General features: G+C 70.2%; 54 protein-coding genes, 2 tRNA genes and 4 pseudogenes (2 of these 60 running past the window's edge). 41 read left to right on the forward strand and 19 right to left on the reverse strand.

Annotated elements, in window-relative coordinates:
* Positions 1–307, forward strand: the end of a protein-coding gene (locus AC0L5F_RS14030) for a 4-(cytidine 5'-diphospho)-2-C-methyl-D-erythritol kinase (protein ID WP_473314028.1). 614 nt of this gene lie to the left of the window's left edge; only the last 307 of its 921 coding nucleotides appear in the window; the start codon falls outside the window, past its left edge; its stop codon occupies positions 305–307.
* 28 nt (positions 308–335) lie between these two features.
* On the opposite strand, the gene AC0L5F_RS14035 is transcribed toward AC0L5F_RS14030, so the two are convergent.
* The 4 genes and pseudogenes from AC0L5F_RS14035 to AC0L5F_RS14050 all read right to left on the reverse strand — a co-directional run bounded on the left by AC0L5F_RS14035 (position 336) and on the right by AC0L5F_RS14050 (position 3,317).
* Positions 336–1,586: an ABC-F family ATP-binding cassette domain-containing protein gene (locus tag AC0L5F_RS14035; RefSeq protein WP_473316197.1), complete on the reverse strand. Its 1,251-nt coding sequence runs from the start codon at positions 1,584–1,586 to the stop codon at positions 336–338.
* 65 nt (positions 1,587–1,651) lie between these two features.
* Positions 1,652–2,120 (reverse strand): annotated as a pseudogene (locus tag AC0L5F_RS14040) (ATP-binding cassette domain-containing protein); the annotation flags it as partial.
* Positions 2,121–2,132: 12 nt separating this feature from the next.
* Positions 2,133–2,624, reverse strand: coding sequence for a MarR family winged helix-turn-helix transcriptional regulator (locus AC0L5F_RS14045; RefSeq protein ID WP_473314029.1), 492 nt, complete (start codon positions 2,622–2,624; stop codon positions 2,133–2,135).
* A gap of 87 nt (positions 2,625–2,711) precedes the next feature.
* Positions 2,712–3,317 (reverse strand): DUF4232 domain-containing protein, encoded by a 606-nt coding sequence (locus AC0L5F_RS14050; protein WP_473314031.1) that lies wholly within the window; start codon positions 3,315–3,317, stop codon positions 2,712–2,714.
* Between the two features lie 84 nt (positions 3,318–3,401).
* On the opposite strand from AC0L5F_RS14050, the gene AC0L5F_RS14055 reads away from it, so the two are divergent.
* On the forward strand, positions 3,402–4,751 hold the full coding sequence (locus AC0L5F_RS14055; RefSeq protein ID WP_473314032.1) for an amidase family protein: 1,350 nt from the start codon (positions 3,402–3,404) through the stop codon (positions 4,749–4,751).
* Positions 4,752–4,796: 45 nt separating this feature from the next.
* Positions 4,797–5,588 (forward strand): methyltransferase domain-containing protein, encoded by a 792-nt coding sequence (locus tag AC0L5F_RS14060; protein WP_473314033.1) that lies wholly within the window; start codon positions 4,797–4,799, stop codon positions 5,586–5,588.
* Here the strand turns inward: AC0L5F_RS14060 and AC0L5F_RS14065 are convergent.
* Positions 5,557–6,345: an alpha/beta hydrolase gene (locus AC0L5F_RS14065; RefSeq protein WP_473314034.1), complete on the reverse strand. Its 789-nt coding sequence runs from the start codon at positions 6,343–6,345 to the stop codon at positions 5,557–5,559. The genes AC0L5F_RS14060 and AC0L5F_RS14065 overlap by 32 nt on opposite strands.
* A gap of 156 nt (positions 6,346–6,501) precedes the next feature.
* Between AC0L5F_RS14065 and AC0L5F_RS14070 the strand changes: the two genes are divergently transcribed.
* The 4 genes from AC0L5F_RS14070 (at position 6,502) to AC0L5F_RS14085 (ending at position 8,862) form a co-directional block, all read left to right on the forward strand.
* A tRNA-Gln gene (locus tag AC0L5F_RS14070) sits at positions 6,502–6,583 on the forward strand.
* Positions 6,584–6,623: 40 nt separating this feature from the next.
* Entirely contained in the window at positions 6,624–6,869 is a 246-nt protein-coding gene (locus AC0L5F_RS14075; protein WP_473314035.1) for a hypothetical protein, read from the forward strand.
* A 34-nt stretch (positions 6,870–6,903) separates the two neighbouring features.
* Positions 6,904–7,224: a putative quinol monooxygenase gene (locus AC0L5F_RS14080; protein WP_473314036.1), complete on the forward strand. Its 321-nt coding sequence runs from the start codon at positions 6,904–6,906 to the stop codon at positions 7,222–7,224.
* Positions 7,225–7,248: 24 nt separating this feature from the next.
* Positions 7,249–8,862 carry an AMP-binding protein gene (locus AC0L5F_RS14085; RefSeq protein ID WP_473314037.1) on the forward strand — a complete coding sequence of 538 codons (1,614 nt, stop codon included), beginning with the start codon at positions 7,249–7,251 and terminating at the stop codon, positions 8,860–8,862.
* 90 nt (positions 8,863–8,952) lie between these two features.
* On the opposite strand, the gene AC0L5F_RS14090 is transcribed toward AC0L5F_RS14085, so the two are convergent.
* On the reverse strand, positions 8,953–9,624 hold the full coding sequence (locus tag AC0L5F_RS14090; protein WP_473314038.1) for a hypothetical protein: 672 nt from the start codon (positions 9,622–9,624) through the stop codon (positions 8,953–8,955).
* Positions 9,625–9,820: 196 nt separating this feature from the next.
* Between AC0L5F_RS14090 and glmU the strand changes: the two genes are divergently transcribed.
* The 10 genes and pseudogenes from glmU to AC0L5F_RS14140 form a co-directional block, all read left to right on the forward strand.
* Positions 9,821–11,266: a bifunctional UDP-N-acetylglucosamine diphosphorylase/glucosamine-1-phosphate N-acetyltransferase GlmU gene (gene glmU, locus AC0L5F_RS14095; protein WP_473314039.1), complete on the forward strand. Its 1,446-nt coding sequence runs from the start codon at positions 9,821–9,823 to the stop codon at positions 11,264–11,266.
* Between the two features lie 32 nt (positions 11,267–11,298).
* Positions 11,299–12,240 carry a ribose-phosphate diphosphokinase gene (locus AC0L5F_RS14100; protein ID WP_473316198.1) on the forward strand — a complete coding sequence of 314 codons (942 nt, stop codon included), beginning with the start codon at positions 11,299–11,301 and terminating at the stop codon, positions 12,238–12,240.
* Positions 12,241–12,242: 2 nt separating this feature from the next.
* Positions 12,243–12,938 carry a hypothetical protein gene (locus AC0L5F_RS14105; RefSeq protein WP_473314040.1) on the forward strand — a complete coding sequence of 232 codons (696 nt, stop codon included), beginning with the start codon at positions 12,243–12,245 and terminating at the stop codon, positions 12,936–12,938.
* Between the two features lie 88 nt (positions 12,939–13,026).
* A complete protein-coding gene (locus AC0L5F_RS14110) occupies positions 13,027–13,401 on the forward strand; it encodes a YciI family protein (protein ID WP_473314041.1) in 375 nt (124 codons plus the stop codon).
* 18 nt (positions 13,402–13,419) lie between these two features.
* Positions 13,420–14,676 carry an RNA polymerase sigma factor gene (locus AC0L5F_RS14115; protein ID WP_473314042.1) on the forward strand — a complete coding sequence of 419 codons (1,257 nt, stop codon included), beginning with the start codon at positions 13,420–13,422 and terminating at the stop codon, positions 14,674–14,676.
* A gap of 189 nt (positions 14,677–14,865) precedes the next feature.
* Positions 14,866–15,540 (forward strand): 50S ribosomal protein L25/general stress protein Ctc, encoded by a 675-nt coding sequence (locus AC0L5F_RS14120; protein ID WP_473314043.1) that lies wholly within the window; start codon positions 14,866–14,868, stop codon positions 15,538–15,540.
* A 14-nt stretch (positions 15,541–15,554) separates the two neighbouring features.
* Positions 15,555–15,764: pseudogene (locus tag AC0L5F_RS14125) on the forward strand (aminoacyl-tRNA hydrolase); the annotation flags it as partial.
* A gap of 79 nt (positions 15,765–15,843) precedes the next feature.
* Positions 15,844–16,110 (forward strand): aminoacyl-tRNA hydrolase, encoded by a 267-nt coding sequence (locus AC0L5F_RS14130; RefSeq protein WP_473314044.1) that lies wholly within the window; start codon positions 15,844–15,846, stop codon positions 16,108–16,110.
* 31 nt (positions 16,111–16,141) lie between these two features.
* A pseudogene (gene mfd, locus AC0L5F_RS14135) lies at positions 16,142–19,649 on the forward strand (transcription-repair coupling factor).
* Positions 19,650–19,823: 174 nt separating this feature from the next.
* Positions 19,824–21,098, forward strand: a pseudogene (locus tag AC0L5F_RS14140) (amino acid permease); the annotation flags it as partial.
* A 117-nt stretch (positions 21,099–21,215) separates the two neighbouring features.
* Here AC0L5F_RS14140 and AC0L5F_RS14145 read toward each other — a convergent pair.
* Complete coding sequence (locus tag AC0L5F_RS14145; protein ID WP_473316199.1) at positions 21,216–21,785, reverse strand: 1-acyl-sn-glycerol-3-phosphate acyltransferase; 570 nt, start codon at positions 21,783–21,785, stop codon at positions 21,216–21,218.
* Positions 21,786–21,841: 56 nt separating this feature from the next.
* On the opposite strand from AC0L5F_RS14145, the gene AC0L5F_RS14150 reads away from it, so the two are divergent.
* Genes AC0L5F_RS14150 through AC0L5F_RS14170 form a run of 5 tightly spaced genes read left to right on the forward strand, consistent with a single transcriptional unit; the run spans position 21,842 to position 25,478 of the window.
* Complete coding sequence (locus AC0L5F_RS14150) at positions 21,842–22,480, forward strand: SurA N-terminal domain-containing protein (RefSeq protein WP_473314045.1); 639 nt, start codon at positions 21,842–21,844, stop codon at positions 22,478–22,480.
* A 10-nt stretch (positions 22,481–22,490) separates the two neighbouring features.
* Positions 22,491–23,093, forward strand: a complete 603-nt coding sequence (locus AC0L5F_RS14155; RefSeq protein WP_473314046.1) for a nucleoside triphosphate pyrophosphohydrolase — start codon at positions 22,491–22,493, stop codon at positions 23,091–23,093.
* Between the two features lie 41 nt (positions 23,094–23,134).
* A complete protein-coding gene (eno, locus tag AC0L5F_RS14160) occupies positions 23,135–24,412 on the forward strand; it encodes a phosphopyruvate hydratase (protein WP_473314047.1) in 1,278 nt (425 codons plus the stop codon).
* 5 nt (positions 24,413–24,417) lie between these two features.
* Complete coding sequence (locus tag AC0L5F_RS14165) at positions 24,418–24,984, forward strand: FtsB family cell division protein (protein ID WP_473314048.1); 567 nt, start codon at positions 24,418–24,420, stop codon at positions 24,982–24,984.
* Entirely contained in the window at positions 24,981–25,478 is a 498-nt protein-coding gene (locus AC0L5F_RS14170) for a DUF501 domain-containing protein (RefSeq protein WP_473314049.1), read from the forward strand. Before AC0L5F_RS14165 ends, AC0L5F_RS14170 begins: the two co-directional genes overlap by 4 nt.
* Here the strand turns inward: AC0L5F_RS14170 and AC0L5F_RS14175 are convergent.
* Both AC0L5F_RS14175 and AC0L5F_RS14180 read right to left on the reverse strand, forming a co-directional pair.
* A complete protein-coding gene (locus AC0L5F_RS14175; RefSeq protein WP_473314050.1) occupies positions 25,468–26,145 on the reverse strand; it encodes a response regulator in 678 nt (225 codons plus the stop codon). The genes AC0L5F_RS14170 and AC0L5F_RS14175 overlap by 11 nt on opposite strands.
* Positions 26,142–27,725 (reverse strand): sensor histidine kinase, encoded by a 1,584-nt coding sequence (locus tag AC0L5F_RS14180; RefSeq protein WP_473314051.1) that lies wholly within the window; start codon positions 27,723–27,725, stop codon positions 26,142–26,144. The genes AC0L5F_RS14175 and AC0L5F_RS14180 overlap by 4 nt, the downstream gene beginning before the upstream one ends.
* A gap of 130 nt (positions 27,726–27,855) precedes the next feature.
* Between AC0L5F_RS14180 and AC0L5F_RS14185 the strand changes: the two genes are divergently transcribed.
* The 3 genes from AC0L5F_RS14185 to AC0L5F_RS14195 all read left to right on the forward strand — a co-directional run bounded on the left by AC0L5F_RS14185 (position 27,856) and on the right by AC0L5F_RS14195 (position 30,989).
* Positions 27,856–29,193 carry a cation:dicarboxylate symporter family transporter gene (locus tag AC0L5F_RS14185; protein WP_473314052.1) on the forward strand — a complete coding sequence of 446 codons (1,338 nt, stop codon included), beginning with the start codon at positions 27,856–27,858 and terminating at the stop codon, positions 29,191–29,193.
* 21 nt (positions 29,194–29,214) lie between these two features.
* Positions 29,215–30,147, forward strand: a complete 933-nt coding sequence (locus AC0L5F_RS14190; protein WP_473314053.1) for a Ppx/GppA phosphatase family protein — start codon at positions 29,215–29,217, stop codon at positions 30,145–30,147.
* A gap of 137 nt (positions 30,148–30,284) precedes the next feature.
* Positions 30,285–30,989, forward strand: a complete 705-nt coding sequence (locus AC0L5F_RS14195; RefSeq protein WP_473314054.1) for a hypothetical protein — start codon at positions 30,285–30,287, stop codon at positions 30,987–30,989.
* A 7-nt stretch (positions 30,990–30,996) separates the two neighbouring features.
* On the opposite strand, the gene AC0L5F_RS14200 is transcribed toward AC0L5F_RS14195, so the two are convergent.
* The 3 genes from AC0L5F_RS14200 to AC0L5F_RS14210 form a co-directional block, all read right to left on the reverse strand.
* Positions 30,997–32,196, reverse strand: a complete 1,200-nt coding sequence (locus tag AC0L5F_RS14200) for an HNH endonuclease signature motif containing protein (RefSeq protein ID WP_473314056.1) — start codon at positions 32,194–32,196, stop codon at positions 30,997–30,999.
* A 173-nt stretch (positions 32,197–32,369) separates the two neighbouring features.
* The gene (locus AC0L5F_RS14205; protein ID WP_473314057.1) at positions 32,370–32,954 is read right to left on the reverse strand and encodes a phosphoribosyltransferase family protein; all 585 of its coding nucleotides are present in this window, start codon (positions 32,952–32,954) and stop codon (positions 32,370–32,372) included.
* A gap of 50 nt (positions 32,955–33,004) precedes the next feature.
* A complete protein-coding gene (locus tag AC0L5F_RS14210; protein ID WP_473314058.1) occupies positions 33,005–35,368 on the reverse strand; it encodes an ATP-binding cassette domain-containing protein in 2,364 nt (787 codons plus the stop codon).
* 41 nt (positions 35,369–35,409) lie between these two features.
* On the opposite strand from AC0L5F_RS14210, the gene AC0L5F_RS14215 reads away from it, so the two are divergent.
* The gene (locus AC0L5F_RS14215) at positions 35,410–36,324 is read left to right on the forward strand and encodes an NAD(P)-dependent oxidoreductase (protein ID WP_473314059.1); all 915 of its coding nucleotides are present in this window, start codon (positions 35,410–35,412) and stop codon (positions 36,322–36,324) included.
* A gap of 37 nt (positions 36,325–36,361) precedes the next feature.
* The gene (locus AC0L5F_RS14220; RefSeq protein ID WP_473314060.1) at positions 36,362–36,658 is read left to right on the forward strand and encodes a putative quinol monooxygenase; all 297 of its coding nucleotides are present in this window, start codon (positions 36,362–36,364) and stop codon (positions 36,656–36,658) included.
* Here the strand turns inward: AC0L5F_RS14220 and AC0L5F_RS14225 are convergent.
* Positions 36,645–37,181: a hypothetical protein gene (locus tag AC0L5F_RS14225; protein ID WP_473314061.1), complete on the reverse strand. Its 537-nt coding sequence runs from the start codon at positions 37,179–37,181 to the stop codon at positions 36,645–36,647. The genes AC0L5F_RS14220 and AC0L5F_RS14225 overlap by 14 nt on opposite strands.
* A 33-nt stretch (positions 37,182–37,214) precedes the next feature.
* On the opposite strand from AC0L5F_RS14225, the gene AC0L5F_RS14230 reads away from it, so the two are divergent.
* The 3 genes from AC0L5F_RS14230 to AC0L5F_RS14240 all read left to right on the forward strand — a co-directional run bounded on the left by AC0L5F_RS14230 (position 37,215) and on the right by AC0L5F_RS14240 (position 40,454).
* Positions 37,215–37,288, forward strand: a tRNA-Leu gene (locus AC0L5F_RS14230).
* Between the two features lie 337 nt (positions 37,289–37,625).
* Positions 37,626–39,974, forward strand: a complete 2,349-nt coding sequence (locus AC0L5F_RS14235) for an acetyl-CoA acetyltransferase (protein WP_473314062.1) — start codon at positions 37,626–37,628, stop codon at positions 39,972–39,974.
* A 15-nt stretch (positions 39,975–39,989) separates the two neighbouring features.
* Positions 39,990–40,454 (forward strand): GNAT family N-acetyltransferase, encoded by a 465-nt coding sequence (locus AC0L5F_RS14240; RefSeq protein ID WP_473314063.1) that lies wholly within the window; start codon positions 39,990–39,992, stop codon positions 40,452–40,454.
* On the opposite strand, the gene AC0L5F_RS14245 is transcribed toward AC0L5F_RS14240, so the two are convergent.
* The gene (locus AC0L5F_RS14245) at positions 40,435–40,893 is read right to left on the reverse strand and encodes a hypothetical protein (RefSeq protein WP_473314064.1); all 459 of its coding nucleotides are present in this window, start codon (positions 40,891–40,893) and stop codon (positions 40,435–40,437) included. The two genes, AC0L5F_RS14240 and AC0L5F_RS14245, sit on opposite strands and share 20 nt — an antisense overlap.
* Positions 40,890–41,594, reverse strand: coding sequence for a tRNA (guanosine(46)-N7)-methyltransferase TrmB (gene trmB, locus AC0L5F_RS14250; RefSeq protein ID WP_473314065.1), 705 nt, complete (start codon positions 41,592–41,594; stop codon positions 40,890–40,892). Before trmB ends, AC0L5F_RS14245 begins: the two co-directional genes overlap by 4 nt.
* Before the next feature lie 17 nt (positions 41,595–41,611).
* Between trmB and AC0L5F_RS14255 the strand changes: the two genes are divergently transcribed.
* From AC0L5F_RS14255 to AC0L5F_RS14270, 4 genes are all read left to right on the forward strand, one after another.
* On the forward strand, positions 41,612–42,139 hold the full coding sequence (locus AC0L5F_RS14255; RefSeq protein ID WP_473314066.1) for a DinB family protein: 528 nt from the start codon (positions 41,612–41,614) through the stop codon (positions 42,137–42,139).
* Between the two features lie 75 nt (positions 42,140–42,214).
* Complete coding sequence (locus tag AC0L5F_RS14260; protein ID WP_473314067.1) at positions 42,215–42,550, forward strand: PadR family transcriptional regulator; 336 nt, start codon at positions 42,215–42,217, stop codon at positions 42,548–42,550.
* Positions 42,547–43,458, forward strand: coding sequence for a DUF1700 domain-containing protein (locus AC0L5F_RS14265; protein ID WP_473314068.1), 912 nt, complete (start codon positions 42,547–42,549; stop codon positions 43,456–43,458). The genes AC0L5F_RS14260 and AC0L5F_RS14265 overlap by 4 nt, the downstream gene beginning before the upstream one ends.
* A gap of 195 nt (positions 43,459–43,653) precedes the next feature.
* Entirely contained in the window at positions 43,654–44,493 is an 840-nt protein-coding gene (locus tag AC0L5F_RS14270; RefSeq protein WP_473314069.1) for a Bax inhibitor-1/YccA family protein, read from the forward strand.
* 67 nt (positions 44,494–44,560) lie between these two features.
* On the opposite strand, the gene AC0L5F_RS14275 is transcribed toward AC0L5F_RS14270, so the two are convergent.
* On the reverse strand, positions 44,561–45,505 hold the full coding sequence (locus tag AC0L5F_RS14275) for an SGNH/GDSL hydrolase family protein (RefSeq protein WP_473314070.1): 945 nt from the start codon (positions 45,503–45,505) through the stop codon (positions 44,561–44,563).
* Positions 45,506–45,537: 32 nt separating this feature from the next.
* On the opposite strand from AC0L5F_RS14275, the gene AC0L5F_RS14280 reads away from it, so the two are divergent.
* The 3 genes from AC0L5F_RS14280 (at position 45,538) to AC0L5F_RS14290 (ending at position 48,519) form a co-directional block, all read left to right on the forward strand.
* Positions 45,538–46,218, forward strand: a complete 681-nt coding sequence (locus AC0L5F_RS14280) for a tyrosine-protein phosphatase (RefSeq protein WP_473314071.1) — start codon at positions 45,538–45,540, stop codon at positions 46,216–46,218.
* A gap of 71 nt (positions 46,219–46,289) precedes the next feature.
* Complete coding sequence (locus tag AC0L5F_RS14285; protein WP_473314072.1) at positions 46,290–47,111, forward strand: SDR family NAD(P)-dependent oxidoreductase; 822 nt, start codon at positions 46,290–46,292, stop codon at positions 47,109–47,111.
* A gap of 16 nt (positions 47,112–47,127) precedes the next feature.
* Positions 47,128–48,519, forward strand: coding sequence for a cytochrome P450 (locus AC0L5F_RS14290; RefSeq protein WP_473314073.1), 1,392 nt, complete (start codon positions 47,128–47,130; stop codon positions 48,517–48,519).
* Here AC0L5F_RS14290 and msrA read toward each other — a convergent pair.
* Positions 48,516–49,154 (reverse strand): peptide-methionine (S)-S-oxide reductase MsrA, encoded by a 639-nt coding sequence (msrA, locus tag AC0L5F_RS14295; RefSeq protein WP_473314074.1) that lies wholly within the window; start codon positions 49,152–49,154, stop codon positions 48,516–48,518. The genes AC0L5F_RS14290 and msrA overlap by 4 nt on opposite strands.
* Before the next feature lie 117 nt (positions 49,155–49,271).
* Between msrA and AC0L5F_RS14300 the strand changes: the two genes are divergently transcribed.
* Together AC0L5F_RS14300 and ilvA are read left to right on the forward strand one after the other, a co-directional pair.
* Positions 49,272–50,366, forward strand: coding sequence for an AI-2E family transporter (locus AC0L5F_RS14300; RefSeq protein WP_473314075.1), 1,095 nt, complete (start codon positions 49,272–49,274; stop codon positions 50,364–50,366).
* A gap of 19 nt (positions 50,367–50,385) precedes the next feature.
* Entirely contained in the window at positions 50,386–51,576 is a 1,191-nt protein-coding gene (gene ilvA, locus AC0L5F_RS14305) for a threonine ammonia-lyase (protein WP_473314076.1), read from the forward strand.
* Positions 51,577–51,619: 43 nt separating this feature from the next.
* Here ilvA and greA read toward each other — a convergent pair whose 3' ends face one another.
* Positions 51,620–52,123 (reverse strand): transcription elongation factor GreA, encoded by a 504-nt coding sequence (gene greA, locus AC0L5F_RS14310; protein ID WP_473314077.1) that lies wholly within the window; start codon positions 52,121–52,123, stop codon positions 51,620–51,622.
* An 87-nt stretch (positions 52,124–52,210) separates the two neighbouring features.
* Positions 52,211–52,597, reverse strand: a complete 387-nt coding sequence (locus AC0L5F_RS14315; protein ID WP_473314078.1) for a DUF4307 domain-containing protein — start codon at positions 52,595–52,597, stop codon at positions 52,211–52,213.
* Positions 52,598–52,707: 110 nt separating this feature from the next.
* Here AC0L5F_RS14315 and mca point away from each other — a divergent pair, with 110 nt between their 5' ends.
* On the forward strand, positions 52,708–53,580 hold the full coding sequence (gene mca, locus AC0L5F_RS14320; RefSeq protein WP_473314079.1) for a mycothiol conjugate amidase Mca: 873 nt from the start codon (positions 52,708–52,710) through the stop codon (positions 53,578–53,580).
* Positions 53,581–53,583: 3 nt separating this feature from the next.
* Positions 53,584–54,488: the 5' portion of a cation diffusion facilitator family transporter gene (locus AC0L5F_RS14325; protein WP_473314081.1), read on the forward strand. The gene runs 25 nt beyond the window's last position; 905 of the gene's 930 nt are visible here — the first part of the coding sequence; the start codon lies at positions 53,584–53,586; its stop codon lies beyond the right edge, outside the window.

The following is a 54,488-nucleotide window of genomic DNA, read 5'->3' on the forward strand; positions in this document are numbered from 1 at the left end:
GGTGGTCCCCGACGCTCTGATGGCAGCGTTGCGTGCCGGCGACGCCGATGCGCTCGGCGACCACCTGTCCAACGACCTGACCGAGGCCGCGCTCTCGCTGCGCCCCGAGCTGACCGACACCCTCGAGATCGGTCTCGACGCCGGTGCTCTCGGCGCGATCCTGTCCGGGTCGGGACCCACGGCGATGTTCCTGGTCGAGGACGAGCAGCACGGACTGGACGTCTCCATCGCGCTCAGCAGCGCGGCCGCCTGTGCCGACGTGATCCAGTCGCGCGGGCCGGTTCCGGGCGCCCGCATCATCGGGTGACCGTGAGGTCTGTCCGGCTGCGGGGAGCTCAGCCCAGCAGCTCGGACAGCTCGAGCCACTGCTCCTCGATCGAGGCCTGCTGGGCCTCCGCCTCGCTGATCTGCTGACCGAGGCGCGTCAGTCCCGGGTAGTCGGCAGGGTCGTGGGTCTCGAGCTCGGCCTGCAGCGCGGCGATGCGCTTGAGCACCGTGGCGAGTCGCCGCTCGGTGGACCCGAGCTCCTTGCGGGCGGCGTGCCGTGCGGCGCCGCTGAGCTCGCTGCTGGTGGAGGCCGGCGCAGCCGCGGCCGGTGCGGCGCTCTGGCGGTCCTGCTGGCGCCGCAGGTCGAGGTACTGGTCGACGCCACCCGGGAGGTGGCGCAGGTGCCCGTCGAGGATCGCGTACTGCTGGTCGGTGATGCGCTCGAGCAGGTACCGGTCGTGCGAGACCACCAGCAGGGTTCCCGGCCACGAGTCCAGCAGGTCCTCCATGGCGGCCAGCATGTCGGTGTCGAGGTCGTTGGTGGGCTCGTCGAGCACCAGCACGTTCGGCTCGTCGAGCAGGATCAGCAGCAGCTGCAGGCGGCGCTTCTGGCCGCCGGACAGGTCGCGCACGGGCGTCGACATCTGGGCGCTGGTGAAGCCGAGGCGCTCCAGCAGCTGGCTGGGGGTCATCTCCTTGCCGCCGGAGACGTAGGCGGTGCGCTGGCGGCCGACGACGTCGCTGACCCGGTCGGCCCCGACGTCCTTGAGCTGGTCGAGCTCCTGGGTGAGCGTCACGACCTTGACGGTCTTGCCGCGCTTGACGCGTCCCGAGGACGGCTGGACGGCGCCGGTCACGAGTCCCAGCAGGGTGGACTTGCCCGACCCGTTCGCCCCGAGGATGCCGGTGCGCTCGCCGGGGCCGATGCGCCACTCGACGTGGTCGAGGACGTCGCGGGTCCCGTCGTAGGAGACCGAGCAGTCGAGGATGTCGACGACGTCCTTCCCGAGCCGCGAGGTGGCCATCTGCTGCAGCACGATCGGGTCGCGGGGCGGGGGTTCGTTCTCGATCAGCGCGTTGGCGGCGTCGATGCGGAACTTGGGCTTGGAGGTACGGGCAGGAGCGCCGCGTCGCAGCCAGGCCAGCTCCTTGCGCATGAGGTTCTGGCGCTTGGCCTCGGTGGCCGACGCGTGCCGGTCGCGCTCGACACGCTGCAGGATGTAGGCGGCGTAGCCGCCCTCGAACGGCTCGACGATGCCGTCGTGCACCTCCCAGGTGGCGTTGCAGACCTCGTCGAGGAACCAGCGATCGTGGGTCACGACCAGCAGGCCGCCGGCGTTGGCCGACCACCGGGTCTTGAGGTGACCAGCCAGCCAGGTGATGCCCTCGACGTCGAGGTGGTTGGTGGGCTCGTCGAGGAACAGGACGTCGTGGTCCTCCACGAGCAGCGCTGCCAGGGCGACGCGGCGTCGCTGCCCGCCCGAGAGGGTGCCGACGACGGCGTCCCAGGCGATGTCGGAGACCAGGCCGTCGATCACGTCGCGGATCCGGGCGTCGCCGGCCCACTCGTGCTCGTCGCGGTCGCCGACGACGGCCTGGCCGACGGTCCCGGCCTGGTCGAGGGTGTCGGTCTGGTCGAGCATCGCGATCTCGACCCCTCCGCGCACGGTGACGCGGCCGGAGTCGGGCTCGAGTCGACCGGCGAGGATGCGCAGGAGCGTGGACTTGCCGTCGCCGTTGCGGCCGACGATGCCGATCCGATCGCCTTCGTCGATGCCGATGGTGACCGATCCGAAGACGGTCTTGGTCGGGAAGTCGAGCGAGATCTGCTCGACGCCGAGGAGGTGGGCCACGTGTGCTGTTTCCTAGGACGCGTCGAAGGGCAGGGACAGGGTGCGCAGGGCGTCGGCCACGGCCGCCACGGAGGCGTCGTCGAGATCGGCCAGCAGCTGCTTCTCGCGCACGAGCAGCTCGCCGAAGGCGCCGTCGACGCTGGAGCGTCCGTCGGCCGTGAGGCGCACGAGCACGCCGCGCCGGTCGCTCGGGTCGGGCAGGCGCTCGACCAGGTCCTTGTCGACCAGCCGGTCGACGCGGTGGGTCATGGTGCCGCTGGTGACCAGGGTCTGCTGGACCAGCTGACCGGGGGAGAGCTGGTAGGGCTCGCCGGAGCGTCGCAGCGCCGACAGGACGTCGAAGTCGGAGGTCTCCAGCCCGTGGTCGGCGAACGCCTCGCGCCGTGCGCGGTCCAGGTGCAGGGCGAGACGGCTGATGCGACTGAGCACCTGCATCGGTGTGACGTCGAGATCGGGGCGCTCACGCGTCCACGCCTCGACCAGCCGGTCGACCTCGTCCTCCATGGGTCGAGGCTACCGCGTCGAGGGGCATCATCAAGATTCTTGACGTCGAGATTGTTCTCCGCGGCCGCAGATCCGGGCGCCGGGGACTCAGCGCAGATGCACCGGCGCGACTGTCAGCAGGTGCTCGCTGGTGTCGCTGCAGGCCTGGCCGGGGTTCTTGACGAACACGGCATCGCGGTTGTTGGGCGGGTAGACGCGCAGTCCGTCGGTCGAGGTCGAGCAGCCGTGGGCGCCGGGATCGGACTCGGTGAGGTCGGCTGCGGCGACGGCACCCGGAGCGAGGGTGATGACGGTGGCCGACCCGGTGCGGTCGGCCGCGGCGCCGACCTGGGTGCCGTTGCCATGGCCGACGAAGGAGACGCCCGGCCAGCCCGTCATGGCGCAGGGCGCGTCCGTCGTGTTGGTGAACGTGACCTCGGCGTGGGTGGCCCCCGCCGTCCCGCCGCCGGGGGTCGGGTCGAGCGCGACCTTCAGGTCACGCGTGGCGCAGGTGGGCGTGGCGCCGGACGACGATGCGGACGTCGATCCAGGGCTGTCGCCACCGGGCGAGCCGGTGGACGCCGGGGCAGGCGTGGACGTGTCAGCGGGTGTCGAGCCGGGATCCGAGCCCGAGCACGCAGCGAGGGCCGCGCACATGACCAGGGCGGCGGAGGCGCCGGACAGGAATCGAAACAGGTTGCGTCGAGAAACCATGTGTCCAGCGTACGTCGCGGATCCAGGTCGTCGAGCCGTCGGAATCGGCCTGCTCGGACCGTCGTGCGGCGGTAGCGTGCGGGGGTGCCCGATCTCGACGACGCCGACCTGCCGGCCCTCGGCCCGACCCGCCAGGGTGACCTGCTCGCCGCCGGCACCCTCACGTCGAGGCGCCTCACCGAGGCGACGCTGGCGGCGATCGAACGCGTGGAGCCCGATCTCAACGCCACGGTGACGATCATGGGTGAGGACGCGCTCGCGGCGGCCGACGACGCCGACCGGCGCCGGTCGGCGGGGGAGTCCGGTCCGCTGCTCGGCATCCCGGTCGCGGTCAAGGACGACCTCGACATCGCCGGCCAGGTCACCGGCCGGGGCAGCCGGGGGGCCACGAGCGTCGCGGCCGCGGACACCGAGCTGGTCGCCGCCATGCGGGCTGCGGGCATGGTGCTGGTGGCCAAGTCCACGTTGCCCGAGCTGGCGATCTTCGGGTTCACCGAGTCCGATCGCACGGGCATCACCCGGAACCCGCACCACCACGACCACACGCCCGGCGGGTCGTCGGGCGGATCGGCAGCGCTGGTCGCCGCCGGAGCCGTCGGGGTCGCCACGGCGTCTGACGGTGCCGGGTCGATCCGCATCCCCGCGTCGTGCTGCGGGCTGGTCGGCTTCAAGCCCACGCAGGGCACGATGCCCAGCTCGGGCGGCTGGCACGACCTGTCGACCCAGGGTGGGCTCGCGGCCCGGGTCGCCGACAGCGCCCTGTTCCTCGACGCGTTCGGCCGGTTCCCCGCATCGCTCGTGGAGGCGGCCGCCTCCGACCCCGCGCCGTTGCGGATCGGGGTGTCGTTCAGCGCCGCCGCGGCCACCAAGGCACTTCCGCTCGACCCGCAGGTGCGGGCAGCGGTCGAGGCGACGGCGGCGAGCCTGCGGGACGCCGGCCATGCCGTCGTCGAGGTGGACGTTCCGTACCCGCTGGCGTCGAAGGCCCTGACGGTCCGCTACCTCGCCGGCATCCGCGACGGTGCCGACGGGGTCGACGACCCGACGGCCCTGGAGTCGCGCACCCGTGCCATCGCGCGGCTCGGTCGGCCGTTCGGTCCGAAGGCGGTCGCGTGGGCCAAGCGCAAGGGGCGCGAGTGGGGCGACGGGGTGCACGACGCCCTGGGCGTCGACGTGCTGCTGACCCCGGTGATGAGCGGCCCGGCCGTGCCGGTGGAGCACTGGAAGGGCAGGGGTGGGTTGTCGACGGTCTTGTCGATGAACGCGTTCTACCCGTACACGGCGCAGTGGAACCATGCGGGCGTCCCGGCCGTCTCGATGCCGGCCGGCACGGCTGACAACGGCCTGCCGCTGGCGATCCAGCTGATCGCGCGTCGCGACGACGACGTGCGCCTGATGTCGTTGGCGGGGCAGCTCGAGAGAATCAACTCTTGATATCAAGTATCTTGACATCAAGATAAATTGTCCTAGGCTGGACCCATGGCCATGTGGAACCCCGATCAGTACCTGCGCTTCGCCGACGAGCGGGGCCGTCCGTTCGTCGACCTGGTCTCGCGCATCCCGGTCGACGCCGCCACCGTGGTCGACCTCGGTTGCGGCCCGGGCCAGCTGACCTCGGTCCTGCGGTCGCGGTTCCCGGACGCGGACATCCACGGCGTCGACTCGTCTCCGGAGATGGTCGAGCGCGCCGTGCGCGAGAACGTCGATGCTGCGGCGAGCTACGAGACCGCCGACGTCGCGACCTGGACGCCGGACGGCGCGGTCGACGTGATCACGTCCAACGCGCTGTTCCAGTGGGTGCCCGACCCCCTGGCCGTGATCGAGCGTCTCGCCGGCCACGTCCGCCCCGGCGGTGCGTTCGCCCTGCAGGTCCCGCACAACTTCGACGCCCCGAGTCACCGACTGCTGCACGAGATCTCCTCGCGTCCGCCGTTCGCGGCGCACACCGAGGGCCTGCACCACGCCCGCGGCACGGAGCGGGCCGACGACTACCTGGACCTGTTCGCCGGGCTCGGCTGGTCGGTCGACGCGTGGCGGACCGAGTACCTGCACGTCCTTCCCGGCGAGGACCCGGTCTTCGAGTGGATCTCCGGCACCGGCGCGCGGCCGGTGCTGCAGGCTCTGCCGGACGACCTGCGCGAGGACTTCGTCGACCGGTACAAGGCGGCCCTGCGGGTGGCGTATCCGCAGCGGCCGTACGGAACCGTGCTGCCGTTCGAGCGGGTGTTCTGCGTGGCGGTCAGGCCGGCAGGCGATCCAGCCAGTCGCTGATCGTCTGCGCCACGTCCGGCCAGGCCGGCTCGAGCATCAGGTTGTGCCCGGCGTCGAACATCACCGGCTCGGTGTCGTACGCGCGGGCGGTGGCGGCCACGTCCGGGGGAGGGAAGATCGTGTCCAGCTCGCCGCCGAGCACCAGCATCGGCGCCGAGACCCGCTGGGGCTTGGGCCGGTCCAGCACCAGCATGTCGAGGAAGGCGAAGAAGGCCTCGTCCTGCACGCGACCGGCGTAGTCCAGGGCGGTGGCGTCGTCGAGGTGGTGGCTGTAGAACATGTCGCGCGCGACGGCCGGGTCCTTGACCATCGGGTACAGCGACCAGGTGGCGTTGGCCCTGGCGAACGGCCCGGGCCGGTGGCGGGCGATGTCCAGCGTCACGCCGATCACGCCTCGCGGCGGCACCGACGCCACCAGCACGCCGCCCGGCGCCGCGTGCCGCTCGAGGTACTTCTGCACGACCATGCCGCCCATGGAGTGCCCGACGACCACCGGCGGGGTGTCGAACGTGCCCGCCACCTCGGCGACGTCGGCCACGTAGTCGCGGATGCGCGCGGTCTTGAAGCTGCCGTGCGCCGGCGAGTCACCGTGACCGCGCAGGTCCAGTGCAGCGACCGAGTACCCGCGGGCGGCGAAGTCGTCGAGGAAGTGCTCGGTCCAGCACCACGACGCGTGCCACGCACCGTGGACGAACAGCAGGGGAGTGGACTTCGGGCTGCCCGACGGCTCGCGCCGGGCCACGTGCAGGGACGACATCGCCCGAGCATCCCACGCGAGTGGCGCGAAATGGCTCGATTTCGAGCGCTAACCCGACCGAACTGCGCCACTCGCGGTTCACGATGCGCCACTCGGTGCCTCGTCGGACGGGGTCGAGGCTCTCGAGGCGGCGCGGGCCTAGACTGGGGCGCACATTCCCCGGTTGGTCTGCCGGCAGGGCCCGCCTGACTTTGAATCAGGACAAGCGACGCAGGTTCGACTCCTGCCCGGGGAGCCAGGAGGTGCCACGGGCTGGACGAGTCAGGCAGGGAGCGGCTGTGTTGCCGGAGGTGCTGGGAACGATCGGGCTCGTCGTCCTGCTGGGGTTCGTCGTGCCGTGCATGGCGTACGGGCTGACGGCGCTGCTCGATCCAGAGACCTGGCGACGGCGGCGCGGCAGGGGCGACGACGACGGCGAGGGGTCCGGCGGCATTTCGGTCCCTCGTGGGCCGGTTCCGCTCCCGCCAGCCCCGTCGATGGCGCGATCGTCGAACCCCGACGAGCGGGACGGCACGGTGTCGTGAGCGTTGCCCTGTTCTTCGCGGCACACTGGGGGGCATGTACTTCATCGTGGTCAAGTTCAAGACGAAGCCCGAGTGGACCGACCGGTGGCTGGACCTGGTCGACGACTTCACGCAGGCCACCCGCGCCGAGGCCGGCAACCTGTGGTTCGAGTGGTCGCGCAGCGTCGAGGATCCGTCGGAGTTCGTGCTGGTGGAGGGATTCACCGACGACGGCGCCGGACCGCACGTCAACAGCGAGCACTTCAAGAAGGCGACGTCCGAGATGGGGCAGGCGCTCGTCAGCACGCCGAAGATCGTCAGTCGCCAGGTCGACGGTGACGGCTGGGACGAGATGGGCGAGATCACCGTCGAGTGATGCGCGTCACGTAGCCTGAGCGGCATGGAGTCCCACGACATCGGAGACACGTCCACGCCGTTGCTCGACGAGACGATCGGCGCCAACTTCGAGCGCACCGTCGCCGAGCACGGCGACCGCGAGGCGCTGGTGGAGGCCGAGACCGGGCGACGATGGACCTACGCCGAGCTCGACCGCGACGTCGACGCGCTGGCCCGCGCCCTGCTGGCCGCCGGCATCGAGACCGGCGACCGGGTCGGCATCTGGGCGCCCAACTGCGCCGAGTGGACCATCGCGCAGTACGCCACCGCCAAGCTCGGCATCATCTGCGTCAACGTCAACCCGGCGTACCGCACCCACGAGTTCAGCTACGCCGTCGAGCAGTCGGGCATGCGCCTGCTCATCGCCGCCGAGGCGTTCAAGACGTCCAACTACCGGGCCATGGTCGACGAGACCTGGTCGCAGCTGCCCGGGCTCGAGCGCGTGGTGTTCCTCGGCGACGAGTGGGACACCTTCGTGGCCGAGGGCGGAGCGGTCGAGCCCGAACGAGTCGGTCAGATCATGGCCGGTCTCGACCCGGACGACGCGATCAACATCCAGTACACGTCGGGCACGACCGGCCGGCCCAAGGGCGCGACGCTCTCGCACCGCAACATCCTCAACAACGGGTACTTCACCACCGAGACGATCCGCCTGACCAGCGACGACCGCCTCTGCATCCCGGTGCCGTTCTACCACTGCTTCGGCATGGTGATGGCCAACCTCGGCTGCACCACCCACGGCGCCACCATGGTCATCCCGGCACCCGGCTTCGACCCCGCCACCACGCTGCGGGTCGTCCAGGAGGAGCGCTGCACGGTCCTGTACGGCGTGCCGACCATGTTCATCGCCATGCAGAACGACCCGTCGTTCGCCTCGACCGACCTGTCGTCCCTGCGCTCGGGCATCATGGCCGGTTCCATCTGCCCGGTCGAGGTCATGAAGCGCTGCATCGAGGAGATGAACATGGCCGGCGTGTCCATCGCCTACGGCATGACCGAGACGTCCCCGGTGTCGTGCCAGACGCTGGCCGACGACGACCTGGAGCGCCGCACCGCCACCATCGGCCGGGTGCACCCGCACGTCGAGATCAAGGTGGTCGACCCCATCACGGGCGAAACCGTCGAGCGGGGCGAACCGGGAGAGTTCTGCACCCGCGGTTACTCGGTGATGAAGGGCTACTGGAACGATTTGGACAAGACCGCCGAGGCGATCGACGCCGACGGCTGGATGCACACCGGCGACCTCGCCGAGATGCGCGAGGACGGCTACTGCAACATCGTCGGCCGCATCAAGGACATGGTCATCCGCGGCGGCGAGAACATCTACCCGCGCGAGATCGAGGAGTTCCTCTACTCCCACCCCGACATCGCCGACGTCCAGGTGGTGGGGGTGCCCGACGAGCGGTACGGCGAGGAGCTGTGCGCCTGGATCGTGGTGAAGGACGGGCGCGATCCGCTCGACGTCGACGCCGTGCGTGCCTTCTGCGACGGCAAGCTGGCCCACTACAAGATCCCGCGCTACGTCTTGGTCGTCGACGAGTTCCCGATGACCGTCACGGGCAAGATCCGCAAGGTGCAGATGCGCGAGGAGTCGGCCATGAAGCTCGGACTCGCCTGACGACGCCGGAGACAGAACTGCGGGCACGACCCCCAGAGAGGTCGTGCCCGCAGCGTTCCTCCCAACAAGGAGGACTGTGGCCGTCAGCGATCAGCTGGCGGGAGTGGTGTTGACCGTGATCTTCGCGATGCCGACCAGGAGCTGGTCGGTGACGGCGTCGGTCTTGAAGGTGCTGTTCAGCAGGTCCGCCGCGACGGGGGAGATGAACACCTTGGTGCCCTCGAGGATCGCGGTGTCACCCTGCACCTGCAGCGGCTTCAGGGTCGCGCCACGCAGCTGGAAGATGAACGCGCTGGACGCGGCCAGCTTGCCGTTGACCGACACGTCGCCGTAGACACGCGAGGCGCCCGGATCGACGTTCAGGTTGGTGATGTCGACCTTGGTGCCGCCGGCCTCGAGCGAGAAGCCCGAGCCCTCGTGCTGGATCTGGCCGATGACGTAGGGCTTGGCCTCGGTCTTCTTGAACACGGTGACGTTGCCGCCGGTGATCGGGAAGGCGAGCGAGCCGTCGGTCAGCTTGGCGTCGCCGACGACGCCGGGCGTCAGGCCCAGCGAGGTGAGGGCGTCGGTGAATCCGGTGTCCAGTGCGACGGCGGTGGTGTCGCCGGACAGGGCGTTGATGCTGGCGACCGGCTTGGCGATCTTGACGGTGCTGGTGTCGGACGAAGCCGAGCTCGTGGACGAGCAGGCAGCGAGCGGAAGGGCGGCGACAGCGGCGAGTGCGATGCCGGCGAAGTACTTGCGTGAACGGTTGGTGCTCATGGTGGTCACATCCTGGGGGTGTACGGGTCAGAAGGTCTGACAAGGTCAGCCGAACTGACATGGGGTATTCGCCAAGGCGGGCCCAGAAGATGGGCGGTCATCGTGACGGCTGCGTCACACTGGTCGAAACGCCCTGCGGTTGGAGTGCGAAAATGACAAAACTATTTCTCGCGAGCACACCCGCTAGGCTCGGCGCGTGAGTGATCAGGTCACCGTCATCGTCCTGGCGGCGGGTGCAGGCACCCGGATGAAGTCGTCGCGCGCCAAGGTGCTGCACGAGATCGCGGGGCGCTCCATGATCGAGCACGCGCTGGTCGCGGTCGGGGGGTTGGGCTCAGGCCCCACGGTCGCCGTCGTCGGCCATGACCGCGAGCAGGTGTCGGCTGCCATCGGTGCCATCGACCCGTCCGTCGTGCAGGCGGTGCAGACCGAGCAGCGCGGCACCGGCCACGCCGTGCGCGCCGCCCTCGAGGCACTGGACGCCCCACCGACCGGCACGGTGCTGATCACCTACGGCGACGTCCCCCTGCTCACGACGGCCACCCTCGCCGACCTGGTCGACGACCACCGCGGCGCCCAGCGCGCGGTCACCATCTTGTCCTCGGACGTGCCCGACCCCACGGGATACGGCCGCATCGTCCGGGACGCATCGGGTGCCGTCACCGCCATCCGCGAGCACGCCGACGCCGCCGACGACGAGCGGGCGATCACCGAGATCAACAGCGGCATCCTCGCGGTGGACGCGGCGTTCCTGGTGCGAGCCGTGCAGGGCCTCGAGCCCAGCAACGCCCAGGGCGAGCTGTACCTGACCGACATCGTGGCGCAGGCGGTCAGTGACGGACTGCCCGTGGGCGCTCACGTGCTCGAGGACGTCTGGCAGACCGAGGGCGTCAACGATCGCGCCCAGCTGGCACGCATGGGTCGCGAGCTGAACAGCCGTCTCACCGCGCGCTGGATGGCCGAGGGCGTCACCATCGTCGATCCCGCCACCACGTGGATCGACTCGGCCGTCACGCTCGCGGCCGACGTCACCGTGCTGCCCGGCACCCAGCTGCTCGGCGCCACCGTGGTCGGTCCCGGCGCCACGATCGGCCCGGACACCACGCTGCGCAACGTCGAGGTCGGCACCGGCGCGACGATCATCCGCACCCACGGCTCGGACTCGGTCGTCGGTGCGGGCACCACGGTCGGACCGTTCGCCTACCTGCGGCCGGGCAACGAGATCGGCCAGAACGCCAAGGTGGGCACGTTCGTCGAGGTCAAGAACTCCACGATCGGCGACGGCGCCAAGGTGCCCCACCTCAGCTATGTCGGCGACGGCGACGTCGGCGAGGGCGCCAACATCGGTGCCGGGACGATCTTCGCCAACTACGACGGGGTCACGAAGAGCCGGACACGCATCGGCCGGCACGCCCGCACCGCCTCCAACAACACGTTCGTCGCTCCGGTCGAGGTGGGCGACGGCGCCTTCACCGGCGCTGGAGCCACGATCCGCGAGGACGTGCCGCCGGGGGCGCTGGCGGTCAGTGCCGGTCCGCAGAGGACCATGGAGGGGTGGGTCGCGGCCAAGCGTCCCGATTCCATGTCCGACCACGCCGCGCGCGATGCCGGTGACCACTCGACGCAGGAGACGCAGCAGTGAGCAGCCTGTCCAAGCGGACGCCGACCCGCAGCATGTTGTTGTTCTCCGGTCGGGCGCACCCCACGCTGGCCCAGGAGGTCGCCGACCTGCTCGAGATCGAGCTCGTGCCTACCACCGCCTACGACTTCGCCAACGGCGAGATCTACGTGCGCTTCGACGAGTCGGTCCGGGGCTGTGACGCCTTCGTCATCCAGAGCCACGCCGCGCCCATCAACGAGGCGATCATGGAGCAGCTGATCATGGTCGACGCGCTCAAGCGCGCCTCGGCCAAGCGCATCACCGTGATCCTGCCGTTCTACGGCTACGCCCGCCAGGACAAGAAGCACCTCGGTCGAGAGCCCATCTCGGCGCGCCTGATGGCCGACCTGTTCCTCACCGCGGGCGCCGACCGCCTCATGACGGTCGACCTGCACACCGCTCAGATCCAGGGCTTCTTCAACGGTCCGGTCGACCACCTGCTGGCCATGCCGATCCTGACCCGCCACGTGAAGAAGAAGTACGGCCGCAAGCCGTTGGCGGTCGTCTCGCCCGACGCCGGCCGCATCAAGGTCGCCGAGTCCTGGGCGGCGGCCCTCGGCGGTGCGCCGCTGGCGTTCATCCACAAGACCCGGGACCCGCGCAAGCCCAACGAGTCCAAGGCCAATCGCGTCGTGGGCGACGTCGAGGGGCGGGTCTGCATCCTGGTCGACGACCTCATCGACACCGGCGGAACCATCGTGCAGGCCGCGGAGGCGCTGATGGCCGACGGCGCCGAGTCGGTGGTCATCGCCGCCACGCACGCCGTCTTCTCCGGCCCGGCGTCGCAGCGACTCAGCGAGTCGGTGGCCACCGAGGTCATCGTCACCAACACGCTGCCCATCGCCGAGGACAAGTACTTCGACAAGCTCACCGTGCTGTTGATCGCACCGCTGCTGGCCCAGGCCACGGCGGCGGTGTTCGAAGAGGGCTCCGTCACCAGCCTGTTCAAGAACTGACCATGACTCGATCACCCTCCCGGCAGGCCGCCCTGTGGGGTGCTGCGGTCGGTGTGGGGCTGGGGTTGGTGCTCTCGGTGCTGGTGATCCTCGTGCTGGGCGACGACCTCGCCGAGCCCGCCGATCGCACCCGGCTGGGCGCCCTGCAGATCGGTCTCGCCGTGGTCGGGACCCTCGCCGGTGCGGCGGTGGGCGCTGGTGCGGGTGCGCTGGCGGTCCGAGCCGCCTCACGGGCGAGCGGTGACGCGTCGGCCCGGCGGATGCGAGGTGCCCTCGCGGCAGCCGTGGTGTCGATCCTGCTGAGCCTGCTGATCTCACCGATCGGTCCGATCCTGGCGGTCGCGGCGACGGTGTGTGCCGCTGTCGGCGGCGGGCTGGCCTGGTGGGCCCTTCCGCGGTTGGTCGACCTCGAGACCGCGGCGCCGACGAAGGGCCGGTCGCCCACCCAGAAGGCCGCCCAGAAGTCCCTGGAGACCGGTGCTCCGCTCGAGCTGAGCATGGGCAAGCGGATCGCGTTCGCAGCTCTGTCGGCGGTGCTCGGCGGTCTGGTCGTCACCAACATCGTGCTGTTCGTGGTGGTGCTCGTGACACCGTTCTCGAGCTCCACCGACAGCGTGATCGCCGGTGTCCTGCTGGTGCTGTTCGTCGTGCTGTTCGGCGCCATGAGCTGGCGCCGCACCGCTCCGCCGAGCCGGTGACCAACATTCTTCCCGCCGCGATGTCGAGATCGCGTGCCGCCGTTCGACGTCATGATGACAAGCACGACGAAGAACGAGAGGACGACAGATGACGCGCTACATGGGAATGGTCCGCATGGAAGAGGGCATCGCGCCCCCGCCGCAGGCCCTGTTCGAGGCGATGGACACGTTCATCGCCAAGTCCGTCGCCGCCGGGGTGTTCATCGACGGTGGCGGCCTGTACGGCACCGAGGACGCAGTGAACTTCGTCATCGAGTCGGGTGGTGTCACCGAGGTCGACGGCCCGTACGCCGAGGCCAAGGAGATCGTCGGCGGCTGGTCGCTGCTGGAGTTCGAGTCGCACGAGGACGCGGTCGAGAACCTGCGCGAGATGGCGCAGCTGCATGCCGATCACTGGCCCGACCAGAAGGTCGTGATCACGCTGCGCCAGGTCGCCGGCGGACCCGACGTGCCCGAGCAGTAGGTCTCCTACGCTGGTCTCGTGCCCGAGGCCAGCAGTACCGACGACGCGATCGTCGCGGCGTGGCGCGACGAGTCGGCGCGGATCGTGGCAGCTCTCGTGCGGATGACGCACGATCTGGCGATGGCCGAGGACGCGACCCAGGACGCCCTGGTCGCCGCGCTGGAGCAGTGGCCGGGCGGTGGGGTGCCGGACAACCCCGCCGCCTGGCTCATGACCACGGCGAAGCGTCGCGCCGTCGACGCGGTGCGCCGGGCCCAGACCCTGCGCACCAAGACCGCCGAGCTCTCGGCACGACAGGTGGATCCCATGCCGGACCTGGAGGACCAGGTCGACCACGTCGAGGACGACGTGCTGCGGCTGATGTTCATGTGCTGCCACCCGACCCTGTCCGGGGCGTCGCGGGCCGCGCTGACGTTGCGCATGGTCGGCGGGCTCACCACCGCCGAGATCGCCCGGGGGTTCCTGGTGTCCGAGACCACCATGGGTCAGCGGATCTCCCGAGCCAAGAGGACGCTCACCGGCGTCACGCTCGAGCACCCCTCGGCGGCCGAGCGGGGACCGCGACTGCGCGACGTGATGGCCGTCATCTACCTGGTCTTCAACGAGGGGTACTCGGCCACCACCGGCGACGACTGGGCTCGGTCCGACCTGGTGGCCGAGGCGATCCGGCTCGCGGCGATGCTGGCCGACCTCGCCCCGGACGAGCCGGAGGCCCACGGCCTCCTGGCCCTGCTGGCGCTGCAGGGCTCTCGGCTGTCCGCCCGTCACGACAGCGACGGCGCACCGGTGCTGCTGGAGGACCAGGATCGGTCGCGGTGGGACGACCTGCTGATCCGACGCGGGCTGGCCGCGCTGAGCCGGGCAGAGCAGCTCGGCGCTCGCGGGGTGCCGATCGGCTCGTACTGCCTGCAGGCCGCCATCGCGGCGCAGCACGCACGGGCCGCCACGGCCGCAGCCACGGACTGGGCGCGGATCGCCGGGTTGTACGACCTCCTGGCGCGAGCGGCCCCCGGCCCCGTGGTGGAGGTCAATCGCGCCGTGGCCCACGGTCGTGCTCGCGGACCCCGGGCCGGATTGGCCGTGCTCGACGCGATCGCGCCCGACGCGCTCTCGGGGTCGCCGGCCGTGCCGAGCGTGCGGGGCGACCTGCTCGAGCGTGACGGTCGGCTGGCGGAGGCCGCCGCTGCGTTCGACGAGGCGGCCCGCCTCACCCGCAACGCCGACGAGCGCACGGTGCTGGAGCGCCGTGCCGCCGTCGCTCGGGGACTCGGGTGATCTCGCCGGCGCGTTTTCGCTCAGGAGGCCCGCTGCGATAGACTCCAGCGGTTGCCTCGGCGAGGGTCCTGACGGACCGTGATCGACAGGGCGCTCCACAGGAGTGCTGTGTCGAGCGCCCACCGAGGCGGCATCCCGATGACTTCCCGCACGTTCGCGCACTGCAGCACGCCCCAAGGAGACTGAACCGTGGCCGAGATCAAGATCGCCGCCGAGACCCGTACCGAGTTCGGCAAGGGTGCGGCCCGCCGCATCCGCCGCGACGACAAGGTTCCCGCCGTGCTCTACGGCTCGGGCGCCGAGCCGGTGCACATCACGTTGCCCGGACACGCCCTGATGATGGCGCTGAAGAACTCCAACGCGCTGCTCAACATCGACCTCGCCGAGGGCAGCCACCTGGCCATCCCCAAGCAGGTCCAGCGCGACCCGATCCGCGGCTTCATCGAGCACGCCGACCTGCTGATCGTCAAGAAGGGCCAGAAGGTCACGGTCGACATCCCCGTGCACCTCGTCGGCGAGGCCGCGCCCGGCACCATGCTCGTGCAGGAGAACACCTCGGTGTCCGTCGAGGCCGAGGCCACCCACATCCCCAGCTACTTCGAGCTGTCCGTCGAGGGCCTCGAGGTCGGCGCGCAGCTGCACGCCAGCGACGTCCCGCTCGACGAGGGCTGCGAGCTCAACGGTGACCCCGAGATGCTGATGGTCAACATCACCAACCAGCCCACCGAGGCCGAGCTCGAGGCCGAGCTCGAGGAGGCCGAGGCCGAGGCCGGCATCGAGCGCGACGAGTCCGACGACGAGGCCGCTGCCGGCGGTGCAGCCGCCGAGGGCGCGGCTGCCGCGGAGAGCACCGACGACGAGTGACCGCGACCTGGCTGGTGGTCGGGCTCGGCAATCCCGGATCGGGGTATGCCGCAACTCGTCACAACGTCGGGTACATGGTCGCCGAGGTCCTCGCGACGCGCCTCGGCGCAGGCTGGAAGAAGCACAAGTCCGGTCAGGCCGACGCCATCGAGGGTCGGCTCGCCGGTGAGCGGGTCGTGCTCGGGCGCTCGCGCTCGTACATGAACGACAGCGGGGGACCGGTGTCGGCGTTGCTGAAGTTCTACGACGTCGACCCGGCGCACCTGATCGTCGTCCACGACGAGCTTCGACATCGACTTCGGCATGCTCCGGATCAAGTTCGGTGGTGGCGACAACGGCCACAACGGCCTGAAGTCGATCCGACAGTCCACCGGCACCGGCGACTTCTTCCGGGTGCGGGTGGGCATCGGGCGTCCGCCGGGGCGCCAGTCGGTGCACGACTTCGTGCTCAAGCCGTACGCGGCCAGCGAGCGCAAGGACCTGCCGACGTACCTGGAGGAGAGCGCCGACGCCATCGAGTCGCTGATGACGCACGGTCTCGAGGCGACCCAAGGTGCGTTCAACCGATGAGCATGGGCAAACCGATGAGCGTGGGCAACCGATGAAGCTGGCCCATCTCGCCAGCGCCGTGCTCGCCGAGCCCACGGTCGCGTCGGTGGTGTCCGATCGTGCCGACGGCGTGCAGGAGCTCGATGTCCGTGCGCCGGAGCCGCTTCGACCGTTCCTCACGCACGCGCTGGCCGGCGGAGGCACGGTGCTGGCGGTCACTGCCACGGCACGTGAGGCCGAGGACCTGCGCGACGAGGTCGCCGAGCTGCTCGGTGCCGCCGCCGTCGTGCACTACCCCGCGTGGGAGACGCTGCCGCACGAGCGGTTGTCACCGCGCTCGGACACCGTCGGTCAACGGCTCGCCGTCCTGCGCCGCCTGGTCCATCCCGGAGACACCGACGAGACCGGGCCGGTGCGTGTCATCACCGCCCCGGTGCGTTCGCTGCTGCAGCCGCAGGTCAAGGGACTGGCCGACCTGGTCCCGGTCGAGCTGCGCCAGGGCGACGACGTCGTGCTCGACGACGTGGTGCGCGATCTCGCGGCTGCCGCGTACGCGCGTGTCGACCTGGTGGAGCGTCGTGGCGAGTTCGCGGTGCGTGGCGGCATCGTCGACGTCTTCCCGCCCACCGAGGAGCATCCGCTCCGTGTCGAGTTCTTCGGCGACACGGTCGACGAGATCCGACGCTTCGCCGTGGCCGACCAGCGCACCCTCGACGTCGTCGACCGGGTGTGGGCGCCACCGTGCCGCGAGATGCTGCTGACCGACGACGTGCGGGAGCGAGCCCGGCGGCTGGCCGAGACCCACCCCGGTCTGCGCGAGCTGCTCGGCAAGCTGGCCGAGGGCCACGTCGTCGAGGGCATGGAGTCGCTCAGCCCGGTGCTGGCCGGCGAGATGGAGCTCCTGATCGACCTGCTGCCGGCAGGTTCATCCGTGCTGCTGTGCGACCCCGAGCGGATCCGCGCCCGTGCCGCCGACCTCGTCGCCACCAGCGCCGAGTTCCTCGAGGCGTCCTGGGCCACCGCGGCGGGAACGTCGGCCGAGGCGCCCATCGACCTCGCCACCGCCTCGTTCCACGAGCTGGGCGAGGTGCACGACGACGCCCTCGCCCGCGGGCTCGGCTGGGTGGGGCTGTCGCCGTTCGGCCTCGACGTGTCCGGGTCGCGTTCGGTCGAGATGGAGGCGGCGCCCACCTACCGCGGCGACACGGCTGCAGCGCTCGTCGACGTGCGCGCGTGGCTCGCGTCGGGTCGCCGCGTCGTCATGGTGGTGCCCGGTCACGGGCAGGCCCAGCGCACCGTCGAGTGGCTGGCCGAGCACGACATCGCCGCTGCCATCAGCGAGGACGACACACCGGGCTGGGGCACCGCCGGCGTCGTGCAGGTGGTGCTGGGCGAGCTCGACCACGGCTTCGTGTCGCCGCCGCTGGACCTGGTGGTCGTCACGTACGACGACCTCGTCGGCCAGCGACCCGCCGACCGGACCGAGCGCAAGATGCCGTCGCGCCGCCGCAAGCAGATCGACCCCCTGGAGCTGTCGCCCGGCGACCACGTCGTCCACGAGCAGCACGGCGTCGGCCGGTACGTCGAGATGGTGCAGCGGGTCGTGCAGGGTGCGGCTCGCGAGTACCTGGTCGTCGAGTACGGAGCCAGCAAGCGCGGCCAGCCGCCGGACCGGCTGTTCGTGCCGATGGACCAGCTCGACCAGGTCACCCGCTACATCGGCGGGGAGTCGCCGAGCCTGGACCGCCTCGGCGGAGCCGACTGGACCAACCGCAAGAACAAGGCGCGTCGTGCCGTCCGCCAGATCGCCGGCGAGCTGATCAAGCTGTACGCCGCGCGGCAGTCGACCAAGGGCCACGCCTTCGGTCCGGACACGCCGTGGCAGGCCGAGCTGGAGGACGCGTTCGCCCACGTCGAGACGCCCGACCAGCTCGTCACGATCGACGAGGTCAAGCGCGACATGGAGCGCACCGTGCCGATGGACCGGTTGGTGTGCGGCGACGTCGGATACGGCAAGACCGAGATCGCCGTGCGTGCCGCCTTCAAGGCCATCCAGGACGGCAAGCAGGTCATCTTGCTGGTGCCCACCACGCTGCTCGTGCAGCAGCACTTCGCGACGTTCGCCGAACGGTTCGGTCAGTTCCCGGTCACGATGCGTCCGCTGTCGCGGTTCCAGACCGAGGCCGAGTCCAAGGCCACCCTCGAGGGGCTGGCCGACGGATCGGTCGACATGGTCATCGGCACGCACCGGCTGCTGCAGCCCGGCGTGCGCATCAAGGACCTCGGCCTGGTGATCGTCGACGAGGAGCAGCGCTTCGGCGTCGAGCACAAGGAGGCGATGAAGATGCTGCGCGCCGCCGTCGACGTCCTGTCGATGTCGGCCACGCCCATCCCGCGCACCCTGGAGATGGCGGTCACCGGCATCCGCGAGATGTCGACCATCGCCACGCCGCCGGAGGAGCGCCACCCCGTGCTGTCGTTCGTGGGCGCCTACGACGACAAGCAGGTCACCGCCGCCATCCGCCGCGAGCTGCTGCGTGAGGGGCAGGTCTTCTACATCCACAACCGGGTGCAGAGCATCGACAAGGCCGTCGCACGCCTCAAGGAGCTGGTGCCCGAGGCCCGCATCACCTCGGCGCACGGACAGATGGGTGAGCACCGGCTCGAGGAGGTCATGGTCGACTTCTGGGAGAAGCGCTTCGACGTGCTGGTCTGCACCACCATCGTCGAGTCCGGCCTGGACGTGTCCAACGCCAACACCATGCTCATCGAGCGGGCGGACTCGCTCGGCCTGTCCCAGCTGCACCAGCTGCGTGGTCGCGTCGGGCGCGGCCGCGAACGCGCCTACGCGTACTTCCTGTACCCGCCGGAGAAGCCGCTCACCGAGACCGCGCACGACCGCCTGGCCACCATCGCCCAGCACTCCGAGCTCGGTGGCGGCATGGCGGTGGCGATGAAGGACCTGGAGATTCGTGGTGCCGGCAACCTGCTCGGCGGCGAGCAGTCCGGCCACATCGCCGACGTCGGTTTCGACCTGTACGTGCGGCTGGTCGGCGAGGCAGTTGCGGAGTTCCGTGGCGAGACCGACGACGACCGGTTCCTCAGCCGCGAGGTCAAGATCGAGCTTCCCGATCGAGGCGCACCTGCCCGAGCAGTACGTGCCGAGCGAGCGCCTGCGCCTCGAGATGTACAAGCGACTGGCCGACGTGCGCGCCCTGCCCGACGTCGACGAGCTGCGGGCCGAGCTGGTGGACCGCTACGGCGAGCCACCCGAGGTCGTCGAGACCCTGCTCGACGTCGCCCGCCTGCGGGTCAAGGTGCGCGAGGCAGGTCTGAGCGAGGTCACCGCAGCCGGCCCGAACGTGCGGTTCGCCTCCATCGTGCTGCCGGACTCGGCCCAGGCGCGGATGAGCCGCGTCTACCCGCGCAGCACCTACAAGGCGGCCGCCGAGGTCATGCTGGTGCCACGCCCCAAGGCGTCGACGATCGGTGGTGCGCCGATCGCCGGTCGCGAGCTGCTGGAGTGGACGGCCGTCGTCGTCGACACCCTGGTCGCCTGACAGAAAGTTGCGGGACGCATCTTTCTGACTAGATTGTCGGGCATGAGTCAATCGGGGATGCTGCGCCAGCTGGTGCGCACCAAGAACGTCGACGACGTGGTGCGCCAGAACGACGACGAGCCGGGCGGTGAGCACCACGTCCGCCTGAGCAAGCGGCTGAGCCAGTGGGACCTCATGGGCTTCGGCATCGGCATCGTGATCGGCACGGGCATCTTCACCCTGACCGGCGTCGCGGCCAAGAACAACGCCGGGCCGGCCGTCATGGTCTCGTTCCTGATCGCCGGAGTCGTCGCGGTGCTGGCGGCCCTCTGCTACGCCGAGCTGGCCGCGGCCGTGCCCACCGCCGGCAGCTCGTACACCTACGCCTACACGACGATCGGCGAGATCTTCGCCTGGATCATCGCGTGGGACCTGATCCTGGAGTTCGCACTGGGCGCCGCCGTCGTGGCGCGCGGCTGGTCGGGCTACCTGCAGGACTCCTTCGGCCTGCCGGAGGCGTTCTTCGGCGAGAAGAACTCCGTGGTCAACCTGGGCGCGGTGTTCATCGTGCTGGTGCTGGGCTTCGTCGCGGCCATCGGCATCCGCGAGTCCAAGTGGGTCACCAACGCCCTGGTGGTCATCAAGGTGTCGGTGTGCCTGTTCGTGATCGCAGTGGGCGTCTTCTTCATCAAGTCCGCCTTCTACTCGCCCTACATCCCGCCGTCGAAGCCGCAGCCGACCGGCGACACGCTCGCCGGGCTCAAGCAGCCGCTGTGGCAGTTCGTCACCGGGGTCCAGCCCACCCAGTTCGGCGTCACGGGGGTCTTCGTGGCCGCCGCCATCGTGTTCTTCGCCTACAGCGGCTTCGAGGCCGTGGCCAACCTCGGTGAGGAGACCAAGGACCCCGCCAAGGACATGCCCCGTGGCCTGCTCGGCACGCTGGCGATCTGCACGATCCTGTACGTGCTGGTGTGCTTCGTGCTGGTCGGCATGGTCAAGTACACCGACCTGTCCGAGGGAGCGCCGATCTCCGACGCCTTCAAGCAGGTCGGCCTCGGCTGGGCCGCCGTCCTCATCGGCATCGCGGCGATCGCGGGACTCACGTCGGTGATCCTCGTCGACATCATCGCGATGGGGCGCATCGGCTTCGCCCTGTGCCGTGACGGGCTGCTGCCGGCCTCGGTCGGCAAGATCGACGAGCGGTTCCAGACGCCGCTGCGCATCACCGTCGGCACGACGATCGTGGTGGCAGTCCTGGCGGCCTTCGTCCCGCTGGCCGCGCTGGCCGAGATGGTCAGCATCGGCACCCTGTTCGCCTTCCTCGTGGTGTCGATCGCGGTGGTGGTGCTGCGCCGCACCAAGCCCCGGCTGAAGCGCCCGTTCCGCACCCCGTCGGTGCCGCTGCTGCCGATCACGTCGGCGGTGCTGTGCGTGGGGCTGATGACCAACCTCGCGGTCGAGACCTGGCTGCGGTTCCTCGTCTGGCTGGTCCTCGGACTCGTGGTCTACGGCTTCTACGGCCGCAAGCACGCCACGCTCGGCAAGGACGCCGTGGCCGTGGCCGCGGCCCAGGAGCAGAGCTGCCTCCTAGGAGGCCGCCTCCTCCTCGCGCAGCAGCGGAGGAGTGGCGTTCTTGGGGCGGATGCCGTGCTTGTCGGCGAAGAACTCCCGCACGATGTCCATGTCGGCGACGACGTCGTCGGTAGCGTGGAACGTGGGCCCGAAGCCCATCGTCCTGGTGGGCGGGTCGAAGAACGCCAGCGTGATCGGCAGCCCGGTGGACTTCGACAGCCGCAGGAAGCCCGACTTCCAGTAGGTGCCCTTCGACCGCGTCCCCTCGGCCGCGAGGATCAGGCGCAGCGGCTTCCCGGCCGTCGACTCCGCGACCAGCTCGCGGATCAGGGGTCCGGGGTTGTCACGGTCCAGCGGCACGCCGCCGAGGGCCCGCAGCAGCCAGCCGAGAGGTCCGACGAACAGCTGCTTCTTGACCAAGACACGGGGGTGGGCGCCGTCGTGCCACATCACCAGCAGCATCGTGGCGAAGTCCCAGTTGGAGGTGTGGGGTGCGCCGACCAGCAGCCCGGTCTGCGGCACCTCGCCGACCATGCGGTAGCCCATGAGTCGGATCACGGTACGGGCGAAGCGTCGTCGGATCATGGGGGTCAGCCTGCCACGGCTGACGGGCCGGCGGGGGCCGTGTCTACGATGGGGCCGTGAGTCCACTTCGCGTCTGCGTCCTCGCCACCACGGCCCTCGCGTTGTCCGCCTGCGGCGCCGTCACGCCCGGTGCCGCCGCCACCGTCGACGACACCGTCATCTCGATGTCGACCCTCGACGACACCGCTGCGGTGTACTGCGAGCTGACCGTCCGGCAGGCCGAGCAGACGCAGGGAGTCAAGGCCATCGACAACGCCGACATCCGCCGTCAGGCCGTCACCGACCTCGTGCTCGAGAAGGTCGCTCGCGACATCGCGGACGAGAAGGGGCTGACGCTCCCGTCTCCCACCCGGCCCGACACCAAGCCGATCGCCGCCGTGTTCGGTGCCTCGCGGGCGCCGCACATCGCCGAGACCCTCGGGCGGGCCCAGGACCTGTACAACCTCCTCGCGGTGATCGGCGGCAACGACGCTGCGGTCACCGTCACCCCGGAGAACACCGCCCAGCTGGCCGACTCCGGCCGGGCGATCGTGCTGGCCGCGTTCCCCAGGCACGACGTGCGGTTCGCGCCGCGACTCGGGCTGTCCAGGTCGGGCGAGCCCAACGACAGCATCGGCTCGCTGTCGGTGGCCCCGGTCGACTTCGACGCCCCCCTTCCCGAGGAGCTTCCCGGTCCGCTGGCCTGCCGAGCGTGACGGTGGTGTCGTGACCGACCGGCCGGCGCTGGACGAGCTGGTGGCCGTGATGGACCGGCTGCGGCGCGAGTGCCCGTGGACGGCGCAGCAGACCCACGCCTCCCTGGCTCGCTACCTGCTGGAGGAGGCGCACGAGACCCTCGACGCGATCGCTGACCTCGAGCGCGACCGCGCGGGCCTCGACGAGCTGCGCGACGAGCTCGGCGACCTGCTGCTGCAGGTGGTGTTCCACGCCCGGATCGCCGCTGACGAGCCCGACGGCTTCGACCTCGACGCGGTCGCTGCGTCGCTCACGGCCAAGCTCGTGCGCCGCAACCCCCACGTCTTCGCCGACGGCGACGCCCGCACGCCGGACGAGATCGACGCAGCGTGGCAGCGGGTCAAGGCCGAGGAGAGGCCGCGCGCCAGTGTGCACGACGGCATCGCCACGACGCTGCCCGCGCTGGCGTACGCAGACAAGGTGCTCGGCCGCCTCGGCGACCCCGCCATCGCGGCCGGTGACGACATCGCGGACCGCCTGCTCGCACTGGTGGCGGAGGCGCGTGCGGCCGGCATCGATCCCGAGGCGGCGCTCCGCCGACGCGTGCGCGATCTGCCACCCGTGGCGCACTAGAGTTGGCCTTCGACCCCCACCCCCGTACTCCAGGAGTCCCAGTGGCACGCATCGAAGCCGTCGGCGCACGAGAGATCCTCGATTCGCGCGGCAACCCCACCGTCGAGGTCGAGGTCGCGCTGAGCGACGGCACCATCGGTCGCGCAGCAGTCCCCTCCGGCGCGTCGACCGGTGCCTTCGAGGCCGTCGAGCTGCGTGACGGTGGCAAGCGCTACCTCGGCAAGGGCGTGCTCAAGGCCGTCGGTGGCGTCAACAAGACGATCGGTCCCGCGCTGGTCGGCGTCGACGCCGACGAGCAGCGCGTGGTCGACCAGATCATGCTCGACCTCGACGGCACCCCCAACAAGGCCAAGCTGGGCGCCAACGCCATCCTCGGCGTCTCGCTCGCGGTCGCCAAGGCGTCGGCCGACTCGGCTCGCCTGCCGTTGTTCCGCTACGTGGGCGGCCCCAACGCGCACGTGCTGCCGGTGCCGATGATGAACATCCTCAACGGCGGTTCGCACGCCGACTCCAACGTCGACATCCAGGAGTTCATGATCGCGCCCATCGGTGCGAGCACGTTCTCCGAGGCGTTGCAGCAGGGCGCCGAGGTCTACCACGCGCTCAAGTCGGTGCTCAACGAGCAGGGCCTGTCCACCGGCCTCGGCGACGAGGGCGGCTTCGCCCCCAACCTGGACTCCAACCGCGCCGCGCTCGAGCTGATCTCGGTGGCGGTCGAGAAGGCCGGCCTGACCGTCGGCACCGACATCGCCATGGCCCTGGACGTCGCGGCCTCGGAGTTCTTCGAGGACGGCAGCTACTCCTTCGAGGGCCAGCAGAAGTCTGCCGAGGAGATGTCGGCCTACTACGCCCAGCTGGCGGCCGACTTCCCGATCGTGTCCATCGAGGACCCGCTCGACGAGGACGACTGGGCCGGCTGGACCACGCTCACCGAGACCATCGGTGACGACGTGCAGATCGTGGGCGACGACCTGTTCGTCACCAACGTCGAGCGACTCACCCGCGGCATCTCCGAGGGTGCTGCCAACGCCCTGCTGGTCAAGGTGAACCAGATCGGCTCGTTGACCGAGACCCTCGACTCGGTCGACCTCGCGCACCGCCACGGCTTCAGCTGCATGATGAGCCACCGTTCGGGCGAGACCGAGGACGTCACGATCGCCGATCTCGCCGTGGCCACCAACTGCGGTCAGATCAAGACCGGTGCGCCGGCGCGGTCGGACCGCGTCGCCAAGTACAACCAGCTGCTGCGCATCGAGGAGCTGCTGGGCGGCGCCGCGTCCTATGCCGGCGCGTCCGCCTTCCCGCGTCTGTCGATCTGAGCGCGATGGCTTCGCGTTCGCCCCGCGGCCGGGACCACGACAGGGAGCGCCCTTCGGGGCGCCCTCGGACCACGCGTGCGCCCCGCACCGGAGCGCCCAAGGGCACGGCCGCCGGTGGCAGCAATCGCGGCGCCACCGGGTCCGGCCCGCAGATCACCACGCGTGCGGTGGTGCTGATCAGCGTGGTGCTGCTGCTCATCGGGTCCTACACGGCCACGTTCCGGGCCTGGTGGAGTGCACGTCAGGACATCTCGACCAGCCAGGCCGAGCGGGTCCAGCTCAAGCGCCAGATCGCCGAGCTGGAGGACCAGAAGCGTCGTTTCGACGATCCGGCGTTCATCAAGCAGCAGGCCCGCGAGCGGTTCGGGTGGGTCATGCCCGGCGAGGTCGGGTACCGCGTCATCGGCAGCGACGGAGAGGTCCGCGGTGAGGTGCCGACCCTCGACGCTCCCACCGAGGCGTCGCCGGACCAGTGGTACGACAAGCTCTGGGGCAGCGTCACGACGGCCGGCAAACCGGAGGCCGACGTCGCGCCCAAGGACGAGTCCGGCAAGGTGCTGGAGAACCCGTGACGGTCGACTCAGCCGACCTCGAGCAGCTCGCCGAGCAGCTCGGTCGCCCCGCCCGAGGAGTCCTCGAGGTGGTCTCGCGCTGCCCGTCCGGCCACCCCAACGTGGTCAAGACCGAACCGCGTCTGCCCGACGGCACGCCGTTCCCGACGACGTTCTACCTCACCTGCCCGCGTCTCGCCGGTGAGATCGGCACCCTCGAGGCCTCCGGTCTGATGCGCGAGATGAGCGAGCGTCTCACCGAGGACGACGAGCTGGCCGCTGCGTACGCCCGGTCCCACGAGCAGTACCTGGCCGAGCGCGAGGCGATCGCGCACGTGCCGGAGATCGACGGGATCTCCGCTGGCGGGATGCCCACCCGGGTCAAGTGCCTGCACGTGCTGGTCGCGCACTCGCTGGCCAAGGGCCCCGGCGCCAACCCGCTGGGCGACGAGACCATCGCGCTGCTGGGCGACTGGTGGGGCACGTCGTCGTGCGCGCCGCCGGTCAACGACTGACGCGTCGGTACTCGACCTGGGGGCGCCCGGAACCGCCGTAGCGGGTGGTGCGCACCAGCGCCCCCGTCTCGGCCAGGTGCTCCAGGTATCGCCTCGCGGTGACGCGTGAGGCCCCGATCAACGTGCCCACCTCGCCGGCGCTGAGGTGAAGGTCCGAGTCGGCCAGAGCAGCGCGCACGGCCTCCAGGGTCTCGACGCTCAGGCCCTTCGGCAGGGCTGCTGCCGACGGCCCCGGGCGCATCGCCTCGAACACCGCGTCGACGGACTCCTGGTCGACGTTCTCGGTGGGCAGGGAGTCCCGGTAGGCGCGGTACTGCTCGAGCTTGGCGCGCAGCATCACGAAGGTGAACGGTTTCAGCAGGTAGGCGACCACCCCGAGAGTCGCCGCCGTGCGCACGACGTCGACGTCGCGGGCCGAGGTCACCGCGACGACGTCGATCGGCCGACCGAGGGCCCGCAGCTGGCGCAGCAGGTCCATCCCGTGCCCGTCGGGCAGGTGCATGTCGAGCAGGACGAGATCGACGTCGGTGGACCCGAGGATGCGCACGGCCTCCTGGAAGGAGCGCGCCACCCCGCACACCGCGAAGCCGGGGATCCGTTCGACGTAGGTGCGGTGCGCCTCCGCTGCGATCTGCTCGTCCTCGACGACGAGCACCCGCACGGTCACCGGTCTGCTCCGATCCTGACGTCGAGCCGCGCGCCGCCGAGGTCGCTGTCACCGACCGACGCCTCGCCGACGTGGCGTCGCACGACCTGGCCGACGAGCGACAGGCCGACCCCGCGACCGGTACCGGTGTCGTCCGGCTTGGTCGACCAACCCCGGTCGAACACCCGGGAGCGATCCGGCTCCGGCACCCCCGGGCCGCTGTCCTCGACCTGCAACCTGAACGTCGTGTCGGTCGAGATGAGCGTGACCACGACCTGCTTGGCCTCCGAGGTCTGGGCGGCGTCGATGGCGTTGTCGATCAGGTTGCCGACGACGGTGACCGTCTCGTGGGGCGTCAGCATGAGTCCGCTCACCGAGGTGGTCGGGCCGAGCGACAGGGCGACGCCGCGCTCGGCGGCGAGCGCCGACTTGCCCAGGAGGACGGCCGCGAGCAGGGGTTCGTCGAGGGAGTCGACCATCTGGTCGGTGAGGTGGCGGGCGAGGTCGAGCTCGCTGGTGGCGAACGCCACGGCGTCGTCGGCGCGCCCGATCTCGATCAGCGACACCATCGTGTGCAGCTGGTTGGCCGCTTCGTGGTTCTGCGCGCGCAACGCGTCGGCGAGGCCCTGCACGGTGTCGAGCTCGGTGGTGACGCTCTGCAGCTCGGTGCGGTCGCGCAGGGTGACCACGGAGCCCACCGTGCGGCCCTCCCAGGTGGCGGCGGTGTGGTTGACCACCAGGACTCGGTCGCCCACCACCCGCACGTCGTCGACCAGTGGGCCGGCGGCGGCCAGCGCGCGAGCGAGGTCCGGCTCGAGACCGAGGTCGCCGACGTGCCGGCCCTCGGCCGCGGTGCTGTCGGGCAGGTCGAGCAGTCGCGCCGCCTCGTCGTTGGTCATCGTCACCCGCCCCGTGGTGTCGATCAGCAGCAGTCCTTCGCGCACGGCCCGCAGCACGGCGTCGTAGTACTCGTACATCCGGGTGATCTCGGCCTCGCCGAGCCCGTGGGTCTGCCGGCGGAGGCGACGGCTGACCAGGTACGCACCGAGCACACCGATCGCTCCGGCGCCCAGCGCTGCGACGATGATGCGCGGCAAGGCGGCGATGACCTGGCTGTCGACCTTCTGCGTGGTGATGCCCACCGACACCAGGCCCTGGATGCGCCCGTCGACCTCGACCGGCACGACCGCCCGTACCGAGGGGCCGAGCGTGCCGGTGTAGCGCTCGGTGAAGTCCTTGCCGGCGCGAGCCTCGGCGATGTTGCCGATGAACCGTTGGCCGATGACGTCGGGATTGGGGTGCGAGTACCGGATGCCGTCGGTGCTCATCACCACGACGAAGTCGGTGTTGGTGTCGCGTCTGACCCGCTCGGCGTAGGGCTGCAGCACCGTGGTCGGGTCGGCGGACAGCAGAGCCGACCCGACGGTGGGCGAGGCCGCCACGGCCAGCGACACGTCCAGCGCCCGGTCGCGTGCGGTGGCGAGGCTGTCGCTGCGAGCGTCGAGCCAGGCCAGCGTGATGCCTCCGGCGACCAGGACCAGCACCACGATGACCTGCCAGACGAGCATCTGCCGAGCCACGGTCCTCTCGCGCAGGTGCATGACGGCATTGTCTCCTACCGGCGGCGTGGTGTGACGGTGGTCACGAACTCTGTGAACGAAACTGTGGCGCCGGTCACCTGCGGTCCGATGCTGAGTCGTCCCTCATCCCGACCAGTTGCCAGGAGCAGCCATGTCCACAGCATCACCCGTGGTCCGCAAGGACCGCACCCACTACCTCTACATGGCGGTGATCGGCGCCGTCTTCGCCGGCATCGTCGTCGGACTGGTCTTCCCCGACTTCGCCGTCCAGCTCAAGCCGCTCGGCACCGGGTTCGTCGCGCTGATCAAGATGATGATCGCGCCGGTGATCTTCTGCACCCTCGTGATGGGTGTCGGATCGGTGGCGCAGGCCTCCCAGGTCGGTCGGGTCGGCGGTCTGGCGCTCGGCTACTTCGTGACGATGTCGTTCGTCGCGCTGTCCATCGGGCTGGTGGTCGGCAACCTGATCAAGCCCGGAGACGGCCTGCGGATCACGCCGGACGTGGCCGGGCTCGGCTCGGCCCAGGTGTCGGGCGAGGCCACGTCCACCACGGACTTCATCCTCGGCATCATCCCGGACACGCTGGTGTCGGGGCTGACGTCCGGTGAGGTGCTGCAGACGCTGATCGTCGCGCTGCTGGTCGGCTTCGCGCTGCAGTCGATGGGCTCGGCGGGCGCGCCGGTCCTGCGGGGCGTCGGTCACCTGCAGAAGCTGGTGTTCCGCGTCCTCGCGATGATCATGTGGGCCGCACCGGTCGGCGCGTTCGGCGCCATCGCCGGTGTCGTCGGACAGACCGGCGTCGACGCGCTCAAGGCGCTCGGCATGATCATGCTGGCCTTCTACCTGACGTGTGCCCTGTTCGTGTTCGTGGTCCTGGGCACGATCCTGCGCGTCGCCACCGGCATCAACGTCTTCTCGCTGCTGAAGTACCTGGGCCGCGAGTTCCTGCTGATCGTGTCGACGTCGTCGTCGGAGTCGGCGCTGCCGCGACTGATCGCCAAGATGGAGCACGTCGGTGTCGCCAAGCAGACGGTCGGTGTGGTGGTGCCGACCGGATACTCGTTCAACCTCGACGGCACGATGATCTACCTGACGATGGCGTCGCTGTTCATCGCCGAGGCGTCGGGTGCCCCGCTCTCGATCGGCGAGCAGATCTCGCTGCTGCTGTTCATGATGATCGCGTCCAAGGGCGCTGCGGGCGTCACCGGCGCCGGCCTCGCGACCCTGGCCGGTGGCCTCAGCTCGCACCGGCCCGAGCTGCTCGACGGCGTCGGCCTGATCGTGGGCATCGACCGCTTCATGTCGGAGGCGCGCGCCGTGACGAACTTCGCGGGCAACGCGGTCGCCACGGTCCTCGTGGCGTCCTGGACCGGCACGCTGGATCGGGAGGTCCTGGACCGCACGCTCGCCGGCGACAACCCGTTCGACGAGCAGTCGATGATCGACGACCACGCGCCGACGCCCGTGGCCGAGATGAGCACGACCTGAGCAGTCGGTAGGGTCGGGTCCATGCCTGACACGCGCGCCCGGGTGGCGGCGATCGACTGTGGTACCAACTCGATCCGCCTGCTGGTCAGCGACGTGACCGGCGACCACAAGACCGACGTGTTGCGTGAGATGCGCGTCGTCCGGCTGGGTGAGGATGTCGATCGGACTCATCACCTGGCGGACGCCGCCATCGAGCGCACCATGTCGGTCTGTCGCGAGTACGCCGAGCTGATCGCCACCTTCGGCGCGCAGACGGTGCGGTTCTGCGCCACGTCGGCCGTCCGCGACGCCGACAACGCCGAGGAGTTCGCCGACGCCGTCGAGTCGGTGCTCGGGGTCCGCCTGGAGGTGCTGGCCGGCGAGGCAGAGGCCGAGGCGTCGTTCGTCGGTGCCACGCGGGAGCTGGCCGCCGGGCGCACCCTGGTGATCGACATCGGGGGCGGCTCCACCGAGATCGTGGTCGGCACCCGCACGGACGCGGGGGTCGACCTCGAGTCGGCGGTGTCCCTCGACATCGGTTCGGTGCGGCTGACCGAGCGCTTCTTGTCCAGCGACCCGCCCCCGGTGGCGGAGCTGACCGCGTGCATGTCCCATCTCGACACGGTGATCGCGCCCGTGGTGCGCGACATCGCGCCGGTCGAGTCGTTCGTGGGGGTCGCGGGCACCATCACCACGGTGGCCGCGCACGCGCTGGCCCTGCCCTCGTACGACCCCGAGGCGCTGCACCAGGCCCGGCTGTCGGTCGACGAGGTGCGCGCCGCCTGCCTGTCGCTGGCCCAGATGTCGGTGCTGGACCGCCGCGACCTGCCGTACATGCACCCGGGGCGCGCCGACGTGATCGGCGCCGGGGCGCTGATCCTGGACCGGTTGCTCGAGCTGATCCCGCTGGCCACGGACCAGATGATCGTCAGCGAGCAGGACATCCTCGACGGGATCGTCTGGGGAGCGGTCTGATCCGCGCGGCCGTCGTCGTCCTCGCCGGAGCCCTGCTGGCGGGATGTGCCGGCGCGGACACCGCGTCGTCGCCGCGATCATTCACCGAGCAGTTCCGCACCGAGCTGGGAGCCCTGCCGGGCGTCGTCGAGGTCGAGGTGGGGGAGACCCCCGTCGACCAGGCCGGAACGGCCGAGCCGGGGGAGCCCGATGACTGGAACGTCGACGTCACGGTGGTGCTGGGCGACGACGCGTCGACCGACGACCTCGCCGACGCGGCGACCGCCACGCGTCGGACGGTGCTCGACTCGATGGGTGGCGTGCCGTGGACCGCGCACGTGACCCAGGCAGATGTGCAGGTCGAGCTGGTGCCGCAGGTGCTCACCTCGGCGGCTGCCGATGTCCGCGCTGCGCGTGAGGTGGCCGACCTGCCGCAGGTGGAGCGGGTCGCGACGGCGCAGGGGTGGGCGTACGTCACCGCGACCGACGTCGCCTCGGCCGGCCCGGTGCTCAAGGCCGTGCGCGGCACCGACCTGTGGGCGGACGGGGGCGACCTGTCCGACCCGGACGGACGGCTGAAGATCACCGACGTCCCGTCCATGGTCACCCCGGCCGTGGTGCAGGCCGTGATCGAGGCAGCGGTGCGTCATCCCGACGCCGACTTCGCACTGGAGGGGCGGCAGGGCCCTGCGCTGTACGCCAACCACCTGACGGCTGCCGAGGGCGCCGCTCTGGTGACGTCGTTCACCCAGCCGGGGCTGGGGCGCGAGCAGATGCCCGGCTTCGTGCCGGACTTCTTCCTGCGGGTCCAGGACGGCAGCTCGACCCAGGACCTGGCGGGCACCTTCGGTCAGCCCGACTAGGCAGCCGTCAGTGTTGGACGAGCATCTGGGCGAGCTGGTGCTCGACCCTCGAGGGTGGTGGTGCCGGTGGTTGTCGGTGGGTGGGTTCGGCGGTGGTGGTGTGGCCGGAGGGCAGGACCCATTGGAGGATCTGGTGTCCTTTGAGGGTGTGGTGGCGTCTGCACAGTGGCCACATGTTGGTGCCCGCGGTTGGTCCGTCGGGCCAGGGTTGTCGGTGGTCGCTGTCGCACCGGTCGGCTGGGATCAGACATCCGGGTGCTTGGCAGACGCCGTCGCGGAAGCCGATGGCGTGCTTGAGGGTGTCGGGGGCGAGGCGGCCGACGTAGTGGTGGGCCAGGACGTCCTCGGTGATCGGGTCGATGATCAGGCGGTGCCAGACAGGGTTGGCGATCAGGTTCGGATCGAGGGTCCAGCTGGTGGGTGCTGACCAGGAGCCGTCGGCGGCTTCGGCGAATCCGTCACTGGCGCCGGTGAACGACTCGGAGGGAAGTTTCACGGCGATCTGGGCATGAACAGACGCGTGGCCTGACTCGTTGGTGGTCATCCACGCGGCGAGCAGGTCGGCTTCGCGTTGGGGAAGGGTGCGGGGGTCGTCAGCACCCATCGCCTTGGCTTCGGCATGGAGCCTCTTGGCGATCGCGGCTGCCTGCAGCGACGGCAGGACCGCGTACAGGGTCGACATGGTGTCGTCGCCGTGGCGGATCTCGACCCGCCGCTCCTGCCGCGCCCGCTCGGCACGCTCCAGTGCGAGGTCTGTTTCGACGCGTTCGACGAATCGCCGCAACCACCGCCGCAGCTCCGTGGTGGTGTGGGTCTTGGCGTAGGTGACGACAGACTGGTCGAGCCGCAGGTACGACTCGGGCCGTTGCAGAACGGCCAGAGTGGTGGCGATCTCACGAACCCGGTGCTCGTTGATCCGCCCGTCACGGAACGCCAACCACACCATCGGGGTGTGTTCACGGACCCGGTCAGCCGTGGCCAACCGGCCGTGGACCTGGGCTTCGGACAACCCCATGGCCTGACCGATGTCGAGGCCGATCGCCGCGGCTTCGAGCTGGCGCTGCAACGGCCGCTCCAACCGGCCGATCCGCTCCAGCTCGCCATTCCGGTAGGCGATCATGCCCTCGATCTCCGCCGCTTCGGCACGAGCACGCGCACGAGCCAGCGCGGTCAACCGACCCACCCCGATGCCCCCGTTGCTGCTCATACCACCAACCTAGACGCCACCACTGACACTCGGTTCAGGCTGCAATCACGGTGTGGACAACAGTTCCTGGAGTCCCCGTTCGTGCCTCCGGCGGCCGCCAGTACGTTGACCTGGGCGAGCTCCGATCGACAGCCTTGACCGCCCTACTCCGGCCACCTGCACACGGCTGAGAACTAGAGATCGCGCACGTTCAGAAGGCCCCTGACCCCGAGATCTCGGCGGAGTCTGCTGTCGATCAACCCGTCAACGACGACCGCAGCGCCACACCAGGTTGCTCGCGACTGCTTCACGATGGCCTGCGCTCCCAGCGCCTGTCCTCCGGTCTGAATCCAGTCGTCGACCAGGAGCACACGCTGCCCCGCCGCGAGATGCTCCTTTCTCGCGCCCAGGAGCAGGTTCCTGTCCCGGTAGTCCGGAGGTGTTCGAGCTACGAGCCAGCGATCGCTGTCCGCCAAGGGCCTGGGGTCCTTGCGGACTTCCACGAGTCCCACTCCAAGATGAGCTGCGACCAGAGCGCCGAGGAGGGCTCCTCGTGACTGCGGCCCGAGCACCACGGTCGGAACCTCTTCGCTGAAGAGGTTGGCCAGTGCTTCCCCGAGTCGCTCGATGATCGTGTGATCAGCCCACCACCCTGTGGGGTCAGCGATGAAGCTGTCGTCGGTCCGGTCACCGCGCCAACGAAATGCTCGAAGGAGGTCGCGTTCCAGCTCGGCCTGCTGGTTCGGCTGTGCTCGCGGACCTCGGTCCTTCGCTCCCATGGCCGAAGTCTGCCAACTCTTGTCTGTGCGCCGCAGACGGTCTCCAACTCTCAGCCAAGAGGAGCCACGTACGCAGCCAGGTGCTGGCCGGTGAGCGTCGAGGCGTCGGCAACCAGGTCGGCGGGGATGCCCTCGAACACGACGCGACCGCCGTCGTGGCCGGCGCCGGGGCCGAGGTCGATGATCCAGTCGGCGTGGGCCATGACGGCCTGGTGGTGCTCGATGACGATGACCGTGGTGCCGGCGTCGACGAGTCGGTCCAGCAGGCCGAGCAGCGACTCGACGTCGGCCAGGTGCAGTCCCGTGGTGGGCTCGTCGAGCACGTAGACGTCGCCGGCGCCGGCCATCTGCACCGCGAGCTTGAGACGTTGGCGTTCGCCGCCGGACAGGGTGGTCAGCGGCTGGCCGATCTTGAGGTAGCCCAGCCCCACGTCGCTGAGGCGCACCAGCACCTTGTGGGCGGCGGGGACCTTCGCATCGCCGTCAGAGAAGAACGCCGTCGCCTCGTCGACCGACATCGCGAGCACGTCGGCGATGTTGCGTCCGCCGAAGGTGTACTCCAGCACCTCGGCCTGGAAGCGGCGCCCCTCGCACTCGTCGCACGTCGATGCGACGCCCGCCATCATCGCGAGGTCGGAGTATATGACCCCGGCGCCGTTGCACGCCGGGCACGCGCCGTCGGAGTTGGCGCTGAACAGGCCGGGCTTGACGCCGTTGGCCTTGGCGAACGCCGAGCGGATCGGGTCGAGCAGGCCTGTGTAGGTGGCCGGGTTGCTGCGCCGCGAGCCCTTGATGGGCGACTGGTCCACCGCCACGACGCCGTCGCGATCGACCACCGATCCGGTGATCAGCGAGCTCTTTCCGGAACCGGCGACCCCGGTCACGACCGTGAGGACGCCGAGCGGGATGTCGACGTCGACGTCGGCGAGGTTGTGGGTGCTCGCGCCGCGGATCTCCAGCGCGCCGGTGGCCTCCCGCACGGAGTCCTTGAGGGTGGCCCGGTCGTCGAGGTGGTGTCCGGTGAGGGTGTCGGCGGCGCGCAGCTGGTCGACCGTCCCCTCGAACACGACCTCGCCGCCCTCGCTGCCCGCCCGGGGGCCGAGGTCGACGACGTGGTCGGCGATGGTGATGGTCTCCGGCTTGTGCTCCACGACCAGCACGGTGTTGCCCTTGTCGCGCAGCTGCAGCAGCAGGGCGTTCATGCGCTCGATGTCGTGCGGGTGCAGGCCGATGGTGGGCTCGTCGAACACGTAGGTGACGTCGGTGAGGGCCGAGCCGAGGTGGCGGATCATCTTGGTGCGCTGCGCCTCGCCGCCGGACAGGGTGCCCGCGGGGCGATCCAGCGACAGGTAGCCGAGGCCGATCTCGACGAACGAGTCGAGCGTCTCGCCCAACGCCGCCAGCAGGGGAGCGACCGAGGGTGCGTCGAGATCGTGGACCCAGGCGGCGAGGTCGCTGATCTGCATGGCGCAGGCGTCGGCGATGCTGATGCCGGCGACCTTGGACGATCGCGCGTCGTCGTTGAGTCGGGTCCCGTCGCAGTCTGGGCAGGTCTGGAACGTCACCACGCGCTCCACGAACGCGCGCACGTGCGGCTGCATGGCGTCGACGTCCTTGGCCAGCATCGACTTCTGGATCTGCGGGATCAGCCCCAGGTAGGTGAGGTTGATGCCCTCGACCTTGATCTTGGTGGCCTCCTTGTAGAGCAGGTCGTGGCGCTGCTTCTTGGTGAACGTCGCGATGGGCTTGTCGGGGTCGAAGAACCCGCAGCCGCGCCAGATGCGGCCCTGCCAGCCGTTCATGCTCATGCCCGGCACCGTGATGGCGCCGTCGTTGATGGACTTGCTTTCGTCCATCAGGGCCGACAGGTCGAAGTCCGTGACGGCGCCGCGTCCCTCGCAGCGGCCGCACATGCCGCCCTGGCGGTTGAACGTCACCTTCTCCGCCTGGGTCTTCTCGCCCCGGTCGACCGTCATCGCACCCGATGCGCTGACGGTGGCGAGGTTGAAGCTGAACGCGTTCGGTCCGCCGATGTGTGGCTCGCCGAGCCGGCTGAACAGGATGCGCAGCATCGCGTTGGTGTCGGTGGCGGTGCCGACGGTGGAGCGCGGGTTGGAGCCCATGCGCTCCTGGTCAACGATGATCGCGGTGGTCAGGCCCTCGAGCACGTCGACGTCCGGGCGGGCCAACGTGGGCATGAAGCCCTGCACGAACGCGCTGTAGGTCTCGTTGATCATCCGCTGGCTCTCGGCGGCGATCGTGGCGAACACCAGCGAGCTCTTGCCCGATCCGGACACGCCGGTGAAGGCGGTGAGGCGTCGCTTGGGGATCTCGACGCTGACGTCGCGCAGGTTGTTCTCGCGCGCCCCGACGACGCGGATGAGGTCGTGGCGGTCGGCCGCGTGAGTGCTCATGCCCGTCATTGTGCCAACCCGGGCGGGTGCATGATCGAGCCATGAGCGATCTGCGCATCAGCGTTCCCGACGACTCGTGGACCGAGACCCTGGCTGACCTGACCGACCGCGTCGAGATCGTGGTGTGGGACGCCGAGTCGCCGCAGCCCGACGGCCATCTCGACCTGGTGCTGCGGCCCTACACGCTGGCCAGCGACGCCCTGCGCGACTACGACACCTCGCGCATCGGACTGATCCAGTCGCAGGCGCTCGGGTACGACGGCGTCGCCGAGGCGCTGCCGCCGGGGGGCGCGTACGCCAACGCGGTGGGCGTGCACGAGGCGTCGACGGCCGAGCTGGCGATCGCGCTCGCGCTGGCGTCGCAGCGTCAGGTCGACGACTTCGCGAGGGCCATGCCCGAGGGGGAGTGGGAGCCGCGGTTCACCGCCAGCCTGATCGACCGGCGCGTCATGCTCCTGGGTGTCGGTGGCATCGGCGAGGAGCTGGCCAAGCGGCTCGACGGCTTCGACTGCGAGCTGGTGCGGGTCGCCAGCACGGCCCGCGACGACGAGCGTGGACACGTGCACGCCACCGGTGAGCTGCCCGACCTGCTGCCGACCGTCGACGTCGTGATCGTGGCCGTGCCGCTCACCGACGACACCGCCGGACTCGTCGACGACGACTTCCTCGCCGCGCTGCCCGACGACGCCCTGGTGGTCAACGTGGCGCGCGGCAAGGTGGTCGACAGCGACGCCGTCGTGCGTGCCGACGGTCGCATCCGGTTCGCCGCTGACGTGACCGATCCCGAGCCGCTGCCGTCCGATCACCCGCTGTGGGCCACGCCGGGCGTGCTGATCTCGCCGCACGTCGGGGGACGGTCCAGTGCCATGCGTCCGCGGGTCGAGCGGGTGGTGCGGCGCCAGGTAGAACACCTGCTGGCGGGCGATGAGCCGGAGGACGTGGTCGTGCGCACCTGACGCGCGCCTGACCCCGATCGGGTCTACCGTCGCGAGCATGAGCATCCACACCGTCGCCGTCATCACCGCCAAGCCCGGATCGGAGGACGCGGTGCGCGAGGCCATGCAGAACCTGGTCGAACCCACCCGCGCCGAGGAGGGAAACATCTCCTACGACCTGTCCGAGTCGCTCGCCGAGCCGGGCACGTTCATCACCGTCGAGGAGTGGAACGACCCCTCCGACCTCGACAAGCACATGGAGACCGAGCACATCCAGAACGCGCTCGCGGTGCTGGGCTCGGAGCTGGCGGTCCCGCCGGCCATCCACCCGCTCAAGCCGCTCATCGTCGGCTAGCGACTCGCTGACGTAGTCCGGCGGCGAGTCCGAGGATCGTCACCCAGTCGAAGAATCCGCCGGCCACGGCGGCCACCCGGTGGTGCTTCACGCCGCCGAGGCGCAGCCGCAGGTGCACGCGGGTGCTCCCGGACGTCTCGGTCAGCACGATCGCCCACGACAGGCGGACGCGGCCGCGCCGGCTGGTGTGCACCAGTGTGTGGGGCCGCTCCAGCCTGCTCACGGTGAAGGTGGCGTCGGCACCGCCCCAGTCGGGGATGACGTCACCCACGGCCAGCGAGAGCGACGGATCGAGGTGCCACAGGCCGCGTCGTGGGCGGGGGATGGCACGTTCGACGGCACGCGGGAAGTACCACCCCGCGCGCTGCTTGCCGAGCTGCTCGAACCACGGCCACACCTCGTCGGCGCTGGCGTCGACGGTGAACGCGCGGTCCATCACGACGTTGGCATCGGGCACGATCTCGTCGCCCGCCAGCACCGCAGCCACCTCGCCTGCCGTCGGTCTCACTGCGTCGAAGGCCATGGTCGGACTGTAGCCAGCACTACGCTGAAGGCTGCTCCCGTAGCCCAATTGGCAGAGGCGGACGACTTAAAATCGTCACAGTGTGGGTTCGAGCCCCACCGGGAGCACAAGGTGCTGTTCGCCAGGGAGCGCAGCGACCGTGAGGGCGGAGCCCGAGGCGGACGTCAGCCGACGGGCTTGCGGTTGCGTTCGCCTCGGTCGCTGGCGCTCCCGGGCCCTAGCGAGCCTGCGAGCGTGAGGCGCGCCAGCGCCGAAGGGCACGTTCCTCGCAGAGCTCGTCACTGGCGAGCGGATTCGTTCGCCAGGGAGCGCAGCGACTGTGAGGCCGGAGGCCGAGGCGGACGTCAGCCGACGGGCTTGCGGTGGTCTCGCCGAAGGGCACGTTCCTCGCAGAGCTCGTCACTGGCACACGGGAGGGATCGTGCCAGCGATACTGTCAGGGTCATGAGTGACCAGCTGGACGACCGCACGCCCGTGATCGTCGGGGTGGGCCAGGTGGCCGACCCGATCGATGCCCCGGGCTACCACCGATGGTCGCCGGTCGAGATCGCCGCGGAGGCCGCGCGGCTCGCCCTCGCCGACGCGGGCGTCGACGGCGACCAGATCGACACCATCGCGGCGATCCGACAGTTCGAGGTGTCCACGCCGATCTCGTTCCCGCCGTTCGGCTGCTCGGCCAACGTGCCGCGCTCGATCGGGCAACGGATCGGGGCCGACCCCGCGCGGGCGATCCTGGAGGTCGTGGGTGGGCAGAGCCCCCAGGCCCTGGTCGCGGAGCTGGGCGACGAGATGGTCGCCGGCCGGTCCGAGGTCGCGCTGATCGTCGGGGGAGAGGCGATGTCGACCGTCCGGCACCTGCGCGGCGACGACCAGCCCGACTGGAGCGAGGACCCGGGCGGGCAGCTGGAGGATCGCGGCTTCGGGCTGCGGGGCGTCACGACGCTGACCCAGGTGCGACACGGTCTGATGGACGCCCCGAGCCAGTACGCGCTGCTCGAGCACGCCCGCCGCGCCCGGCTGGGGCTGGACCGCGCCACGTACCGCGCGCAGATGGGGCGGCTGTTCGCCCCGTTCACGCACGTGGCGGCCGCCAACCCGTTCGCGGCCGCACCCGCCGCCCGCGACGCCGACGACCTCGCCGCCGTCACCGATGACAACCGCATGGTGGCCGACCCGTACCCGCGCAGCCTGGTCGCGCGCGACCTGGTCAACCAGGGTGCCGCGGTGCTGCTGATGACGGCCGGCGCCGCCCGTCGGCTCGGTGTGCCGGAGGACCGGTGGGTGCACCTGCACGGCCACGCCGACCTCGTGGAGAAGACTCTGCTGGAGCGGCCCGACCTGGGCTCCTCGCCGGCGGCCGTCGCCGCGGTCGGGCAAGCCCTCCGCCAGGCGGGTGTCGGCATCGACGACGTCGACGCGATGGACCTCTACAGCTGCTTCCCGATCGCGGTCGCCATGGTGGCCGACGCCTTCGGCCTCGAGGCAGACGATCCGCGAGGTCTCACCCTCACCGGTGGTCTGCCGTACTTCGGCGGTCCCGGCAACAACTACTCGACCCATGCGATCGTCGAGGCGGTCGCACGGGCTCGCTCGGGCGACACCGTCCTGGTCGGGGCGAACGGCGGCATCGCGTCCAAGTACTCGGCCGGCGTCTACGCAGCGGCTCCCGCGCCGTGGCCGGGCGCGGACAGCGGCGACGCGCAGCGCGAGGTCGACCGGGTCGAGCCGGCGCCCGTGGCCGCACGCCCGCACGGATGGGCGACCATCGAGTCCTACACGGTCGCGTCCGGACGCCGCGGTGACGCTGTCGTGGTCGTGGGGCGCCTCGAGTCCGACGGGTCGCGCTTCCTGGCCAACCCGTTCGACGACGACGGAGAGATCCTCGCGGTCCTCACCGGCGACACCGAGCCGCTCGGCACCCGGCTGTGGGTGCGGTCGTACGGCTACGGCAACCGCGTCGCCCTGACGCCCGAGCGTGCCGAGGAGCTGGCGCCGACTCCGGCGCGGGGCCTGCGCGACGACTACCAGCACGTCTCGGTGCGCCGCGACGGACGAGTGCTCGAGGTGACGATCCAGCGACCCGACGTGCGCAACGCGCTGCACGTCGACGCCCACCTGGAGCTGGCCCACGTCTTCGACTCCTTCGAGGCCGACCCCGAGCTGTGGGTGGCCATCGTCACCGGCGCGGGCGACAAGGCGTTCTGCGCCGGCAACGACCTCGGCGCCACCGCCGGTGGCACCTTCCCGTGGGAACCGGACAGCGGGTTCGGTGGCCTGACCGCGCGCCGCATGACCAAGCCGGTCATCGCGGCCATCAACGGCATCGCCTACGGCGGCGGGTTCGAGATCGTGCTCGCCTGCCACCTCGTGGTCGCCGACGAGCGGGCCGCACGGTTCGCGCTGCCCGAGGTCAAGGTGGGGCTGTTCGCCGCCGCAGGCGGTGTCGTGCGGCTGCCGCGCCGCATCCCACCGGCCGTCGCGCACGAGCTGGTGCTCACCGGCCGGTCCATGGACGTCGCCGAGGCCGCCCGGTGGGGCCTGGTCACGCGGGTCGCGCCGCCCGGCGCCGCCCTGCAGACGGCACGCGAGCTGGCCGCCGAGATCGTCGCGGTCTCACCGACGTCGGTGCGGCTGTCGCTGCAGGCGATCGAGGACACCCGCCACATCGCCGACGAGGTCGACGCCGTCCGGCACGAGACCGATGCGCTGGACCAGCTGCTGGTCAGCCAGGACTCGATGGAGGGAGTGATGGCGTTCGTCGAGAAGCGGCAGCCGATCTGGCGCAACCGCTGATCTACGATGACCCCGATGATCCTCTCCTCGCCCGATCCCGCGGCCGACCCGTACGTGGCGCGCGCGCTGCTCGCGGTCCAGCACGCGGCGTTCGAGATCGAGGCTGCTTTCGTGGGGTCGCGGGACATCCCGCCGCTGCAGGAGGACGAGGTCGCGCTCACCGCGTTTCGGGGCCACTGGGTCGTGGCGTGGGACGGCACGGACCTGCTGGGCGCGGCGGCCTGGTGCACTCGCCCCGAGCAGCTGGAGATCGACCGGGTCATGGTGCACCCGTCGGCGCACCGGCGTGGCGTCGGCAGTGCGCTCATGGGCCGGATGGTCGAGGCCGCCGACGGACGCGACCTCGTGGTCACGACCGGTCGCGACAACCCGCCGGGCATCGCCATGTACGCCAAGCACGGGTTCGTGCCGGAGGACGACTTCGAGGCTCGGCCGGGCCTCTGGCTGACCCGGATGCGCCTCAGTCCTGCTGGAGCCTGACGGCCGACCACGTGTCACCCAGGTCGACTCGTTCGCCGGCCGACCATCCGTACTCCTGCGCCATGCGCTCGATCTGCTCGACGCCCTCGGTGCGGACCTCGGACGGCAGCACCAGCCACACCAGTGGGACCGACCCGACGCGGGGCAGCGTGTCGTCGAGCAGGGCCGGGGTCGCGTCCATCGTCTCGACCACGATGACGGCGGCGGTGATCGGGTCGCTGCGGTAGGTGGACATGTCGGCTTCGTCGCCGGTGGGGTCGCCGGAGTCCTCGTCGACGTCGTCGTCCTGGTCGCGGAGCCGATCGCGATCGACCACGACCTCGACACCCACGGGGAGGGGGTCGAGCAGGGCTCGTTCCTCGTCGGAGGTGCCGAGCACCCAGACCAAGCCGTGGGTGATGTGCAGCTTCTCGGCGCGACTCTCCTGGACACCGCTCATGGCGCCACCCTAGTCGCGCAGAAGTCGTGGATGACCCGGTCCTTGGCGAGGCCCTTGGTCTCGAAGCGGGTGACCGGACGGCCCTCGAACCGCTCGCAGGTGCCCCCGTCGAAGTCGGGTGCCTCGGCCAGCACGCGGGCGATCTGGTCGGCGTAGTCGGCCCAGTCCGTCGCGATGCGCCAGGTGCCGCCGATCGGGAGCACGCGCGCCGCGAGAGTCGCGAAGTCGGCGGTGATGAGGCGACGCTTGTTGTGCTTGGTCTTGTGCCACGGATCGGGGAACCAGATGCGCAGCTCGTGCAACGACTCGGGGGCCAGCGCCGTGGTGAGCATCTCCGGGGCGTTGACGACGGCCAGACGGATGTTGGTCAGGCCCTCTCGTCGGATGTGCAGCAGCGTCTGGGCAACCGCGGGGATGTACACCTCGAACGCGAGGAAGTCGATCTCGGGGTGGGCCTGCGCCGCGTGGGCCAACGACTCGCCGTAGCCACTGCCGATCTCGAGGATCGTCGGCGCCGTGCGGCCGAAGAGCGTCGGCAGGTCCAGGCGGAAGTCCGGGTCGACGGACGTGCTCGGACCGGCGCGCGGGACGTCGAGCACGTACTCGCCGGCCAGCTCGTCCCACGCACGCTGCTGTCGCTCGCCGAGTCGTCCCCCGCGTCGCGAGAAGGAGACGGGGGAGGATCGATAGGGCGCTTCCACCGCGCTAGCGTATGCGGATGGCGATCGAGCCCGACAGCAAGGACTGGACCTGGGTGCTCGACGAGCCGTGCCCCGACTGTGGATTCGACGCGAACGGCACCGACGCACGCTCGGTCGCCGGCGAGGTCCGGGCGTGCATCCCGGCGTGGATCACCGTGCTCTCACGGCCCGACGCGCGCATCCGACCGGACGAGAGCACGTGGTCACCGGCGGAGTACGCGTGCCACGTGCGTGACGTCTTCGGCGTGTTCCGCGCCAGGATCGAGCAGATGATCGCCGACGACGATCCGATCTTCGCGAACTGGGACCAGGACGAGACGGCGCGGGACGACGAGTACGCGGCCCAGCTGCCGGCGCGGATCGGTCCGGTCCTGCGCATGCGCGGACTGCACATGGCGCAGCGCCTCGAGTCCATTCGCGGCGACCAGTGGCAGCGCTCGGGCCGGCGCAGCAACGGCTCGGCCTTCACGGTCGAGACGCTGGTCCTGTACTTCTGGCACGACGTCGTGCACCACCTGGCCGACGTCGGCGCCGACCGCGGCTGACCCCTCTGACGAGCGCTGCGACACCTTGAATCGCGCTCTGCGTGGTACTGCGCATTACGTGGTACTGTCCGTCGCATGGATGCAACCCAGCTGCTCAAGGGAGTGCTCGACGTGGCGGTGCTCGCCGTGGTCGAGGACGAGGACGGGTACGGCTACGACGTCGTGCGCAGGCTGCGTGCCGCCGGCCTCGAGGAAGTCGGAGACGCGTCGGTCTACGGGACGCTGCGGCGTCTGTACACCGCCGGCGCGCTCACGTCGTACGTCGTGCCCTCCGAGGAGGGCCCGCACCGCAAGTACTACGGGATCAACGCGCAGGGTCGGGCCACGCTCGACCTGCAGCGCAAGGTCTGGTCCGAGTTCGCCACCACCATGAACACACTGCTCGCCACGAAGCCGGGAGAAGCCGCATGACCATCTCCACCATCACGCCCCAGATCGCGTCGTTCGCCCAGGCCGTGCGCGATGCCCTGCACGACCTGCCCGCCGAGGAGCGCGACGAGCTCACCGACGGCCTGGAGGCCGACCTCGCCGAGGCCTACGCCGAGGACCTGCAGCGCGAGCTCCCCGACCCCGTCGAGTACGCCACCGAGCTGCGCAACGCAGCCGGGCTGCCCAAGGTCGCTGACGACAGGGCCGGCCTGCTCGCCACGATGTCGGCCTCGATGCGGCGGACGAAGCTCGACCTGGCCGACGTCGTGCACCGCAATCCGGCCCTGAAGCCGGTGGCGGAGTTCCTCGTCGCGATCCGCCCGCTGTGGTGGCTCACGCGTGCGTGGGTCGCCGCCTGGATCGTGGGCGCCGTGTTCGGCTTCGAAGGCGGCTTCGCGCCGCGCGGTCCGGGCTGGATCCTCCTGCTGGTGTTCGCCGTCATCAGCGTGCAGTGGGGGCGCGGCCGGTGGCAGTTCGCCGGCGTCCGACCGGTCGTCACGGTGGGCAACCTCATCGCGGTGGTGCTCGTGCTGCCGGTGGTGTCCATGGCCAACGACTGGACCACCCAGATCTCGTACCCGTACTACTCGAGCTTCCGACGGGTCCGACCAGGACCTCACCGGCGTCTATCTCAACGGCAACCAGGTGACCAACATCTTCCCGTACGACGCGGCCGGACAGCCGATCACGGACGTCCAGCTGTTCGACCAGGACGGCAACCCGCTGGCCACCTCGGTGCCCGGCGGCAACGGCTGCCTCGACGCCGCCTGCGACACCCCCGGGCTCTGGGCGGCACGGGTGCTGGAGTCGGGAGCCTCGGTGTTCAACGTGTTCCCCCTGTCGATGACCGCCGGGACCTACAGCGACACCAACGGCGAGCTCGTCCCTGAACCGGGCGCAACGCCCCAGGAACGCCAGCTTCCGCTCCTGAAGGTGCCGGCCGTCCAGCCGGGCGCGAAGCCCGCGAGCACCGAGAAGGTTGCGCCGCAAAACCAGTGAGAACGGGAGCAAATCGACCCGCTGGTGCGTTGTATAGGGTGAAGGCAACGACTCCACCTATTCGGAGCCATCCCACGGAGGGAATCATGAAGAGCAGCAACCCCGTCTTCGCCCGCAGCGCCGAGTTCAACGGCCGCGGCGGCGCGATCGCCAAGACCGCGAGCGACCCGTCGCAGTGGCAGGTCGACCTGTCACCCGCCGGAACGCCCACCCACACCGGCGCCGGCACCGGCCGCATGACGATCGAGACGGTCGTCGAGAAGACCGCCGTCACGCTCGGCGTGCTGGTCGTCACGGCGGCGGCCGCCTGGTTCCTCATCGGCGACGTCGCCGGGGACCAGTCGTCGCTCAACCGCGCCTACGCGTTCGCCTTCGGCGGAGCGATCATCGGCTTCGGACTGGCGATGGTCAACTCGTTCAAGAAGGTCATCAGCCCCGGGCTGGTGCTCGCCTACGCGGCCGTCGAGGGTGTCTTCGTGGGAGCCTTCTCCAAGGTCGTCTCCACCTACGTCGGCGACCCGACGATCGTGTTCCAGGCCGTGCTCGCCACCATGGTCGCCTTCGGCGGCACGCTGGCCGCCTACAAGTTCTTCGACATCCAGGTCACCGACAAGTTCCGCAAGGTCGTCACGATCGCGATGTTCAGCTTCGTGGGCGTCATGCTGGTCAACCTGGTCCTCAGCCTGACGGGCGTCCTGAGCTCGGGAGGCCTGCGCGGCTTCAACGGGCTCGGCCTGGTCGTCTCGGCCGTCGCCGTCGTGCTCGCCGTGTTCATGCTGATCATGGACTTCGACATGGTCGAGAAGGGCGTCGCGGCCGGCATCCCCGAGCGCGAGTCCTGGCGCGCGGCGTTCGGTCTGACCGTCACCCTGGTCTGGCTGTACATCGAGATCCTGCGCATCCTCGCCATCCTGCGTGGCGACTGATCATCCAGCAGCACACGAACACGGCCGGTTCCCTCGGGGACCGGTCGTTTCGCGTCTGCTGGGGCGGTCAGCCGCGGCGGCGACGCAACACGGTGGCCCATCGGCGGCCCTGCCCCTGGCCCTGCACCACCTGGGTGCCGGCGTTCTGCACGGCCTCGGCGGCGGCGTCGTCCAGCGACATGACGTCGCGCGGCTGTCCGGCGTAGGCCGGAGCGTCCATGTCCGCGTACGCCGACGTGCGCTCGCGTTCGCGCATCGAGGCGGCCATCGCGGGGATGAGCACCGAGACCATGTTGGCGTAGCCGGTCTCGGACGGGTGGAAGCTGTCGACGCCGAACATGACGTCGCGCTTCTCCATGAACAGCACGCCCAGCAGGCTGCCGAGGGAGACGGCGCGGCCGCCCGCCTCGACCACCGCCACGGTCTGCTTGCGGGCCAGCACCCGGCTCAGCTGCCGGGCCACGGTGCGCAGCGGCTGCTTGATCGGCTGGATGGTGCCGAGGTCAGGACACGTGCCGACCACGACCTCGCTGCCGAGATCGACCAGGCGGCGCACCGCCAGAGCCAGGTTGCGCGCTGACACCCGCGGAGTCACCTGGTGCGTCACGTCGTTGGTGCCGATCACGATCACCACGATGTCGGGGACGAAGTCGCCCATGCGGTCGATCTGGTCGTTCAGGTCCGAGGCCTGGGCGCCGACCACGGCGTAGGAGCGCACGTCGACCTGCACGTCGAGCACGTGCGACAGCCCGATGCCGATCATGGCCGGTGGCGTGGCGTCGGCACGATCCATGCCGTAGCCCACTGCTGCGCTGTCGCCGAGCACGGCGCACTTGATGGTGTGCCCGGGCACGTCGCCGTACAGGCCGTCGGCGGACGGCGGCCTGTCGTCGGTGGTGCCGATGGCGCGGCGGGCGAGCAGCGCTTCTCCGACGAGGAACCCGTACAGGCCCGAGAGGGTGAGGCCGCTGCCGACCGCCGCCGCAGCGGCAATGGTTCGGGGGCGTGGCACGAGGCCATTCTAGGTCGTGGCACGCTGACGACGTGCCTCAGAGCGTCCCGAACCTGCGTGACATTGGTCGTACTCCCACAGAGGAGGGCCGTGAGCTCCAGGTCGGTCGGGTGCTGCGGGGCGGGCTCCCGTTCGACGACGACGTCGTCGACCACGTCGTCTGGCCGCCGGCGCTCGTCGTCGACCTTCGGTCCGACCGCGAGATCGCCCAGCAGCCGACCTTGAGCACCGTTCCCTCCATCAATCTGCCGCTGCTCGCCTCGCTGCGTCCCGAGGCCCACCACGACGGCACCCTCGTGACGCTGTACCGCGCCCTGCTCGATGCTGCGGCGCCGTTGCTGGTCGACGTCGTGCGGGCCGTCGTCGATGCGGACGGTCCGGTGCTCATCCACTGCGCAGCCGGCAAGGACCGCACCGGGATCTCGATCGCCCTGCTGATGAGGCTGGTCGGGGTCGACCGGGCGACCGTGATGGGCGACTACGTGCGCACCAACGACGCCCTCGACGCCATCGACGAGCGGCTGCGGGCGTTGCCGGGCAACGAGGGGCGTTCGAACCTGCCGCGCGAGTACTTCCACGTTGTGCCGGAGGCGCTCGACGTGGTCCTCGACGTGTGGGACGGGCACGAGGGTGGGGTGCACGGCTGGTTCCAGCAGGTCGGCGCCGAGCCCGATCTCGCCGATCGACTGAAAAGGGTGCTGGTGGCGCCGTGATCCTCTGCTAGTCTCGGACTCAGATACCGAGGGTATCTGAAAGTTCACGTGAGACTGCAGAGGATTCCGCCATGACCAGCATTCCCGGCAAGGTCGCCGTCGTCACCGGAGCAGGATCGGGCATCGGGCGGGCACTCGCCGTCGAACTCGCCCGTCGCGGTGCCAAGGTCGCGATCAGCGACATCGACACCGCCGGCCTCGCCGAGACCGAGCAGCTGGTCAAGCGGGCCGGGGGAGACGTGAAGGTCGATCACCTCGACGTCTCGCAGCGCGAGCTCGTCCTGGCCTACGCCGACGACGTCGTGGCCCACTTCGGCGTCGTGAACCTGGTCTTCAACAACGCCGGCATCGCGTTCACCGGCGACGTCGAGCAGATGTCGTTCAAGGAGATCGACCGCGTCATGGACGTCGACTTCTGGGGCGTCGTCAGCGGCACCAAGGCGTTCCTGCCGCACGTCATCGCGTCGGGCGAGGGACACATCATCAACGTCTCGAGCGTGTTCGGACTGTTCAGCGTGCCCACCCAGAGCGCCTACAACGCCGCCAAGTTCGCGGTGCGCGGATTCACCGAGTCGCTGCGGCAGGAGATGAAGCTGCGCCACCACCCGGTGCAGATCACCACCGTGCACCCCGGCGGCATCAAGACCAACATCGTCAACAACGCCGAGGCCGTCGAGGGCGTCGACCGCGAGGGCATGGCCAAGGACTTCAACACCAAGCTGGCCCGCACCACGCCTGAGAAGGCCGCCCAGGTCATCCTCAAGGGCGTGGAGAAGAACAAGGCGCGCGTGCTGATCGGCGCCGACGCCGTGGTCCTGGACTCGATGGTGCGCGCGCTCGGCGCCGGCTACCAGCCCCTGGTCACGTTCTTCGCCCGACGCAACGGCATGTGACCCGGTGGTCGGCGCCGTGCTCAACGACTGGGGAGGCCAGACCTTCCCGCACCTGCCCGGCCGCAAGCCCGTGGTGGGCGACATCGGCAGCATCACGCCGGGCTCGCCGCTGCAGAGCGTCGTGGAGCAGTGTGGCGACCTCGGTCCCATCTTCGAGCTGAAGGTCTTCGGGCAGAAGTTCGTCTTCGTCTCGGGTGCTGAGCTGGCCGCCGAGCTGGCCGACGAGAAGCGGTTCGAGAAGGGCCTGTCGCCGGCCCTGGTGGCGCTGCGCGACTTCGCCGGGGCCGGCCTGTTCACCGCCTACAACGACGAGACCGACTGGGAGCTGGCGCACACGCTGCTGATGCCGGCCTTCACGCGGGCCGCGATGCAGCGGTACCACCCGATCATGCTGGAGGTGGCGCGCGAGCTGTTCGGTGCGTGGCAGGGCGTGGAGGGCCCCGTCGACGTCTCGGCGGACATGACCCGACTGACGCTCGAGACCATCAGCCGGTCGGCGTTCAGCACCGACTTCGGCTCGTTCACCCGCGACGAGCCGCACCCGTTCGTGACCGCGATGATCGTGGCGCTGACGGCCGGGCAGCGCAAGGGATCGCTGGCCACGATGCCGGGTGCCTCGCTCGTCACCCGCCGCATCGAGAAGCGCAACGCCCACCACCAGGCGTACGTCGACGACCTGCTCGACGGCATCATCGCCGATCGGCGAGCGCAGCCATCCGGTGGTGACGACGAGCCCGATCTGCTCGGCCTGATGCTCGACACGCCGCACCCCGAGACCGGCGAGCAGCTGTCCGACCTCAACATCCGCCACCAGATCCTGACCTTCCTGGTCGCCGGTCACGAGACGACCTCGGGAGCGCTGTCGTTCGCGCTGTACTACCTGTCCCGCCACCCCGAGGCGCTGGCGAAGGCGCAGGCCGAGGTCGACGAGATCCTCGGCCCGGACCGCACGGTCGAGCCGACCTTCGAGCAGGTGGCGAAGTTTCGCCACGTGCGCCATGTGCTGGACGAGAGCCTGCGGCTGTGGCCCACCGCGCCGGGGTTCACCCGCACGCCGCGCGAGGAGACCATCCTGAGCACCGGCCACACGATGCGCCCCGGCGACTGGGCCATCGTGGTGCTGCCGATGACGCATCGCGACCCGGCGGTCTGGGGCCACACCGCCGAGGAGTTCGATCCCGACCGGTTCGACCGGTCACGCGGCCGGACTCCCTCGGTCTACAAGCCCTTCGGCACGGGCGAGCGCTCCTGCATCGGCCGTCAGTTCGCCCTGCACGAGGCCGTGCTGGTGCTCGCGATGATGCTGCACCGCCACGACCTCGCGGGCGACCCGGACTACGACCTGAGGATCGCCGAGCGGCTCACCCTGATGCCGGAGGGCTTCGAGCTGACCCTCACGCCCCGCTAGGCGTAGGCCACGCCGGTGGCGTGGAGCGGGCAGTAGCCGAACGGGTTCTTGACCAGGTACTGCTGGTGCACCGCTTCGGCGTAGTAGTACGCGTCCAGCGGCAGGATCGACGTGGTGATCTCGCCGTATCCGGCCTTGGTCATCTGCTGCTGGTACGCCACGCGGGACGCCTCGGCCTCCTGCTGCTGCTCGTCGCTCGTGGTGAGGATGATGGAGCGGTAGTTGGACCCGCGGTCGTTGCCCTGGCGCATGCCCTGGGTGGGGTCGTGGTTCTCCCAGAACACCTTGAGCAGGTCCTGGTAGGACACGGTGGCGGGATCGAACACCACGCGCACGACCTCGGCGTGGCCGGTGCGGCCGGTGCAGACCTCGTCGTAGGTGGGGTTCGGCGTGATGCCACCGGCGTAGCCGACGGTGGTCGACCAGACGCCCGGCACCTCCCAGAACGTCTTCTCCTCGCCCCAGAAGCAGCCGAGGCCGAACACGGCGACCTGGTAGCCGTCGGGGCCGTCCGTGATCAGCGGGTTGCCCGTGACCAGGTGGGTGTCGCCGACGTCGAAGGGTCGCTCGGACCGCCCGGGCAGGGCGGTGTCGCTGGTGGGGAGCTCGCTCTTGCGGCCAAACATGATGGTCATCACCTCTCGGAGCCGACGTGCTGCACGGTCGTGGGGCGGAAGGGTCCGCACACATCCATCACAACGCACGCGGCCGTGCGACTGTTCCATCGCGGGATCACCGGTAGCGTTCTCCGTGTGAGCGACAGGTACCAGGTTCCCGCGGGCATCGACGTCGCCACGCAATGGGCCTGGAGGCTCGTCGTCATCGGCGGCGCCGGGCTCGGCGTCATCTGGCTGCTGCGGTTCTTCAGCGAGATCACGGTGCCGCTCGCGATCGCCGTGCTCGGCACGGCGCTGACGATCGGCGCGGTCGACCGCCTGCAGGCCTGGGGTGTACCGCGGCTGGCGGCCACGTTCATCGTCGTGATCTTCATGCTGCTGGCGTTCTTCGGCATGCTGGGCCTCGTCGGTCAGCAGCTGTCCACCCAGGTGACCGACCTGCGCGCCAACGTCGTCGACGGCATCTCGCAGGTGCAGGACTGGGCCAAGGGCGGCCCGCTGAACCTGACCGACAACCAGATCCAGGGCTACATCGACAGCGCCAAGGACACCATCGCCTCCAGCAACACCTCGGTGCTCACCCGCGCCGGCGAGGTCGGCACCACGCTGACCCACGTGCTGGCGGGGTTCTTCATCGCCTTGTTCTCGTCGTTCTTCTTCCTCTACGAGGGTCAGCGCATCTGGAGCTGGATCGTCGCGATCTTCCCTCGCGAGGCACGCGAACGGATCGACTCCTCCGGCCACACGGCGTGGATCACCCTGACGCAGTTCGTGCGCGCCACCGTCATCGTGGCCTTCACCGATGCCCTCGGCATCGCGCTGGCCGCGTGGGCGCTGGGCGTGCCGCTGTCGTTCGCCATCGGCGTGCTGGTCTTCCTCGGTGCCTTCGTGCCGATCATCGGTGCGCTGCTGTCCGGCCTCGTCGCCGTGCTGGTGGCGTTGGTCGCGCAGGGTCCCGTGGTGGCGGCCTTCATGCTGCTGGCCGTCGTCGTGGTGCAGCAGATCGAGTCGCACGTCCTGCAGCCGTTCCTGATGGGCCGGTTCGTCGCGGTGCACCCGCTGGCGATCATCCTGGCCATCGCGGCCGGTGTGGCGGTGGCGGGCGTGGTGGGTGCCCTCATCGCGGTGCCGCTGGCGGCCTGCCTGAACGGCGTGGTCCGACACCTGGTCGACACGGCACAGGAGTACCAGGACAGACCTGAGGAAGACGTCGACGTCGAGGCGACATGAGGCTCGGTAGGTTGGTCGGGTGAATCTCGACGACGTACGAGCAGCCCGCGAGCTGTTGACCGGAGTCATCGACGTCACTCCCGTCTCGCACTCGCGCTGGCTCAGCGAGCGCACCGGCGTCCCGGTGTACCTGAAGGCCGAGAACCTGCAGCGCACCGGATCGTTCAAGATCCGGGGCGCGTACGTGCGCATCGCCCGGCTGAGCGACGCCGAGCGAGCCAACGGCGTGGTGGCGGCCAGCGCCGGCAACCACGCCCAGGGCGTGGCGCTGGCGGCCCGGATGCTCGGGGCGAAGGCCACGATCTTCATGCCGGAGGGTGCCGCCCTGCCCAAGGTGGCGGCCACCGAGGGGTACGGAGCCGAGATCCGGTTCCACGGGGACGGCGTCACCGCGGCCCTCGTGCCGGCGCGGGCGTTCGCGGAGGAGACCGGTGCGGTGCTCATCCACCCGTTCGACCACGAGGACATCGTGGCCGGGCAGGGGACGCTGGGGCTGGAGGTCCTGGAGCAGGTGCCGGACGTGCGCACCATCGTGATCCCGCTCGGCGGGGGCGGACTCACCGCCGGAGTGGCCCTGCTGAAGACCGAGCGCCCCGACATCCGCGTCGTCGGTGTGCAGGCCGAGGAGGTGGCGGCCTATCCGCCGTCCCTGGCCGGAGGTGCACCGGTTCCGGCCTCGATGGGCGCCACGATGGCCGACGGCATCGCCGTGGCGCAGCCGGGCTCCATCCCGTTCGAGATCGTGCGCGACCTCGTCGACGAGGTCGTCACCGTCAGCGAGGAAGCCATGAGTCGCGCGTTGATCGGCATGCTCGAGCGGTCCAAGCTGCTGGTCGAGCCGGCCGGCATCGCCGCCGTGGCGGCGGTCCTCGACCGTCCGGGCGAGTTCGAGGGGCCGGTCGTGCCGGTCCTGTCCGGCGGGAACGTGGACCCGCTGGTGCTGCTCGACGTCATCCGGCACGGGCTGGTCGCTGGCGGCCGGTTCATGCAGCTGGCGGTACGCATCTCGGATCGTCCCGGTGCGCTCATGGCGCTGCTCAGCGACCTGGCGGCCCTGCAGGTCAACGTCATCAACGTCAACCACGACCGCGCCGCCGAGTCGCTGGTCATCAACCAGGTCGACGTGGCCGTGCAGGTGGCCACCCGCGGGCCGAAGCACCGCACCGAGGTGCAGCGCCGACTCGGCGAGCTGGGCTACCAGGTGCTGTAGGTCAGAACGGCCCCATCAGAAGGGCCCGATCAGAACGGCCCCATCAGAAGGGCTTGGCGGCGACGACCTCGACCGAGATGGTCGCGCCGTTGGGGGCCTCGTAGCTGACCGTGTCGCCGACCTTCTTGTCCAGCAGTGCGGCGCCGAGCGGCGAGGTGGGGGAGTAGACGTCCATCTCGACGCTGGAGTCCATGCTCAGCAGCTCACGCGAGCCGAGCAGGAACTCCTCGGTGTCGGTGTCGCCGGCGAAACGGATGGTGACGATCATCCCGGCACCCACGGTGCCGTCATCGGCCGGCTTCTCGCCGACCTCGGCCTTGCGCAGCATGGCCTCGAGCTGATCGATGCGGGCCTTGGTCTTGCCCTGCTCCTCGCGGGCGGCGTGGTAGCCGCCGTTCTCCTTGAGGTCGCCCTCGTCGCGGGCGGCAGCGATCTTGGCGGTGACGTCGGCCATGACGTCACCCTTGAGGTGCTCGAGCTCTGCCTGCAGACGGTCGTACGCCTCCTGGGTCACCCAGATGGTGTCGGACTCGATGGGCTGAGTCATGGCAGTACCTCCTCGCATGGATCACGTGGTGCCTCCCACGTGAATCACCCCGGGATCCTGCCCGGGGTGAACTGCAAAGACTACCAGTCAATCGCGCGGCACACACGTCCTGAGCACTCCGGTGACAGCCCGTCGTTCGGTGCGCACGTCGATCGTCAGGCGCTGCTCCGCGGTGGTGGAGCCGGGGACCTCGACGGTCTTCTCGCCCACGATGGCGTGGTCCGCGGACTGTGCGTAGACCGTGCACCGGACGTCGAGCGGCTCGGGTCGCACCAGGTCGAGGGTGATCGCGACGTTGTTGTCGTCCTTGACGTCGTAGGCATAGACCCGCGCCGAGATGGGTCGGTCCTGGAAGCCCACCCACGCCGCGAAGGCGATGCCGATGCCGATGCCGACGGCGGCGATGGTCGGCCAGAACCAGCGGGGTCGCACGGTTCGGCCGTAGCGGTCCTTCAGGTCGGTCGACTGGCTCACGGTCCCAGTGTCTCAGGCGGGAACACCCCGGGCGCAGGCGCTGTTGTCGTCAGGGAAGGATGGATCGCGAACGGACCGTCTGTGAACGTCCGGGACACCCAAGGAGAACCGTGGCCGAGAAGCTTCGCCTCATGCACGTGCACGCGCACCCCGACGACGAGTCGAGCAAGGGTGCCGCGTCCACCGCCAAGTACGTCGCCGAGGGCGTCGACGTGCACGTCGTCACGTGCACCGGCGGTGAGCGCGGCAGCATCCTGAACCCGCAGTTCCAGCACCCGGGCATCGAGGACGATCCAGAGCTGATCACCGAGATCCGCCGTGAGGAGATGGACCGGGCCCGCGAGATCCTCGGCGTCACCCAGGACTGGCTCGGGTTCGTCGACTCCGGCTGGCCCGAGGGAGATCCCAAGCCACCGTTGCCCGAGGGGTGCTTCGGGCTGGTGCCGGTCGAGGAGGGCGCCGAACCGCTGGTGCGCCTGATCCGCTCGTTCAAGCCGCAGGTACTGACCACGTACGACGAGAACGGCGGCTACCCGCACCCGGACCACATCAAGTGCCACGAGATCAGCGTGTTCGCCTTCGAGAAGGCCGCCGATCCCGAGTGGCACCCTGAGCTGGGCGAGGCGTGGCAGGTGTCGAAGCTGTACTACCACCTGGGCTGGAGCTACAAGCGCATCGAGGCGCTGTCCAATGCGCTCGCCGACCACGGTCTGGACAATCCCTACGAGGAGCGCTTCAAGAACTGGGAGCGCAAGCCCGAGGACGAGGACCGCCTGACCACCCGCGTCGAGTGCGCCGAGTACTTCCCCGTCCGGGACGCCGCCCTGCTGGCGCACGCCACCCAGATCGACCCCGACGGCTGGTTCTTCGCCGTGCCGCACGAGATCCAGGCCGAGGCATGGCCCACCGAGGACTACCAGCTGGTCACCTCGCACGTCGAGAGCCAGGTCCCCGAGACCGACCTGTTCGCCGGACTCCGCTAGCCGGTGAACGTCACGGTCGTGCTGGCGTTCGTGGCCAACGCCCTCGTGGCGCTGGCCAAGACGGCGGCCGCCGTGGTCACCGGATCGGCCTCGATGGTCGCCGAGGCCGCGCACTCGTGGGCCGACACCGGCAACGAGGTCTTCCTGGTGGTGGCCGACCGTCGGGCGCGCCGCCGCCCTGACCAGTCCCATCCGCTGGGGTACGGACGTGAGGCGTACGTCTGGTCGATGTTCGCCGCCGTCGGCCTGTTCGTGGCCGGCGCCGTCGTGTCCATCACGCACGGTGTGCGCCAGCTCGGCGCGGCGGAGGCGGCCGAGAACTACACGGTCGCCTACGTGGTGCTCGCGGTGGCGTTCGTGCTCGAGGGCACCTCGTTCCTGCAGGCGTTGCGTCAGGTGCACCGCCAGGCCGACGCGGCCGACCACACCGTGCTGCAGCACGCGCTGGACACGTCCGATCCCACCTTGCGGGCGGTGTTCGCCGAGGACTCCGCCGCGCTCCTGGGCATCGCCATCGCCGCCACCGGCATCGGCCTGCACCAGGCCACCGGCTCGCCGGTCTACGACGCGATCGGCTCGATCCTGGTGGGAGTGCTGCTCGCGGTGGTCGCGTTCGTGCTGATCGATCGCAACCGACGCTTCCTGGTGGGCGAAGCGGTGTCGGCGCCGATTCGCGCGTCGATCCTCGACCGGATCGGCCAGATGCCGGGGGTGGCGAGCGTCGGCTACCTGCACGTGGAGTTCGTCGGCCCGCACCGGGTCTACATCGTGGCCAGCGTCGATCTGGTCGGCGACGAGGCCGAGTCCACCGTGGCGGACCGGCTGCGCGAGCTCGAGCACCAGATGGAGTCCGAGGAGGCGGTGGTCGAGGCGGTGCTCACCGTGTCTCGTCCGGGTGCGCCGCCCGA

The organism is Aeromicrobium sp. 10G20-16 (assembly GCF_055809665.1).

What these genes read in the sequence shown, in the direction of transcription:
- AC0L5F_RS14045 (WP_473314029.1), bottom strand. Translation starts at nt 2,624, where the DNA reads ATGGAGGACGAGGTCGACCGGCTGGTCGAGGCGTGGACGCGTGAGCGC.
- AC0L5F_RS14050 (WP_473314031.1), bottom strand. Translation starts at nt 3,317, where the DNA reads ATGGTTTCTCGACGCAACCTGTTTCGATTCCTGTCCGGCGCCTCCGCC.
- AC0L5F_RS14060 (WP_473314033.1), top strand. Translation starts at nt 4,797, where the DNA reads ATGGCCATGTGGAACCCCGATCAGTACCTGCGCTTCGCCGACGAGCGG.
- AC0L5F_RS14065 (WP_473314034.1), bottom strand. Translation starts at nt 6,345, where the DNA reads ATGTCGTCCCTGCACGTGGCCCGGCGCGAGCCGTCGGGCAGCCCGAAG.
- AC0L5F_RS14080 (WP_473314036.1), top strand. Translation starts at nt 6,904, where the DNA reads ATGTACTTCATCGTGGTCAAGTTCAAGACGAAGCCCGAGTGGACCGAC.
- AC0L5F_RS14085 (WP_473314037.1), top strand. Translation starts at nt 7,249, where the DNA reads ATGGAGTCCCACGACATCGGAGACACGTCCACGCCGTTGCTCGACGAG.
- AC0L5F_RS14090 (WP_473314038.1), bottom strand. Translation starts at nt 9,624, where the DNA reads ATGAGCACCAACCGTTCACGCAAGTACTTCGCCGGCATCGCACTCGCC.
- AC0L5F_RS14100 (WP_473316198.1), top strand. Translation starts at nt 11,299, where the DNA reads ATGTTGTTGTTCTCCGGTCGGGCGCACCCCACGCTGGCCCAGGAGGTC.
- AC0L5F_RS14105 (WP_473314040.1), top strand. Translation starts at nt 12,243, where the DNA reads ATGACTCGATCACCCTCCCGGCAGGCCGCCCTGTGGGGTGCTGCGGTC.
- AC0L5F_RS14110 (WP_473314041.1), top strand. Translation starts at nt 13,027, where the DNA reads ATGACGCGCTACATGGGAATGGTCCGCATGGAAGAGGGCATCGCGCCC.
- AC0L5F_RS14130 (WP_473314044.1), top strand. Translation starts at nt 15,844, where the DNA reads ATGCTCCGGATCAAGTTCGGTGGTGGCGACAACGGCCACAACGGCCTG.
- AC0L5F_RS14145 (WP_473316199.1), bottom strand. Translation starts at nt 21,785, where the DNA reads ATGATCCGACGACGCTTCGCCCGTACCGTGATCCGACTCATGGGCTAC.
- AC0L5F_RS14165 (WP_473314048.1), top strand. Translation starts at nt 24,418, where the DNA reads ATGGCTTCGCGTTCGCCCCGCGGCCGGGACCACGACAGGGAGCGCCCT.
- AC0L5F_RS14180 (WP_473314051.1), bottom strand. Translation starts at nt 27,725, where the DNA reads ATGCACCTGCGCGAGAGGACCGTGGCTCGGCAGATGCTCGTCTGGCAG.
- AC0L5F_RS14185 (WP_473314052.1), top strand. Translation starts at nt 27,856, where the DNA reads ATGTCCACAGCATCACCCGTGGTCCGCAAGGACCGCACCCACTACCTC.
- AC0L5F_RS14190 (WP_473314053.1), top strand. Translation starts at nt 29,215, where the DNA reads ATGCCTGACACGCGCGCCCGGGTGGCGGCGATCGACTGTGGTACCAAC.
- AC0L5F_RS14200 (WP_473314056.1), bottom strand. Translation starts at nt 32,196, where the DNA reads ATGAGCAGCAACGGGGGCATCGGGGTGGGTCGGTTGACCGCGCTGGCT.
- AC0L5F_RS14205 (WP_473314057.1), bottom strand. Translation starts at nt 32,954, where the DNA reads ATGGGAGCGAAGGACCGAGGTCCGCGAGCACAGCCGAACCAGCAGGCC.
- AC0L5F_RS14210 (WP_473314058.1), bottom strand. Translation starts at nt 35,368, where the DNA reads ATGAGCACTCACGCGGCCGACCGCCACGACCTCATCCGCGTCGTCGGG.
- AC0L5F_RS14215 (WP_473314059.1), top strand. Translation starts at nt 35,410, where the DNA reads ATGAGCGATCTGCGCATCAGCGTTCCCGACGACTCGTGGACCGAGACC.
- AC0L5F_RS14220 (WP_473314060.1), top strand. Translation starts at nt 36,362, where the DNA reads ATGAGCATCCACACCGTCGCCGTCATCACCGCCAAGCCCGGATCGGAG.
- AC0L5F_RS14225 (WP_473314061.1), bottom strand. Translation starts at nt 37,181, where the DNA reads ATGGCCTTCGACGCAGTGAGACCGACGGCAGGCGAGGTGGCTGCGGTG.
- AC0L5F_RS14235 (WP_473314062.1), top strand. Translation starts at nt 37,626, where the DNA reads ATGAGTGACCAGCTGGACGACCGCACGCCCGTGATCGTCGGGGTGGGC.
- AC0L5F_RS14240 (WP_473314063.1), top strand. Translation starts at nt 39,990, where the DNA reads ATGATCCTCTCCTCGCCCGATCCCGCGGCCGACCCGTACGTGGCGCGC.
- AC0L5F_RS14245 (WP_473314064.1), bottom strand. Translation starts at nt 40,893, where the DNA reads ATGAGCGGTGTCCAGGAGAGTCGCGCCGAGAAGCTGCACATCACCCAC.
- AC0L5F_RS14255 (WP_473314066.1), top strand. Translation starts at nt 41,612, where the DNA reads ATGGCGATCGAGCCCGACAGCAAGGACTGGACCTGGGTGCTCGACGAG.
- AC0L5F_RS14260 (WP_473314067.1), top strand. Translation starts at nt 42,215, where the DNA reads ATGGATGCAACCCAGCTGCTCAAGGGAGTGCTCGACGTGGCGGTGCTC.
- AC0L5F_RS14265 (WP_473314068.1), top strand. Translation starts at nt 42,547, where the DNA reads ATGACCATCTCCACCATCACGCCCCAGATCGCGTCGTTCGCCCAGGCC.
- AC0L5F_RS14270 (WP_473314069.1), top strand. Translation starts at nt 43,654, where the DNA reads ATGAAGAGCAGCAACCCCGTCTTCGCCCGCAGCGCCGAGTTCAACGGC.
- AC0L5F_RS14285 (WP_473314072.1), top strand. Translation starts at nt 46,290, where the DNA reads ATGACCAGCATTCCCGGCAAGGTCGCCGTCGTCACCGGAGCAGGATCG.
- msrA (WP_473314074.1), bottom strand. Translation starts at nt 49,154, where the DNA reads ATGACCATCATGTTTGGCCGCAAGAGCGAGCTCCCCACCAGCGACACC.
- greA (WP_473314077.1), bottom strand. Translation starts at nt 52,123, where the DNA reads ATGACTCAGCCCATCGAGTCCGACACCATCTGGGTGACCCAGGAGGCG.